A 57,671-nucleotide genomic window follows, 5' to 3' on the forward strand; every position below is an offset into this window, starting at 1 on the left:
GATAAAGAACGAACATGGGGTGCAGTAATAACAATATTAATTTTTTCATGGCCCATAGCGGTGTTATTTGCAATGAGCTCAACACAAGCAATAGCAAGCGCTGATGATTTTCCACGACCACGATCAGCGGTTAGCACTAATGGACGGTTTCGATGACCTCGGCTGACCTTAATAATATGTTCAACGGCTATTTGTTGTTCTTTGGTTTTACATTGATATAAAAAATCACTAGAGATTGTCGATATTGCTGGTGCGATATCATCTAACAACGGAAACGTTTGCTCGTCACTTTGTGTAATCGTAATTAAGGCTTTATTGTCGAGAAGCTGTCGATAAAAATATTTAAGTGAAGCTGGCTTTGTTTGCTCAATCGCTTGTATTAATGGTTTTTCAAGCCATAAACACATAACGCCACCAGCGACTAGGGTGCCAGAGAGCGCGGCAAAAGCATCCAAATTGATACTATTAAGCGCAGAACAGTCGCTATTTTCAACACCTGAAAATAATATTCGATTATGCTCACTCCCAAGTTGCTGAGCAAAGTGTTTGTTGTTGATCGTGGCAGAAATTTCGGGGTGGTGACTAAATACCAGCCAAGCATCTTTACTCTGGTTTTGTTCATTAAGTTGCAGTAACTGTTTTACCCAGCAAGCATCACCAACCAGTAACACCAGTTGTCGCTGAAATTTGCTCAAAGCCTGACATTGCATTTCTTCAAGCCATTCGACGAAATTACGGTTAGACATAAGCAGGCGCTAAATTCAGTAAAACTAAAGTGAAAGCAGTTTATCAATCTGCTACCGCAATTCAAATAGTTTATTTTTATCTGCGGTTATTTACTAAAAAATAATGGCATTAATAGTAGGCGATTGAGCTAATTTATTTAGTAGGCAATTGAGCTAATTTATTGAAATTTTCTCAGTTGTTGCCTATCTTGAAATTAATCCTTATTAATAAAAATACTTAACCGTGAGAAAAACACGATAATGGCAGATGAATATAAAGCAAATGACGAGTCTGATAACTACGACAAAGATCTTGCCACCGGTAAAAAAGCAGATAAAAATAGCAAGGTGCGTAAACGTATCGATGATTTGCTAGAAAAGAAGCGCCTTCGTGAAGCATTAGACTTCAGTGATGATTGGGAAATATAATCATCACGGCTGTAACTTTTGATTGCATTAAGCCGATAATCTCTTATTGTTAGATAAAACATTCATGCTACTATCTAACGAACCTATTCTCCCTACATAATTTAAATTTACCGTTATGACATTATTTGAAAAATTACGCTGCTTATTAACATTTGGTCAAGGTGTTGCCTTACCACTGCCCGATATTTCTGAACAAACAAAACCCATTGAATTGTTTAGTCAATGGTTTGATGACGCGAAAAAATCAGGCATTTTATTACCTGAAGCGATGTCTGTCAGCAGCTGCGATCAAGAGGGCCAACCTAGCTCACGTATGGTGTTGTTAAAAGAGTTTAATGACGATGGTTTCGTTTTTTATACTAATTACGCCAGCCGAAAAAGCCAAGATTTAAATGAGAACAATAAGATAGCCTTATTATTTCATTGGAATGTTCTGCAACGCCAAGTCAGGATAGAAGGTAGGGTAGAAAAAGTAACACCTGAACAATCAGAACAGTATTTTCATAGCAGAGACCGCGGTAGCCAAATTGGCGCATGGGCGTCAAAGCAAAGCTCACCACTGGCGAGTAAAGAAGCATTAAAGCAAAGCGAAGCTTATTACACTGAAAAGTTTGCCGGCCAAGAAGTCCCCTTACCCGAGTTTTGGGGTGGCTGGCGAATAAAGCCTCATTACCTTGAATTTTGGCAAGGTCGAGCTAATCGTTTACATGACCGTATTTGCTTTGAACAAGACCAAAATCAAGAGGACAAAAAGGTACTATGGCGTCAATTTAAATTAAACCCTTAATGGCTATCTTTTAATATTCAAACGGTATTTATAGCAAAAAATTATCGTTAATAGTTAACCCTTGAATTTATAAGATGTCTATTTTAAACAACATATCAGTGTTATATAAAGTTGTCAGTGTTGCTGTTTTATGTTCTTTATTTAGCGTTAAATCATTAGCCAACCCTACTAATATTTTAGTTGGGTTGGAGCCATTTCCTCCTTTAGTAAACGAAGACGGCAGTGGTTTTGTTATTGATATGCTTAATGGGCTGCAAGAAAGTTCCACACTAATGTTTAATTATCAAATAATGACCTATGCTTGGGCGAAGCTAGAATTAAACAGTTACCGTATCGACATGGTAGGTTTAACGCCTAAAGATAGTGAAACAGAAAGCTTTTACCAATACGCACAAGAGTTATCTTGGCACTTTGACACTACCGTTGATCTTTATTCAACGTCCCCCGCTAACTTTGACATCAAAAATTTGCCCGAAGGGAGTATAAGTACGCTAATTGGCAATGCGATTTTTTCGCTGAATTAGCGCAAGTCCCCAGAGAAAAGTTTGTTGAGGTAAGTAGTTTAGCGCAACTAATTATGATGATGGCACGCCGGAGACTTAAAGTGATACTTTTCGAACGGGTGGCTATGATGTCGACGATTAAAGAATTACAAGATGATCTTTTCACCAGAGTTCCTACAGAATTTAATTCCCCCGAAAGCCCACAAAAAATTTATTATCAAAAGTTTAAAGTTATTGCAGCCAGTCTTGCTGTTGCAAAGAATGCAGTAGGAGAAAAGCTAAAAAACAATTAGATGCGTTACTGTCTAACAATACTGGTAACTACTTTAAAAAATAGCCCCTTACGCCCAATTGCCTGATAACGGTATAATTGAGTAATAGACAGATAAGCTAGCAAAGATGACACTTGTTGTCGTACATAGGTATTAGCGCAGCTAAAATGAAAAAAAAACGAGAAGCAAAGCTTCCCGTTTTTATTAGTTAACGCGCTAAGCCTACCGCAATTCTTATCCTACTAATGCCAGTAAGATACCTGCCGCAACCGCTGAACCAAGCACACCGGCAACGTTAGGCCCCATCGCATGCATTAATAAGAAGTTGTGTGGATTAGCTTCTAAACCCACTTTATTAGCAACACGTGCCGCCATAGGTACGGCTGAAACACCGGCAGCACCAATGAGAGGATTAATAGGTGTTGATGAAAGTTTATTCATTAACTTAGCCATTAATACCCCGGAAGCAGTACCAATTGAGAATGCAACAGCACCTAAACCTAAAATACCTAAGGTTTCTATATTCAAAAAGGCTTCGGCACTTAATTTAGAACCGACCCCTAAACCTAAGAATATGGTGGTGATATTAATTAACTCGTTCTGCGCTGTTGAGCTTAATCGGTCAACAACACCACATTCTCGCATCAAGTTACCCAAACAGAACATGCCAACTAAAGGTGTTGCTGATGGTAAAAAGAAAATAGACATCATGAGAACAGCTAACGGGAACACTATTTTTTCAATTTTCGCTACTGGGCGTAATTGCGCCATTTCAATTTTACGTTCATCTTCAGTGGTTAATGCGCGCATAATAGGTGGCTGAATAATTGGCACTAAAGCCATATAAGAATAAGCAGCAACAGCAATAGCACCTAATAATTCTGGCGCTAGTTTTGATGCTAAAAATATCGCTGTCGGACCATCTGCACCACCAATAATAGCAATAGCTGATGCATCTTTAAGCGTAAATTCAATACCAGGTATTGTGTTTAAGGCAATAGCACCAAATAAGGTGGCAAAGATACCGAATTGGGCAGCAGCACCAAGTAATAAAGTTTTAGGGTTAGCGATTAACGCGCCAAAGTCAGTCATTGCACCCACTCCCATAAAGATAATCAACGGAAATATCCCCGTATCAATACCCGCATAGTAGATGAAATGTAATAAACCACCAACTTCTGAAAATCCAGCTAATGGTATATTGGTTAATATCGCACCAAAGCCCATAGGTAATAACAATAACGGTTCAAAGTTACGTGCTATTGCAAGATAAAGTAGCAAACAGCCAACTATCATCATGATCACCTGACCCGACTCAAAGTTAGCTAAGCCAGTAGACAACCAAAGTTTATTTAACGAATCCATTATTATCTATCCTAAACTCAATAAAGCTTGACCAACAGTTACAGAATCGCCTTCTTTAATATCCACTGAAGTAACGGTACCTGAGTTAACTGCACGAATTTCAGTTTCCATTTTCATTGCTTCCATAATGATAACAACTTCACCGGCTTCAACTTCATCACCTTCATTAACTAACACTTTAAATATATTGCCAGCAAGTGGTGCATTTAACGCTTCAGAAGTTGATGATGACGGTTTTGATGCCTGTGATGATGATTGACTGCTACTAGGCTGAGAAATTTCGCTAATATCGCCTCCAGGACCTACAACAACCTCAAACACCTGACCATCTACGCTGACGGCATAACTTTCTGGCGCGGTTGAACTTTTAGCGTGTGCAGAGGCTGCTACCGCATCTTCAATCGAAGGCACAGGTTCAAATGCATCCGGGTTATTTCTATTTTCTAGAAATTTCAGTCCTATTTGCGGAAACAATGCATACGTTAAAACGTCATCAATCACTTCATCGGCTAAATCAATCTTTTTCTCTTTAGCAAGTTTTTCTAATTCTGCAGTAAGATTATCAAGTTCAGGTTTAATTAAATCAGCGGGACGACAAGTGATCGCTTCAGCGCCATCTAAAACACGCGCTTGTAATTCGGCATTAACTTTATCGGCAGTTGCGCCATATTCACCTTTTAAGACACCAGCTGTTTCTTTTGTGATTGACTTATAACGCTCACCAGTTAGTACATTTAATACCGCTTGCGTACCAACAATTTGCGAGGTTGGTGTCACTAATGGGATATAACCTAAATCTTTTCTTACTTTTGGAATTTCAATTAATACTTCATCAAGCTTGTCTGCAGCACCTTGTTCTCTTAACTGCATTTCCATATTTGTTAACATGCCACCAGGAACTTGTGCAAGTAAAATACGCGCATCGATACCTTTTAAGCTACCTTCAAATTTGGCATACTTTTTACGAACTTCACGAAAGTAAGTGGCAACTTCAGCAAGCTTCACCATGTCTAAACCAGTATCTCGTTTGGTACCTTCAACAATCGAAACAATCGTTTCTGTCGGTGAATGACCATAAGTCATACTCATTGAAGAGATAGACGTATCGATAACATCTACATCGGCATCAATAGCCTTCATGTGAGTAGCAATACTTAAACCTGTGGTCGCATGACAATGTAAAGCAATAGGTAAAGAGACCGTTTCTTTCAGACGACCGATCAATTCTTCAGCGTCGTAAGGTTTTAATAAACCAGACATGTCTTTGATACATAAAGAATGCGCGCCCATATCTTCAATTTGCTTAGCCATCGTCAGCCAACCTTCAAGAGTATGCACTGGACTCTCGGTATAGCTTAATGTGCCTTGCGCATGAGCGCCGACTTTTACTGCTGATTTAATCGCTGTTTGTAAATTACGTACATCATTCATTGCATCGAAAATGCGAAACACGTCAATACCGTTAACATGAGCACGTTCAACAAACTTCTCGACCACATCATCAGCATAATGACGGTAGCCTAAAATATTCTGACCGCGAAATAACATTTGTTGTTTAGTTTTTGGCATCGCTTTTTTTAATGCGCGTAAACGTTCCCAAGGATCTTCACCTAAATAGCGAATACAAGAGTCAAACGTAGCACCACCCCAAGACTCAATTGACCAAAAACCAATTTCATCAAGTTTTGGCGCAATGGGTAACATATCCTCAAGGCGTAAACGAGTGGCGAGCAATGATTGATGACCATCTCTTAAAACAACTTCAGTGATACCTAATGGCTTTGTCATGAGTTTATTCCTATTTAGTTTTATGGGTGCTTGAGCTTTGATTATGTTGTTTGCGGTATTGCGATACAGCAGAAGTAATTGCTGCCACCACTTTAGGTGAAACACCATCAACATTTTGTTTTGTTTTTTGATTTGAGCGGGTAGATCTTGTTTGGACAACGGCATCTGGAAATTTGATGGCGAGGCGTTTTAAAACGACATTAATAAAAACAATCATTAATCCCAAAAAGATAAAAACGAAGACCATGCCAGCAAACATTAACGTGCCCGCTTCTACAAATAATTGGTTTAGGTGTTCCATGAAAAGTCTCATTCAAACAAAAAGTTTTATTAGAATAATCACTCCAATGCCTAAAAAGCAAACTAATTATTGCAGTTTCATAAAAATAATTTCGTGTCAATCTAGATTAGAGTAAATATTCAGTATTTTTAGCGTTTTATTAAGAAAAAACTGTATACTTACCATATTGTATACAATATGGTATTCTGATATTGCTGAGCTAGCGAGATAAAAGCCAGTATAATATACAATATACACATAGCTTTGGTTTATTCTAAATATGTGCATAAATATATAAAGGGGGTTTAATTAACAAATAATCAACTGCTTTAGCATGTGTATGAGATAGCTATTTTGAACAAAGTAAACACAAGATAGCACAGTCAAAAATCTTGATTGCTACTCAGTCATCCTGAACACAACACCGTCATCCTGAACTTGTTTCAGGATCTGTACTTACAACCAAAACCAGATACTGAAATTAATTTAGCATGACGACAAGAGTGTAAAGCGAGCACCGTAATCCTGAACACGACACCGCCCCCCTGAATACAACACCATCACCCTGAACACATCTCCGTCATCCTGAACTTGTTTCAGGATCTGTACTTAGAGCCAAAAACCAGATACTGAAATAAATTCAGCATGACGAGAAGAGGGTAAAGCGAGCACCGTAATCTTGAACACAACAACGTCATCCTAATCACAACACCGTCATCCTGAACTTGTTTCAGTATCTGTACTTAGAACCAAAAACACAGATACTGAAATAAATTCAGCATAACGACAAAAAAATAAATTCAGCATGATGAAAATTGTGCTAATAATTATAATTCGGTCTATTTTTCATCGTAAGTTTAGTTATTTTATTGCTTAACGCCAAAAATAAAACCTTTATGATTCATTCAATTTTTTAGCAAGTTTGTTCGCTTGTTTACAAACTAAGCCATAAATAGAAAGTTGTGGGTTAGTACCAATAGAGGTAGGAAAAACAGAACCATCAAATACCCATAAATTATCTAAATAATGGTACTTACAATCGCTATCAACTAAGCATAGCGCTTTGTTTTCACCCATCGCTAAGCCTCCCATAACGTGAGCGCTACCAATTAAGTTGTTACTGACTTTATGCTCAAGTTGATTAAAACCGGCTTTAAAAGACTCAAAGCTTTCAAACCATTGTCCGTGTTGATGTGCGGGGCGAACTCTTTTAGCACCAGCAGCAAACTGCACTTCAGCCATAGATAAATAAGCGCGTTTAACCCCATCAAATAAATAATCATTCATCGGATAATCAACAACTGGGCTACCGTCATCAGAAAGCGTTATTTCAGCGCCTTCACTATCAACGTCAAAGCCATCACGTAACAAGGCTAACATTGCATGGGTATTATTCAGCTTTGCCATATCCTCAACATGTTTAGTGCCGTGGCCCATTAACATAATTGATGACATAGCCGGGTGTAATGGCGGTACCTCTAACTTATAACTTAACGGCCCGGTAGCACCATTTTGCCATTGATAATGATCACTATAAATAGTTTGTGGCGCGCCATAAAAAGGTGATATTTCTTTATCAAATTGAGCAAATGAAAAAACAGTTGGATGTAAAAAGGTTCTTTTACCAATACGATTATTCGGATCTGGCGCTTTAGAGCGTAACATCAGTGCTGGGCCGTTAATCGCACCAGCTGCTAAAATAATATAAGGTGCTTTGGCGATAATTTTCTTCGCTGTCTTTTTCTTATTATTATCGAGCGCAAAACATTCTACGGCTGTTATTTTTTTATTCTCAATAATTAACCGTTCGACACGAGCTTGATAAAGTAATGTGCCGCCATGTTCAAGCGCATCTGGGATAGTGGTAACTAGCATCGATTGTTTTGCGTTGGTCGGACACCCCATACCGCAGTAACCTAGGTTCCAGCAGCCTTTGACATTGCGCGGAATAACTTTCCATGGAATATTGAGTTGCTCACAACCTTCTTTTAGCACCGCATTATTTTCATTCGCTCCACCTTGCCATGGCGTTACATTTAAGCGCTTTTCCATTTTTTCAAACCAAGGGACCATATCGCTGGTGCTACAGCCTTTTACCTGAAATGTTTTTTGCCAATAATCTAGCGTTGGTGACGGTGTTCTAAAGCTTGAGGTCCAGTTGATTACGGTAGTTCCGCCAACACAGCGCCCTTGCAAGATTCCAATGCCACCATCTTTTGTAGCTCGCCCAGCATTTTCTTGATACAAATCGGCATAGGCAGTTCGCTCATCCATTTTAAAGTCACGGGTCGACTTTAATGGCCCTTCTTCTATCATCAACACCTTCAGCCCTGCCTGCGCAAGTATTTCAGCACTTGTGCCACCACCCGCCCCAGTGCCAATAATAATGACATCAGCGCTAATAATATTGGTATCTAGCTGATTAGCATTGACCGTTTGCTTAGTGATCGCTTTATTTGCTGAGTACGGATCGCTAATACCACGAATTTCAGAGACTATTTTCACGTTTTATTCCTGCGATGGATATATTTTAGGAGGGCCTGGGTATCCCGCTTGTAAATAATTTTCTGATTGAGCATACCAACTCATAATAATCAGCTTACCTAGAGAAGCGTAGCCAGTACGTTTTAATGAAAACAGGCTATTTTTCCAACCTTGTAGAAAGCTTTCAATTTCTTTCGCTGGGGTTACGGTCCAATCACTGGTCGGTGCACCAACAAGATAACGAAATGTCGCCGATGACATTAAATCAAACAGCTGCCGTAATTGCTTTTGAGAGTGAGCCCCTAAAGTAATAATTTGTTGGTCAACAGCCATTAATAAGCGCAATCCAGCGTCTTCAGCTAATACACCAGGATAATTACTTTTTAACATAACAGGGGCTAGCGCTAATAAAAAATCAGCATCAGATGCTTGAAGAAAATCAAATTGTTGTAACTTTTTTGTGGCTGGGCTAGTCAGTGCTATAGTAGACAAACTACTGCCAACCAGCAAGATGGCACTGCCAAGCAGACTAACTTTAAAGAATTCTCTACGACTTGTATTCACACAGATACCAAAATGATAAAAGGTAATACTAACTGGTATTACCTGTTAATTAATCATCAAAAGATAAAGGATAATAGCGACAAAGTCTAGTGGCTTAAATTGAGTGCTGTTTTTGATGTGTTTATGTTAGCGTGACTTTCTGCCCGATCATCACGGTCTCATTCGCTTGGACAACTAGCCTGTCAGTATTAGCTGCCTCTAAACAAACAAATTCCTTTTCAGCGCCAACATGAAGATCCTTCATTCGCTGAGCAACCTCAACGCCGGGATTCCATAAAACCCACTGCTGACAATTTGTTGACGATACTGTAAGCGTTCTTTGCCATTGTTTATCTTCGATTAAGCATTGTTGATTAGTGTAATAAATACGATCGACTTCACCCAGACAATTTTCTAAAGCAGCAAGCTGCTGCTCTTTACCCGTAACTTTGTCATCAAAGGGAAACTCAGCTAACGGCGCTACCGTAATATTTTCTGGTGTACTAACGGCAAAGTAACTGTGTAATGCCGCTGAATATTCAAACGCCTTGGATGATAAATTACTGATAAATAATTTTTGTTCAAATTGATCAGAAAAAATCAACTGCTGCTTTAATTGGTATTGATGAGGCCATAATTGATGCTCATTTTCTCCAGACAAAGATAAAGTTACCGTAACCCTGTCTTTAGCAACGATCACGTCATCAAGTTGCCAATTTCGTTGACGAGCAAAACCATGATTACCCGCTTTTTCACCGCTAGGTGCTTGATATGGACCAAACCATGGCCAACATAAAGGGATCCCACCTCTAATAGGCGTTCCTTGTTCAAAAATAACGTCATCACTTAGCCAAAATACTGGCTTTTGGTTAGCCGGTTGCCAAGCGAGAACATGACCACCATATAAACTTATTTTTGCGGTACAAGTATTATGGATAATTTCTAGTGCATTTATCTGATCGGTAAGCGAAACTTGCTTAATTTGACCAAATTCATTTTCAGCAATAATTGATGACATACAACCCCAAGCGGTATTTAAAAAGTAATAAATAAATCATTATAACGATAAAATAAATAACCGTCATCCTGAATACAAATAACTGTTATCCTGAATACTACTCCGTCATCCTGATACAATCTCCGACTCCCTGATACCAACCCCGTCATCCTAATACCATTGTCCGACTCCCTGATGCCATCTCCGTCATCCTGAACTTGTTTCAGGATCTGTACTTATAACCACAAAGACCAGATACTGAAATAAATTCAGCATGACGACAAGGAGTGAGAAAATACGAATAATAAGCAACCCACCCTCCGTCATCCTGAACTTGTTTCAGGATCTGTACTTACAACAACAAAGACCAGATACTGAAATAAATTCAGCATGACGACAAAAAGGCTACACGATTACCGACTCCCAGATACCATCACCGTCGTCCTGATACCACTCTCCGACTCCCTGATACCAACCCCGTCATCCTGAACTTGTTTCAGGATCTGTACTTGCAATAACAAAGACCAGATACTGAAATAAATTCAGCATGACGGCAAAAATACAAAAGAATTATTGAGTCCCAGATACCAACACCGTCATCCTAATACCACTCTCCGACTCCCAGATACCAACACCGTCATCCTGAACTTGTTTCAGGATCTGTACTTACAACCACAAAGACCAGATACTGAAATAAATTCAGCATGACGACTAGAGAAATCAATTCAGCATCACGGTAATGGTGCTAAACAACAAAGCGCAAAAAAAAGGCATTAAACGAATTATCGTTTAATGCCTTTCGCTATCTAATAGCAAACTGCCAATAAAGGTTACTTCGTGTAACCTCTTGGCATATCACTGTCAGTGGTATAACGCTTACGTAACTCATCTTGACGACTCTGTGTTGAGACTTCTTTGCCGTTAATCCACATTTTATCTACTTTCGTACTAAGCTCGAAAGGGTCAGCACTCCATAAAACCAAGTCGGCTTTTTTACCAACGGCAATTCGACCCGCATTAATGTTAAAAGCATCGGCAACATTGGCAGTAACAGCCGCAAGTGCTTGGTCTTTAGTTAAACCATTAGCAATTGCATTACCTGCTTCGAAACGAAGCTGATATAAGTTATGTGCGTCGTTTATCGCTAAAGCAACATTGATACCGGCTTGAGTTAATTTCGCCGTATTGTCTAATGATGAATGCAGCGAATCAAAACTACTCGGTAAGTTATCTAAAGCGCCAAATATAACTGGGACTTTCGCTGCAGCTAATTGCTCGGTAATTAATATCGCATCAGCACCGCCAGCAATCACTAAATCAAGATTAAACTCAGCTTTTAATTTCAGTAATTCGAGTAAGTCTGTGGCGCGGTCGGCATAAGCTACAAGCGGTTTATCACCGGCTAATAAGGCATTGATAATTTTTTCATCACGCTTTAGTTCTTTCGGTTCTTTTTGCTTGTCGTCAGCCTTTTTGTCTTTTTTCGCTGTTTTAGCGTCTTCAGCAGCTTTGGTTAAGGCTTTTTGGGCGTCTTCAAGCGTATAGCGTAGTTTTTGTAAGTTTAGAGCGCGTGAACCACTGCTTTTAGCACCAAGATCTATAATGACGGCATTTTCTTTAAGGTAAACACTGTCAAATTCGCCGGAGAGGTCTGTTACAAAGGTTTGCCCTTTGAACATACTATCGCCACCGCTAGGCACTGAAACGTTACTGGTGATACCACCTTTGCGTGTATAAGGCACAACCGTTGAGCGGGGATTAAAGGCGATTGATGCATCAAAAGTAATGTCTGCTTTTTTATCACTAGCATCACGTGTTCTTGATACCGCATTTACCTCAACCAAACCTAATGTATTCATTGAACCAATTAAACCCGGTGTCAATATTTTCCCCATCGCATCGAAGGTTACATCAGCATCAATTTTTTCAGGGTTAATCGCAATAATTTTTCCGTCATCAATAACAACCGTGGCATTTTTTAAAACACCCTGTTCAGTAACCGTATGAATAGTGGCATTGGTTATTGCTAAACTTTCTGCGTTAGCATGGCTTATTGCTGCTAAAGCAAGTGCGACTAACGAGGCTTTAAATAGCTTAATTTTTTTCATGATTACTGCCCTCCCTTTTTAGGTAAAGCCGGAACTTCAGCTTGCCCTAACATAAAGTCACTTGTTGCTTGGTATTTATCATCAAAACGGTCATACACTTTTGCACCATCAACAAATACTTGTTCAGCTTGTGCATAAACGCTGAAAGGACTTTGATTCCAAAGCACTACATCCGCATTTTTACCCACTTCTAAACTACCGGTTTTATCATCAATACCTAAAGATTTAGCTGCATTTAAAGTGATCCAACGAATAGCTTCTGCTGGTTTTAAGGCAAAACCATTCTCGTTAGCACGGTACATGACTTTACCTGCTTCTTGGTTTAAACGCTGAATAGTACTGTTTGAGTCTGAGTGAACAATCGCACAAGAGTTTTTCACCGCGTTAACAACCGCAACGTTTTCGTGGATCATGTCGTAAGCTTCCATTTTGAAACCCCACCAATCAGGCCACATGGCTGCACAGTTTCCATTTTCAGCTAATAAGTCAGCAATTTTGTAACCTTCAATCGCATGATGAAAAGTCCCTGACGGGTAATTAAACTCTTTACCCAGATCAATCATCATCGCCATTTCTTCAGCTTTGTAACAATGGTTATGAATTAAAATTTCACCATCAAGTACGCCACGAAGGGTATCAAGCTCTAAATCTCGTGCTGGCGCTAAAGGATTTTTCCCCGCTTCGTAGTCACGGTCATATTTTTCCCAGGCATGTTTATACTCAGTCGCTTCGGCCCAAGCCATGCGGTAACCTGCCATGTTGCCCATACGAGTTGAGGGTAATATTTTACGGCTACCGTAAACACGTTTAGGGTTTTCACCACAAGCCATTTTTAAACCATAAGGCGCTTCTGGAAATTTCATGCCTTGCATCGTGTGGCTTGATACATTACGAAGCGTTACACCACGGCCACCAAATAAATTAGCAGAGCCAGGTAAAATTTGCATTGTAGTAACACCACCCGCGCGGGCAGCATTAAAACCAGGATCTTGTGGCCAAATACTATGTTCAGACCAAACTTCAGAGGTATTGGGCGAACTCATTTCATTACCGTCTGAATGTGACTCAGCCGACGGGCTTGGATAAACCCCTAAATGCGAATGCACATCGATAACACCAGGCGTAACCCACTTATCAGTTCCATCAATTTCGACAGCACCCACAGCGGACAAGTTTTTGCCCACTTGAGATATTTTTCCATCAGTCATCAATACATCAGCATTATCAAAACGCTCACCATTACCAATTAATACCGTGGTATTTTTGATTAATGTTGTTTGCTTAGGTAGAGGTTGATAAGTACTCGGATAAGGGTTTTTATTAATAGATACTTTTGGGTCTTGCTGCTCAGACTCTAAACAGCCAGATAGCGCGAGTGATACGCTAAGCGCCAACAACGTAGGCGCGATGCTTTGCTTGATATGCATTTAATGCTTCCTGTGCGGATTATTATTTTGGGTTATGACGGATAACAATAAAATGATTTGAACAATACAGCAAGTGAACCTTAACCAATTACGTTAAATGGTTACACATTTAAGGTGAATGGAGAATGAAGCAAGTGAATAAAAGTATTTCCGAGATTAAAAGCACATAGATAATTTGCCTTTTGGATTTTGCTCACTCTCTTGCCGTCATGCTGAATTTATTTCAGTATCTGGTTTTTGTAGAGCAAGTACAGATCCTGAAACAAGTTCAGGATGACGGAGTAGTATTCAGGATTACGGAGAGTGTTTTGTTTATTATTCGTATTTTCTCACTCTCATGTCGTCATGCTGAATTTATTTCAGTATCTGGTCTTCGCGCACTCTCATGTCGTCATGCTGAATTTATTTCAGTATCTGGTTTTTGTAGAGCAAGTACAGATCCTGAAACAAGTTCAGGATGACGGAGTAGTATTCAGGATTACAGAGAGTGTTTTGTTTATTATTCGTATTTTCTCACTCTCATGTCGTCATGCTGAATTTATTTCAGTATCTGGTCTTTGTAGAGCAAGTACAGATCCTGAAACAAGTTCAGGATGACGGAGAGTGTTTTGTTTATTATTCGTATTTTCTCACTCCCGTGTCGTCATGCTGAATTTATTTCAGTATCTGGTCTTTGTAGAGCAAGTACAGATCCTGAAACAAGTTCAGGATGACGGAGAGTGGTTTGTTTATTATTCGCATTTTCTCACTCCCATGCCGTCATGCTGAATTTATTTCAGTATCTGGTCTTTGTAGAGCAAGTACAGATCCTGAAACAAGTTCAGGATGACGGAGTAGTATTCCGGATGACGGGGAGTGGTTTGTTTATTATTCGCATTTTCTCACTCCCATGCCGTCATGCTGAATTTATTTCAGTATCTGGTCTTTGTAGAGCAAGTTCAGGATGACGGAGTAGTATTCAGGATGACGGACAGTGGTTTATTTATTATTCGTATTTACTCACTCTCATGCCGTCATGCTGAATTTATTTCAGTATCTGGTCTTTGTAGAGCAAGTACAGATCCTGAAACAAGTTCAGGATGACAGAGTATTTTCAGGACTCAAGAGTCTGTTGAGAATGGTAGTCTTAGAGTTCAAAGTCACCAAAATCAAGATCTGTTGAGGGATCTGGCTTTGCTTTTGGTTGGGGTTCAAGTAACAAAGGCTGCTGCGTTTCTATTAGAGTAGGAATAACTTTGACTTTCGGTTTGGCATTTTTACGTTTTTTGCGTTGTAAGCAGCGTTTAACTACTTTTTGTTTGTTATCAGACGTTAAGTTTATCCACGTTTGGCGTTCTTCACGCGTACGGTAGCAGCCAAGACAATTGCCTTTTTCATCAGACTGACACACACCCACACAGGGGCTGGGAACATCAAAAAACTCTAATTGCATAAAAACCTTCGGCCAAACTTAAAAAGCCTATACATAATGTATAGGCTTGTATCATATTAGTCTAATTTATCAGTAGCAATATGATAGTCAGGGTCTTCAATCACGTTGATTTCAACTAGACTACCCGCTTTGGTCAATAACTTTGTACATTCACTGCTTAAATGTCTTAAGTGCATGGTTTTGCCACGTGACAAGTAACGGTCAGCTAAGGTATCAATTGCTTCGATAGCAGAATGGTCAACAACGCGTGAATTTTTAAATTCAACGATAATGTCGCTACTTGCTTCATCCATATCAAACTGCTCTAAAAAGTTTGAAACCGACCCAAAAAACAACGGCCCTTTAACATCATAAACGGTTGAGCCATGCTCGTTAGTAGAGCGATGGACAGTAACGTGTTTGGCGTGTTCCCAAGCAAACACTAACGCTGAGACAATAACACCAACAACAACAGCAATAGCAAGATCTGAATAAACAGTCACACCTGAGACAAGAATTATCACAAAGGCATCAGCTTTAGGCACTTTGCCTAAAATACGGAAACTCGACCATTCAAAGGTACCAATAACAACAATAAACATAACGCCGACTAAGGCCGCTAGAGGGATTTGTTCAATTAACCCTGAGGCAAATAAAATAAAGCCAAGTAATGCTAGTGCTGCAGTAATGCCTGATGCTCGACCTCGACCACCCGAGTTCACGTTGATCATTGATTGACCAATCATTGCACAACCACCCATACCACCAAAGAAACCCGTAACAGTATTTGCTGCACCCTGTGCAATACATTCTTGGTTACCACGGCCACGAGTACCGGTTAACTCATCAATAAGGGTTAGCGTTAATAATGATTCAATTAAGCCAATCGCTGCTAATACGATAGCGAATGGAAAGATGATTTTTAACATTTCTAAATCAAACGGTACGCTAGGTATGCTAAATGTTGGTAATCCGCCGGCGATAGAGGCAACATCACCTACTAACTTAGTATCGAGGTTAAGGCCGAAAACTAAGAATGACACAGCAACTATCGCGACCAATGTTGACGGTACCGCTTTAGTTAACTTAGGGAAAAAATGTATAATTGCCATGGTTAAAAGAATTAACCCTGCCATAGTATAAAGAGGTGCTCCTTGCATCCATTCTAATTCACCCGCGTCATTAGTAAATTTGAATTGACCAAGCTGAGCTAAAAATATAACGATAGCTAAACCATTAACAAAGCCAAGCATAACGGGATGGGGTACTAAGCGGATAAACTTACCCAGTTTAAAGATACCAGCAAGAATTTGCAGTAAGCCTGTTAATACCACCGTAGCGAATAAATACTCAACACCATGAATAGCCACTAGACTCACCATCACAACAGCCATAGCGCCGGTTGCACCAGAAATCATGCCAGGGCGTCCACCGAAAACAGAGGTAATTAAACCCACCATAAAAGCAGCATATAAACCAACAAGAGGGTCAACACCAGCAACAAATGCAAAAGCAACAGCTTCGGGCACTAGCGCTAAGGCGACGGTAAGTCCTGAAAGAACATCGTTCTTCAGGTTAGAAACTTTACTGGCATGTAATTCGAACATTGCACTCTCATTTTATGGATAGTGGGGTGTAACCTGACAACGTCCTAATAATAGGAAAACTTAACAAGAAGTGTTAATTGACTTATTTGAGGGTATATCAAGGTAAAAGCGCGGGAATACTATAGATTTGCCATGAAAAAGTCAATAACTAGCCACTTTTATGACTAGTTATTGTTCATATTTCAATGCTACTTATTAGTAGAACTATTAAAACGTTTGATTAGATTTTGACTTGAAGCTGACAGCATTGACATTTCGCCACCATTGATTGCTGATAAAATACTGTTGCCTAATTGTTTGCCTAATTCAACACCCCATTGGTCAAAAGAATTTAACTGCCAAATAACACCTTGTACAAAAATTTTATGCTCGTAAAGTGCAAGTAATGCCCCTAAATTTTCGGGTGTCATTTCTTCAAGTAATAAGGTGTTACTGGGTGTATTACCTTTCATGGTTTTATGTGGCGCAAGTGTAGAAATTTCGTCAGGTGTTAAGCCTGCAGCGTCAAGTTCACCTTCAACTTCTGCTAAGGTTTTACCGCGCATTAACGCTTCACTTTGCGCAAAACAATTAGCTACTAATACTTGATGATGTTCAGGTAAATGGCTCGCGCCTTTTAAACATACAATAAAGTCGGTAGGAATAATGTCATCGCTTTGATGCATTAATTGCATAAAAGCATGCTGACCATTCGTCCCCTCTTGACCAAAAACAGTGGGGGCGGTTTGCCACGCTAACTTCTCGCCAGTATTAGACACCGACTTACCATTACTTTCCATATCTGTTTGTTGTAGATAACCGGGTAAAGCCCGCAAAGAATGGTCGTACGGTAAAATAGCAAGGCTTGAATACTGCAAAGCATTACGATTCCAAATACCAAGCAGTGCCATTAACACCGGCATATTCTGCTCAAAGGGAGCATTTTGAAAATGCTGGTCCATTTGATAAGCGCCCTGCTTCAACTTATTAAAATTTTCATTACCAATCACTAAAGCCAGCGGTAAACCAACAGCAGACCAAAGAGAAAAACGGCCACCCACCCAATCCCACATGGGTAGAATGTTTTTTTCTAAAACACCAAACTCAGTTGCTTTAACTATATTGGTGCTAACTGCAAACCACTGTTTTTCAATAATGTCAGTATCAGAAGAATATTTGAGCATCCAGTTTTTAACCGCTAATGCGTTAAGCAAAGTTTCTTGGGTGGTAAAGGTTTTAGAAATAACAACAACCAAGGTATTATTAACATTCAGCTTAGCGAATTTCTCTTCAACGGCAGCACCGTCAACATTGGCAATAACATGGGCATTCAAGCCAGTGGTATGAAAAGTATTTAATGCAGAAAGCGCTACTTTAATACCGTAATAAGAGCCACCAATACCAATAGCGATAATATCAGTAAACTTTTCACCAGAAGCTGAAAGTAACCTTCCCGAGCTAATATCATTAACGATGTCGGCCATGTGCTGCTCAGTGGCAATAACTTCGTCAGCTTGTGCACCTAATATTGCTTGTTTTTTTTCATCTGGGGCACGAAGAACGGTATGAAGCACGGCACGTTTTTCAGTGTTATTGATAACCTCACCACAGAACTGCGCGTTAATTTTTTCAGCTAAATCAGATTTTTCTGCTAAGTCAAAAAGCTGATTAAGTTCTGTTGCGTTAATGTTTTGTTTAGAGAAGTCGAGGTATAGACCGGCATTGCTAGTTGAGTATTGATCAACACGGCTTTGGTCAGTAGAGAATAATGAAATAATTGCCCGAGACTTAGCCGCTTTTGAAAGCGCTGATAAAGAAGATATATCCATATGTAGACTTTTCTTATAGTAAATTTAAAATAGGTGAAGGCTCGTCATGCTGATACCAACACCGTTATTCTGTAGGATAAACGTCATCCTCAACACATCACCGTCATCCTCAAAACAACACCGTCATCCTGAACTTGTTTCAGGATCTGTACTTGCAACAACAAAGACCAGATACTGAAATAAATTCAGCATGACGAAAGAAGTGCTAAACGATCACCGACTCTCTGATACCAACACCATCATCCTGCGGGATAACCGTCAACCTGATAACATCAACGCCATCCTGAACACTACTCCGTCATCCTGAACTTGTTTCAGGATCTGTACTTACAACAACAAAGACCAGATACTGAAATAAATTCAGCATGACGACGAAAATGCAAAAATGTTAAAGTACAAACTGCAAAAGTACAAAAGAGTACAAAAATAGTTGTTACTTCATCAAGTCGGTTAAATATGCTCTGAAATCATCAGCTAATTCTGGGTGGCGTAAACCGTATTCAACATTCGCTTTCATATAGCCTAGTTTAGAACCACAGTCATGTGATTTGCCTGTCATATGGAAAGCTTCAACCGTTTCTTTTTCCATTAACATCGCAATAGCGTCAGTTAATTGAATTTCATCACCAGCACCTGGAGGTGTTAACTTTAATAAATCCCAAATTTTCTCAGAAAGTACATAGCGACCAACAACAGCTAAGTTTGATGGCGCGTCTTCCATCGCTGGTTTTTCAACAATAGCCGTCATAGTTTTTGACTCACCAGGGGCAAGGTCAACACCACCACAATCAACCACACCATAACTACTGACTTGCTCCATTGGCACAGGTTCAACCATAATTTGGCTGTAGCCACCAACTTCGTTATAACGCGTTAACATCGCCGCTAAATTTTCGGTTTTCAAATCGGCCGTAGCATCATCTAAAATAACATCAGGAAGTACCACAACAAAAGGTTCGTTGCCAATAATAGGACGTGCCTTTAATACAGCATGACCTAAGCCTTTCGCTTCACCTTGACGAACATGCAGTATGGTAACGTCTTTCGGGCAAATCGCTTGAATCTCTTCAAGCAACTGACGCTTTACACGATTTTCTAAAGTAGTTTCAAGTTCAAAAGATTTATCAAAATGATTTTCAATGGCGTTTTTTGAAGAATGGGTAACTAGCACAATTTCTTTAATACCTGCCGCAACACATTCATTAACTATATATTGAATCATCGGCTTGTCTACAATTGGCAGCATTTCTTTGGGAATTGCTTTAGTTGCTGGCAACATACGAGTACCAAGACCCGCTACTGGAATTACCGCTTTTGTTATTTTATTTGTCATTTTCGTCCCTAAATTTTTATGATAGCTAATATTAAAGAGACTCTTATCAATTGTCACGGTCAAAAATAATTTTTTTTCTATTAAAATGCAAAAACGATATCAATTGATATCGTTTTATTGCTAATAAATTTGAATGTTTAGCACTTATTCGTATTGAGATGCAATCCAGTTTTGGTATGAACCATCCATAACACTTTGCCACCAAGACTCATTGTTTAAATACCACTGAACAGTTTTAGCAATGCCCGTATCAAAACTTTCTTTAGGTACATATCCTAATTCTTCATTCGTTTTAGTCGCATCAATAGCATAACGAAGATCATGTCCTGGACGGTCTTTTACGTAAGTAATCAAAGACTCAGTATTTTGCTCAATCGCAGCTCTAGCAGCAGGAAAGCGAGTAGCTAAATCAGAGTTTTTAACAAATTCTTGTTCAACTAATTTAGAAATAGTTTTAACAATATCAATATTGGCCCACTCATTATTACCGCCAATGTTGTAGTTTTCACCAATTCTGCCATTTTGAAGTACTAAATCGATCCCATAAGCATGATCTTCAACATATAACCAATCGCGTATTTGCTGTCCATCACCATAAATAGGTAAAGCTTTATCAAGAAGGATATTAGTAATAACCAATGGAATTAATTTCTCAGGGAAATGAAATGATCCATAGTTATTTGAACAATTACTGGTCGTAACATTTAAACCATATGTATGGTGATAAGCACGTACTAAATGGTCACTTGCGGCTTTACTCGCAGAATAAGGAGAATTAGGTGCATAAGCCGTATTTTCAGTAAAAGGTGCTTCAGTAGGCGTTAATGTGCCATAAACTTCATCGGTAGATACATGATGAAAACGATGACCTTCTAATATACTCTCACCGTCTAACCAAACTTTTTTAGCTGCTTTTAATAAGCTGTAAGTACCTAAAATATTAGTTTCTATAAACGCATCAGGACCTGTAATAGAACGATCAACATGTGACTCTGCGGCAAAGTGAACTAGAGTATCAATACTATGCTCAACTAATAACGTTTCAATTAACGCTTGGTCACAAATATTACCGTGCACAAAGGTAAAGTTACCTTCATCTTTCACACAGTCTAAATTGGCGATATTACCTGCGTAAGTTAATGCATCTAGTACGACGATTTTATCTGCTGAGTATTTATTCATCCAATAATGAACAAAATTAGCACCTATAAAACCTGCACCGCCTGTAACTAATAATTTTTTCATAATAATTCTCTAAAAATTTAATATATAAACTTAAGACTGATCAGCCTTTAAGGCTTTCATCATAGTTTGTAATTGAGTTTGCCAATGTACGAAAGAAAGTTCGGGTAAAGCGTTAACTAAACTAGATTTGTCTAAAACACTGTAATGTGGTCGTGCAGCAGGTGTTGGATACTGCGAAGTTGAAATGGGCTTAATCGGAATTTTTTTATCTAACAAACCTAAATCGAAACCAATCGATTGTATCGCCACAGCAAAATCAAACCAGCTAGCAACACCGGTGTCAGTATAATGATGAATACCTACTAATTTATTTTCCAGAGCATGAATACAAGCTTCAGCTAATCCCTTCGCATAGGTTGGCGATCCTATTTGGTCACTAATAATGCCAAGTTCAGGTTTAGTATTCATAAAGTTCAGCATAGTTTTCACAAAGTTATTACCATGCGTGGAATAGACCCAAGAGGTTCTAATAATAGCGCTATTACTAGGGTAGATATCAGTAATTAACTGCTCACCTTCTGCTTTACTAGCACCATAAACACCTAATGGATTAATTTCGTCATTCGGTAGATAAGGAGCGCCTTTATCACCATGGAAAACGAAATCTGTAGATATATGAACCAATGGCAGAGATAACAATTTACACGCTTGTGCTAAATGCCCTACCGCTTTCGCATTAAGTTCATATGCATTATCAATATCACTTTCTGCTTTATCTACAGCGGTATAAGCTGAAGCGTTAATAATAGCTTCAGCTTTATGAATTTTTAAAGTTTCACTAACCGATAAAAGCTCATTAAGGTTGATATCCTTTCGGCCTAAACAAACAATTTCATGCTTAACCGATGAAAGTTGGCTTAACTCCCAGGCTAATTGACCTGACTTACCTATAACAATTATTTTCATAACGTTTGATCTATCCGTTCTATAATACTGAAGTTATGAAAAAGAAGGTGCGTCTTTAAACAATAATCCGACTTCATCTTTTGCTGATAACGAAGGTAAAATTTCATCCACTAGTGTCCACTGAATATTTAATGCTGGGTCATTCCATAATAATGATACTTCATGCTCTGGAGCATAATAATCAGTACATTTATAAACAAACTCTGCTGATTCACTCCTCACGTAAAAACCATGAGCAAAACCTTCTGGCACCCAAAGCTGGCGTTTATTTTCACCTGAAAGAATAACACCTACGTGTTGTCCGTAAGTAGGAGATGACTTTCGCATATCAACCGCAACATCATAAACCTCACCAGAAGTAACGCGCACTAATTTACCCTGAGTATTTTTCAGTTGGTAGTGTAAACCACGAAGAATACCCTGTGATGATTTACTGTGGTTGTCTTGTACAAAAGTAACATCAGCTACATTGGCTTTGAACCAATCAACACGGAAAGTTTCTAAGAAAAAACCGCGTTCATCACCAAATACTTTTGGTTCAATAATTTTTACATCTGGGATGCTTGTTTCAATAATATTCACTAAAACTCCATAAAATAATAAAATCAACTCACAAGCAATAAAAAGCAACTGTTTAATTACTCTGAGGATATACGGTAAAACACTTAAAACACCAATGCTATATCTTCCTGAATTTATTTATCAGAAGAGCTATTTAACAAAAGATCGAAAAAATGACGATGTCTATAATAAATTGTAAAACGGCCTTGAATTCGAATACTGATTAAAAATATCAATTAAAATTGGTCGTTACAGAAAATCCACTGTAATTTTGAAGTACAAGTTAAAAATGGCGGTATCAATTCTGACTATATTCTAAATATTGTTTTATTTTTAAATAAGCGACCCAAACTTTTCTTACGTTTGGATGGATAAGGACACTTTAAGTCATCTGTATAAAGGTATATCTTGCTTTTTCCAGCATAATTATTAATAGTTGGTAGCAAGTTTTTCATACTGTAATCCAAATAAATATATATGCAAGGATTACTGAGAGAGGACCATTTAATCAAACTTAAATTCTTCAAGTCAAAACCCGTATTACTTCCAATATTTAGAAATCCATTAAAATAATATGAATCTGAAATATTTATAAATAAGTCATTACTTATTTTATTGTTAGGTAATTCAGCAAAGAATCCTGTCTTTTCTAGACATATTCTAGCAAAGCGTTTACCCGCGAACAAAGACAACTTAAGATTTGAAAGCGTCCTTTGTTTGACCCCTTGTTTTTTTCCTCTTTCAAACTCAGCAATGAAATCTGAATCTAAATATTTTTCTCCCAAGTAATGGTATAAATGGCAATCATCTGTTTTCAAACCAAGCAAAGATGCAACTTGCCTTAAACTAATATTTGCATTTTCGATCGGACCCAATTTTTTATACTCATATTTAGCCAATACGCCCAAAACCAATTCTCTAGTTAAAAAAACAAATGAACCTCTAAAAACTGGAAAGTTTTTCGCTGGTTCGAACCCCTTACTTAATAACTCTACATATTCATTGGTATACTTTTTGTCATAGTTATCCACGGTTCTTCTTGGCTGAGAATTACCAATAGCAACATACCCATCGCTAGCTAAAGACATTAATCTATCCACAAAACTAATATCTTTAATAAGAGTATCATCATGCATAAATAAGACATATTCAAAATCACTACTTAATGGATCTAATGTTCTTGCAAATTGACAGAACGCCCCCCAATCCCATCCTTCATTATTTTCTATTCGAAGCTCAAACCCTTGACATTCAATAAGCGCCATTATTTCTAGTGGTATGTCAGACGCAACTTTATGGGATATGATAGAAACACTTACTTCTTCATATGTCTTATTAATATCACTTATTTTACTATAAAACTCACGCCCGTAATAATAACCTGCAATAACTATTTTAATCCGCATCTTTCAACCCTTTAACTACCATCAATATGTTTACAAAAAAATATATATACATTACTAAAACGAACCCATTAACAAACTGTAAAATATCTATTTCCGCGATATAAGTAATTCCACATAGAAGCGCAAGTAGTGCAAACCTGAGTGTATTCAATAATTGAAAATAATTATGTTTTTCCAATACTGTCAATACATGTACTAAGTGGGAACCTGACAAATAACAAGGTAATAGCAACATCAGTACTTTTGCAATAGAAAAAGCCATAATCCATTCATCATCAAAAAATAGACTGAAAATGCCAGCGCCCCAGAATACAAAAACAAAGTAAAGAAATAAAGAAAGGAAAAACCCTATGCCTCCCACCTTAACGGTAAGGACAGATAATTTATTTAATTCATTCCTTAAGGAGCTAATTTCGATCCAAAAAACCTGCGACACTGATGATGTCACTACCGCCAAGGGTAACATTATCAAAGCGTAAGCAAGTCCCCAGTAACCAACGTATTCTTGGCCAAAATGGTAACTTATAAAAGCAATAGGGATCAGAGAGCTTAGACCCAACAATACCTGTGCAGGTACTCGCTGCACAATGAGTTTTCTATTTGAGGTAACAAAACGTTTAGCATCTACTAACAAGAATTTATTCAGCCTGACACGTTTTATGTGACCTGCTAAGAGAAATGGAAAAGATAAAGAATTTTGAACTATGTGAAACAATAATAGCAAAGTAACACCACCACCTAACTGGGCACATATTACTTTCCCCCCAGCCCCCAGCATAGTCTGAAGTACAGTTAATATATTCACCTTCTTATAAAGGCCTTGCTTCAGGGCCATTAAACAAGATGTTTGGTATAGTGCTAAAAATGCAGCGCCCAAAACAGGTAATGAACTTAAGTCTTCTGAAAATGCAGTAACTAAAACTAAAGGTATTGTTAAACAAATTATTACTGTTGCAATTAAACTAAAAAAATAGTCACGGTCAGCATCCATTTGTTGAGGTAACAACACACATAACCTTAATGTTAATAAAGGTGATAAAAAGGTCATATATGCAATGAGAGATGCCAACGCCCCAAAAGTACTAGGCCCAACTAAACCTGCAACAACAGGAGTGCTGGCAATAACAATCACTCTAGACGCTACACTACTAAAAAATACAGAGAACGCTTTCTTAAACATCGAATATGTTCAGCTTACTAATCATTAAATCACCATAAGCTGTTTTTATAATTTTCACGAAAAAGTCTTTTCATCTAATAATCGTAACAAATACTCACCGTAACCACTTTTACGTAATGGTTTTGCTATCTCGCGAAGTTTATCAGATGATAGCCAACCGTTGTGAAATGCCACTTCTTCAGGGCAATTAACTTTTAAGCCTTGGCGTTTTTCAATAGTAGCAATAAAGTTCGCTGCAGCAAGTAAATCATCATGAGTACCTGTGTCAAGCCATGCTGTACCACGTCCCATAATTTCAACTTTTAATTCACCAGCTTTTAAGTACTGTTCAATAACATCAGTTATTTCTAATTCTCCACGAGCAGAAGGCTGAACATTCTTCGCAAATTCAACCACACGATCATCAAAGAAATACAAACCAGGAACTGCGTAATTAGACTTAGGCACTTCTGGTTTTTCTTCTATAGATACTGCTTTACCTGAGGCGTCAAATTCAACTACACCGTAAGAGCGTGGGTTTGAGACATGATAACCGAACACAGTTCCGCCACGCAGTTGAGCATTAGCATTCTGTAAAGATTTAGTTAAATCATGTCCGTAAAACATATTGTCGCCAAGCACTAATGCTGCGGCTGCACCGTCAAGAAACTCTTCCGCTAAGGTAAAAGCCTGGGCTAGACCATCTGGGCTAGGTTGCGTTTGATAGGAGATTGAAACACCAAAGTTTTCACCATTACCTAATAACTCTTCAAAACGATGAATTTCTTCGGGTGTAGAAATAACAAGTATCTCTCTGATACCTGCCTGCATTAACGTAGATAGCGGATAATAAACCATAGGTTTATCATAAACAGGCATTAATTGCTTACTAACCACTTTTGTTAATGGGTAAAGGCGAGTTCCACTACCACCGGCTAATATAATTCCTTTTCTCATAATTTCCTCTTTTATTTAAATAAACTAAAATACTGATCTTTTACTATTTTCCAAGTATAACGACGTTCTGCAATTTCTTGCATAATACACCCATTATTTAAAGACCCTAAATTCCCAATCAGTTCAACTAATTCCTCAGTATTACTGAAATAATCTGCCTTCCCCTCAGTCGAAGCTTTATTATAAGTGCAATAAAATGCAACGATATTTTTAGTAAAGTGCATCATCTCAACTAAAGAAGGGTTAGTCCCCCCTGCTGAATGGCCATGTACATAAAAGCTACATTTTTGTCGAATATCAAAAAGAACATTAATATCGTAAATAGGATCGACTATAATAATATTCTTAAATTGTTGATACTTGGCTTTCATTGAACGACCGAAATCGCTATTGTCCCAATTACCAATAAACTTTAGTGGTTTACTTGTTAGACTAAACGCTTCTAGTATTAGCTCAACATTATTTTCAGGTTCAATTCTGCATAATGCTAATGCGTAACCTTCATCAGAGGTACTTAAATTATTTACAACCGCATGATCACCGCCATAAGCGATAACTTCTGATTGTACGTTGTACTCATTCTTGACGTAATCAGCAATAGCAGCGTTATCTGCAACAACAACATCTGAATATGTAACAGCTAATTTCTCAGAGAACTTTAAAAACTTTTTTATCAAGAAATTCCACTTTTCTCTTTGCCACTCTAGGCCATCGATATTTGTGATAATACGAACGTTAGAAAATATCCGAATAAATGGCAGGCAAATGGCACCGGAAACACCTAACAACAAGATATTATCTGAACCTTTCCATACAGAATGACATAAAGACCAAATATCATATGGAATACTTTGTACCCCATTAGCATGTAATAAGATGTAATGAAGATTGGCATTTTTATACTTCGAGACTTGTTCCGTATAACTTTTTGACGAACAATAAACAGTTATATCTTTATCCTGTTCATTAACATCTAACAAATTATCAACTAGGGTTTCAAAGCCACCATAGCAGGCTGGAACACCTACGGTACCAATAATTGAAATACTCACAGGCTAACACCCCGCTCGCTTGGTGATTGTTAACTCATAAAAATTCACTAATTTTTTGTAATAAGCTTCTTTAGAAAATCTTTCAACAGCATCCTTTCTTGCCTCACTTGAGAAACTAGCGAAGTGACTATCAATTTTATCTATGGCATCTTTTAATCCCTGCACACTTCCTGGTTCAAAAACATAGCCATCAACACCATCTCTTATCAACTCAGGAATCCCTCCAATATTAGCGCCAATGACAGGTCGGCTTAATGCTTTAGCTTCCAAGACATTCATGGGGCAATTTTCATACCATTCTGAAGGCACAATCACACATTTAGCATGTGCAATAATATCAATTAATTCTTCCCCGTTTTTAAAACCATCATAAGAAATATTATCTATTGAACTGATCAATTCCTCAACATGAGGCAAGTATACTCCAGCACCTACAATTACTAATTTATGATTACTATTTTTAAATGCATTAATTAGCGTATCCATACCTTTGAGTTTCTCAATTCGACCAAAATATAAATAATAATCATCATGTGACTCTGTAGTTCTGTACTTGTCTGTATCTACAAAGTTATGAAGTACATGCAACTTACTTTTAGGAATACCAACTTTTTCCATAATAGTACTATGAAACTCACTTACTGATAAGAACAAATCGATATGCCGAATATCCCCCATACTTCTAGAAAAAGATGACTCCAATGCCATAATAACTGACTGTACTACTGAATCATTTTTACATTTTTTAATTACACAAGGTAGTCTATTACCCCCAATACAAGCATCACAAACATCTCCTTTATGTTCCATGGTATATATAGGACATGCTAGTTTATATTCATGTAAAGATTGAATTATAGGGATGCCCTTAGCACTAAGGGCATGCAATATAGAGGTAGTTAATTTACCGTAATAGATGTGAAGATGCGCTACATTAAATTCTGATTTTTGATTTTCAATCAACTTTATTAATTGTTTTTTTGCTTCAAAATTATAAAAAAAAGAAAGTAATGAACTTGGAGTTATATTATTAAAATCTATTGAAGTAGGAAAAAAAGGCTGATACTTAGAAGCCATATTATTTTCATTTGCAGCACAGTAGGGAATAACCTCATGGCCATTAGCCTCGAGAAGTAAACCTGTTTCTATTAATACACGATCTGAGCCGCCTGCAACAAAAAGATTATGTCCGATATTTAGAATTTTCATTTTTAAAAAATAAACCACACGAAAAATAAAGAAAAGAAGTAATGAGAAAATTATTAATTAAATTCTCACTGAACATGTAAATACATAAAGTTAAAAAAAGAGCAGCTAAAAATTTATCATGCCCTCTTAACTTAATAAATATAACGGCATTTAATAAAGTAAAAGATAAAAAATTAAATATTCCTAATTCAAAGAAAACTCTTAGCCAGTCATTATGAGGCACTAAAGACATCGATGTTAATGCAACGGATGCCCCCATACCCCAACCAAAAATCAAGTTACTGTAATCATCCATTAAAATGGCTAATATTTCACCCCAATGCTTTAATCTAAAAAACATTGAAACATCATCACTACCATCTTGCATAGCAACGATTTCACCGAACTTGACATGTTTCAAATCCGACAATGAATAAAGCTCAAAAAAGCTAATGAGGCCATTTATTGCAATACTAACTCGCTTAAAAATTTCTAAATCCAAATAAAAAAACATTAAAAAAACGAAAAATAACAAAGCTAATACTTTGAAAGCAGCAGACAATGACCATTTAAACATTGTAAAAGAAAAGGCAACAATAAAAGCAAGTAATGCACCTAATGTTCCATAAAAAATTGTCACAATAAGTGTAGCTAAAACACCATTCTTAATAGTTTTTGTAAAGGTACTCAAAACAAAAATACAAACAAATGTGTATGCGATTGCATTATTCCTATTACTAAAGAATAGAACAGGGTTAGTAGCCTCGTGCTTGATTAGCGTATCGTACATATATACACAAAAGCACATTAGTGGAAAAAAAAGCATAGGTACAAAAAAAAGTTTATGATCAATTTTTTTATATCTATTCAATCCATATTTAGCAATAAAAAACACAAGAAATATAAATATAAACTTAATGAAATCTGACAATAAAAAATAAGGGCTTAACAATACATGTAAGGTTGAACCAATGAAGAGAAGACCTACTATTAATAAATCTGTTTTAGATTTATTAATGTACCGTAGTTTCTTACAATTAAAAAGAAGCAAGTAAGCCAATAAAAAAACAGGAAAAAAAGAAATGACTTTACTAACGCTATCATTCCCCAAGCCCCATGCCAATAGTAAAATCACTATATAAAAAGTGTTGAATATTAAAACTGATTTAAAAAGTGATATATTCATTTTGATAATGAACGCATTTTTTCATTTAAAAATTTAAGACAAGGGTAGATAGCTTTAGAAAAAAGTACATTTTTATCACGCAAAAGACTATATGTAAAATATACAAGAAAAGTAACATTATTCAATACAGTAACAACACTAGTTTTTCTACATTTTTCAATGTGTGTTTCATATTTGAAAGTACCAGATTCGATCGAATACATCTTGATGGTTTTTTCGACAACACTATCACTTGGTTTGTCCAAATCTAAGGGAGATAGAGTTTCATCGCTACTTGTTATTGAAGTACGACCAGAGAAGTTGTTACTTACTAATTCACTAAAGTTAGAATCATTTATGTTGACTAATCTAGAGCTATTATTAGCCGGCGTAAAAGTAACTTTATTTAAGAAAAGAGATTCGACCGCGCCTCTACCTGTACCAATGACTATATCAACTGCGTTAATATAGTTGGAAGCGCTATTAGTATATTTACTTTCAGTTAACCAAAGCACATTGGTTTCGATAGTATTATACAACTCAGAAAAAACGTAACTATCATCTATTGAGCCAATACAAATCAATGTACACTTATCACCCAAATTCAATATTGAATTTTTAAGTTCATTAGCTAATAAAAATTTATTTTTGTATTCATTGCCTATTCTTGCAATACATAATATTTTTAATCCAATTAACTCTTCAAAAACTTGAACTTTATCTTGAGAAGCTAGTAACTTCTCCCGGCTCACTCTATTTGGTATCAAAGATACTAATGACGTTGGGGATTTTTTTTTGAAAAAATCATAATTTTCTTTTGAAAAACAAATCAAGTTATCAGTCTTAGGATAATAAAGTGAAGGGTTTGGACCACCACATTTAACAAGAGTTATCGTGATATTATTAGATTTTTTTGAAAGTAACATTCTGATTAAACTGTATGAGTAAACATCAAAGCAAAAAACATTAATTGACTCACGATTCAGTAATGTACTTTTTAATTCGCGCAATGCCCATATACACTTAAAAAAAGAAAAGTTAATAAATTTATATGATTTCAAGTTAGATAGTATTGGACTTTTATTGTATCCAATTTCCAGTATATCAGCGCCGTTAAAGACTTCCATATCTAAAAGAGAAAGCATACTAAAATAATGCCCACCCACACCTTTATTAAAGGTAAAGGTACATAATAGATTTTCATTACGTTTATTTAACAAGTTTATTCCTTCGTATTACTAATATATAACCACTCTTATAGCATTAAATATTTTCCATTATTAAGCTAATAGGAGTTACAAATTGAACTTTCGTAAAAAATCATAAAATAAAAGCTTAACGAAGCGTAACTAATTAACATAATAATTAGTTTTACAAATATATTCTCAGAGACAAAACAATAGGTCTGACAAAAACACGTCTTAAATCGGGAAAAAATTCAGCGCCATTGCAATGCTCTGTATGAAATTTAAAATACCCATCTCATTATTTTAAATAATTTATGACCGAACAACTTTAAATATCAAATATTTACACCATTAGCATTGATATAATCTGATAAACAATGAAGTTTGCAGTTTCTATCCAAGTATTTAGCTTCAGTTTCCAAATCCACCCCAAAAACACGGTTCGATTGTTGTTGAATTTCGGCAATTAATTTGGCTACATCGCTAGAGGAAGCATCACCGGAATGGTTAACAATAAAGTTTCCGTGTTCTGGTGCTATTCGGGCACCTCCTATAAATTTTCCTTTCAACCCCAGTTTTTCAATAATAAGTCCCGGTGGACCCACTTTTTCGTAAGCAATAGCATTACTTTTAAACACAGAACCACAACTAGGCAGCCTTAAGGGAAATTTTTTACGGCGTGTTCTAAGAATATTTAGCATTTCTGTTTTAACTAGCTTGGAATCATTCATACCTAACTTTAAATTAACATAGACAATCCAGTCATCTCTTTCCTGAAATGTTGACTGCCGGTATGAAAATTTACAATCGATATTGTTTAAATTTTTTATATTGCCTAAAGAGTCTATAACGGTAACAGATTCGACATTAGTACCAATGGCTTTCCTTAAACTACCACCATTCATATAGACTAAGCCACCGATAGTACCTGGGACACCTACGATATGTTCTATACCTGAAAGCCCATTGCAACCGACTTTATATGCTAGCCAAGGAACAGATGCCCCCCCCCAGACATTGACAGCTTCATTATCGATGTAACAATCTGTGAGGAATCGACTTAAGCATACAAAGACCCCATTTATATCTGATGAGGTAAACAAAATATTAGATGTTTTACCAACTAATAAATGATTTATTTTTAGCCTTGAAAGGTTTTTTCTCAAAAAAACTAGAGATTCAATACTGTTAGGATAAAAAATGGCTGTTATATTCCCACCGATTTTCCAATACGAAAAATCTTTTAAACTAACATCACTTTCTACATCGCCATATGATGAATCAATAAAAGTGCTAACAATCCATTTAATATCTTTAGATAACACGAATGTTTCCACCTAGCATTTCAAACTTAGTTACAAAGTTATCGTAGCCTCTTTCTATCTGCCAAGCATTTGAGATAGTTGTTTCACCTGCTTCAGGGCAAAGAGCTAACAATGCTAGAGAAATTCCAGCTCTTAAATCGGTTGCAATAACATTAGCAGCATTTATTACTCCTTTCCCTTTACCTGTTATTTTGAGCATATTCCCAATAATTTCTGTTTGAACACCCATTTTTTCAAATTGCTCTGCGTATGCATAACGACCGATAAATCGAAGGTCTACAATATTACTGATCCCTTGTGCACAGGAGGCGTATGCGGCTAAAATTGGTTGCATATCAGAATTAATCCCAGGATATGGTCCTGTACTAATATCTAAAGGAAAAGGCGTTGAACCAGTTATAATTGCAGTTGTTCCATGTTTAAATATAACGCAGCCAGATTCTCGCAAATAGATTAAGGGAACTTCTAAATGTTCAAAAGGAAAGTTATTAATCTTAATTGTGCCACCCGTTATTGATGCCCCTACAGCCCAAGTTAAAGCTTCCATGTTATCAGGCATCACTTCATAATTTGTACCGCTCAGTTTTTTAACACCATGCACTTCAATTCGTTCCTGACCAAAAACTTTAATCTTCGCCCCCATCGAATTTAACATAGCTATTAGATCTAGAACTTCAGGACGAATATGAGGGTTCCAGATATTGGTGACACCTTCAGCTAGACTTGAGGCTAAAATTGCATTTTCTGTAGCGCCAGTGGAACGCATAGACAAGTGAATTTCAGCACCTTTTAAACGCCCTTCACAACTTGCATATAAACGTTCATCATCACCCCAAACTTTAGCGCCTAACGACTCCAAAACATAGACATGAATATCATATTTTCTTTCCCCTAATTTACAGCCACCAGGTAACGGGACACTTGCATGACCATTTCGAGTTAATATACTGCCGAGCATTAGAAGGGTACTTCTGATTGAACGATCGTTCCATGTTAAATCAGATTGCAAGCCTTTGTTTTTTTTAATATGAAGAGTACTACCGTTTACAGTACAAACTTTACCTAATTTAATAAGCATTTGTCGATGAATTTCTGCATCTGATAGACTCGCAGGATAATTCCGAAGAATAACATCATCATCAGTTAACAAAGATGCAGATAAAAGCTTTAAAACAGAATTTTTTGCGCCTGAAACTGAAACCTCACCATTTAAAACACTTGGTTTTATTACAAATTTTTTATTAGTCATAAAGTTCACATATAATTAATAAATACTAATTTAAAAGTAAGTTTTAATTAGTATTTATTTGAAAGTTTAAAGGTATATAAGGGGCATCGCTTTATTAATACCTTCTTGGATTGTATATTTTTGTATATTTTTGTATATAATTTAATACATTTTGTGCATTAGGAATATTGGCCTGTGAATACCGAGCATCGCCAACTCTGAAGCTTCTATAAGTTTGCACTGTGTTGTGCACATTTTTTTTAGTAAGTGCTGATTTACAGAACTATAAAAAGTGTTTAATGTCGCTCTATCGCCTATAGCAATATTATAAACTTAATCTTTTACTTCTTATGATGGTCTAGTTACCAGAATATTGATTTGAACAGTATTTTCAATAAATCCTGCTTTCTGCCAATAGGTTTACCTATTTTACTTTTTTAACTTTGTTATTTTACGAATTACTAGTACATAACAAGCAAAGATAAATATAAAGCCTGTTAGCATAATCAAATCTTGTACGGCAAAATATTCACCCACCAAACCAATTATTGACATTACTACTGCAGATATAGAGATAATAACCAAAGTTTGACGTGAGCTATATCCAACACGTTGAAGTATATGATGAAGGTGATCTCTATCTGGCTTGAAAGGTGATTTACCATTTTTATAACGTCGTACAACTATTGCTAACATATCCATTAATGGAATAGCACAAATCCATAGCGCAGTTACAGGTCTAAATGAAGCGTTTTCATTTTGAGTCCCCATCGTAAGCAACCAAATAACGCTTAAACCAATAAACATGCTGCCCGCGTCACCCATGAATATTTTTTTTGCCTTGGACGCTAAACCCAAATTAAAAATTAAATAGGGAATAGTCGCTGTAGCGAGTATTAACGGGTAACTCACGTAATCGTTTTGTCCACTCATAATAAATAATATAGCGATAGCAGTGAAAGTATTAATGCTTAAGCTGCCGATCAACCCATCAATACCGTCAACCATATTAAAAGCATTGATAACAACAATAATACCGACATAGGTAAATATAATACCTACAGGGCCTAGTGTTACGTCACCTAAACCAAACAAGTTACCTAAGTTTGAAATATAACCGCCTACACCATAAATCATTAGACTAGCGACAATAAGCTGTCCAATAATTCTAATACGTACTTTCAAGTCAAATTTATCGTCTACCGCACCGATGAAAACCATCATTGCTGAGGCAATGAGGTACATACGAAGTTCTAAAGTATTAGGAAGCCACAAAAGACTAGCCATAAGTACCGCTATAAAGATTGAAATTCCGCCAATAAGCGGAATATGTCCGGCATGCAGCTTTCGTTCGCTAGGTTTGTCAACTAGGCCAACTTCTATTGCTACAGGTTTAAAGAACTTAATTGCGATAAAGGCACAACAAAAAGCGGTAAATGCAGAGATAAATACTTCCATCATAATTTCATATTAGCTTATGCTAAATTTTTGTCCTTTGGTTTGGTCGATTTATTGTTCTTAGTAAAGTATCTGATCAATACAACAATTATCGACAATATAATACCTAGTATTGTACCTAGCACTACAATTAATGCGCGCTTAGGGCCCGACTTTTTTTCTGGTACTTGAGCTGGGTCAATCGTTTTCAAGACATATTCTGCTGAAACCTTAGTTAACATCATATTTTTTGTTTGCTCTTCAATCAATTGATAAAAAACAGTTTCCATCGCACTAACTTCTGTTTTCTCAAGTTGTTTCGTTAGATAATCAATAGAAGATTGAGCTTCTTTTTCATCTTTTTCACGCATAAAGTTATTAACGTCGCTAACTAACCAAATTAACCATTGTTTTGCTACTTCAGGTGAGTAGAACCCAACATCTATGGTTACTAGCGATGTCGATTTATCTTGTGTAATTGAAAGTAACTTTAAAAGTTCTTGGTAGGCTTCCCAAGAAGACGGTTCAGACTTTTTAGGGTATGAAACTTCTCTTAACCATTTTTTATTAATTACATCATATACTTTATCGTTCAAAATAAGCGTATTTTCTACCCTATTCCAACTCTCACTTGCCATTAATGGCACTAACAAATTATGTTTAATAATAAAGTTTTCAAGAAAAGCACGTGATTTTATAATTTCTAGGGCTAAAGCCGTTTTATCAGCTCCACCGCCACCTAAGCTAATGCCCGCAAGACTAGCTAACCCACCAAATTGTCCGGCAAGGGCACCCATTCCACCGGCAGAATCTGAAGAGGCTGGCGATAATAAAATTGAAGCTTTATATACATCAGGTTTTGATAAAGCAAAAGTTATAGATAAAACAGCAAATATAAATGAAATAACGATAATAAAGAGTTTATCAGACCATATAGCTCGCCATAATTCTACTAAGTCAATTTCGTCGTCTGAATTTTTCTTTTCGGCAACTTGTTGAGATATTTGCTGAGAAAGCAAAAGCGCTTCTTGAGAAAATGGTGTAGTGGATTGCTGAGTACTATTATGATCCGATTGATTCGGTTGATTCTGATTAGGCACTTGCGGATTTTCCATACTTAACTATTTGAATAACAATATGACACTTTCTATTAAAGCATGTGGATTATACTGTATTAAATTTAGTTATGTAAAGGTCAGCAAACAGATTCTTGTAATAAAACTTTTACTTTACTTTTATTACTATTAATAATAATTGATAATTAATTACATGCAATTTTGTCGTTTAACTTAAATATTATAAAATAACAGGTTATTTGCTTTTTATTTATTAATGCTTTTGAGTTTCTAAACTCAGCTCATATGCACAATTAAACCTAATTACCTGAATTAATGTAGGTAATATAGGATAACGTATTCAAAGTAATAGTTAACTGTGCTGTTTATCTTTAGCTCTTGTAATTAAATAACTTTTCCACTAGTTTCTAAATTTCAGGGCAGTCATTATTAATAAGAAACTGTTTATCTTTTTTACCCCATTGTCTAATCTTATTTGGTATTTTCTGCCTTCTTCTTCCGTTTTAGATTTCTGTTGGTGTACGGGTTGATGCAGGTAAACTGAGGTTTTCCTCGCCTACGGTTAAGATTATGGAAGTTTGCTGCAAGCATTTTGAGATATAATCATGTACCACTAAGCCATTGACCTTATCGGTTTCAACAAGACTATAGAGAACAGCACTCGCATGAGCACCATTGCAGGTATTTGAAAACAGCCATGCCTTGTGCCCAATAACAAATGACTTTACTGCGCGTTCGGCTCGATTATTATCAATAGATAACCTGCCAACTTCAAGGTAACACTGGAATTTATCAAACAGATTTAGGCTGTAATTTATTGCATCCCCAAGTTTACTTTTGGGTAGGATATTATATTTGTGTTTTATTAGCCAGTGATAGAGTTCTTTTACGACTGGCTTAGCGTTTGATTGCAGGGTGTTGAACTTTTCTATTGGCTTTTTTTTGATACGTTGTTCAATACCATAAAGCTTAGCGATTAAGTTCAAGACCACATCGACTTTTCCTGTACTTTTTTGGCTTGTATCTTTTTTGCATCAGCAAACTCACAACGAATATGCAAAAGACAGGCAACTAGTTTAGCCTCTGTTAGTCCATAAGCTTTATACCCATCAACATGCAAGCAACCTTGGTAGCCATCAAGAAAGTCAATCGCACATTGTGCACGCGACTTTAGTGATAATTGTATAAACAATATTTTTTTTCGCTTGGACTATCACTGCCGCAGCAATATACCTACATATAACTGGTCGCTTTTTCTGCTTTGATAACTTTTAAGGCCGTTTCATCGCGGTAGATGGCAGCCTCTTCCAGTAAACACTCTTTCAAGCACATATAAAACGGTTCAAGTAATTGAGCACTGCGCAGCATCCAGCTCGACATCGTTTGATAAATTAATAAAATGCCAATATCACTAAACATCGTTTCTTGGCGGTATAACGGTAAGCCAAAATGGTATTTATACGAAATAATTTGGCTGAGTTAGCTGGGCGTCGCAATACTTTTTGGTATAGGAGTTGCTGGCATTAAGGCGGTCTTTACTACACTTTCAATGCCATTATGCTCACATCAATGTCATTAACTTAAGCTTAATTTATTCATTTACAATAAGTTACCTAGTTGATAACTTATCTATGAATTAAAAATAGAGGGAAATCACCAATGCGCTGTTCAGTATTTAATTCAAATAGTACAAAAACCAACCAATAAAATTCATTCACCTGAATTTTTAGAAAATCACCGTAAAAAACCTACAGATTTCACTCGAAATCGTACGCCAACTTTTACTCGTTTAATGAGTTTTATGTTGAATGCGCTTAATGGTTCAATTCAAGCCGAACTCGTTCGGTTTTTCAATGTTATCGATGATAACTACTTTTCAACAAAATCAGTCAGCACCGCTGCTTTTTGTAAAGCCAGAATGAAACTCTCCCATCAAGCATTTATTGAGTTAAACGATGATCTAGTTCAAACGTTCTATGACATTGCAACCATTGATAAATGGCAAGGCCATAGACTGTTAGCGGTTAATGGCTCGTTCACATGCTGCTATGCCTCATGTTCGTCTTTCTCAACTTTATGATGTTAAGAATAATATGACCCTAGATTTACAGATAGAAAGCCATTCAACAGGAGAGCGTGAAATGGCGCTAAAGCATTTAAATAAGACCCAAACCGCTGACTTAGTCGTTTATGACAGAGGTTATCCTGCCGTTTGGTTTTATAAATATCATAAGTTAAAAAATGTTGATTTCTGCATGTGTATTGTTAAAAGCTCTAATGTTGTTAACGCCTTTTTAGCAAGTGGGAAATATAGTAATATCATTGATTTTCCTTGTATCGAGAAGTCTCCTCAATGATGTAGAAAAGATAAAATATCGACTGGATCACTACGTTTAAGATTAGTGCGAGTTGACCTACCAGGTGAGCCAGAATTTTTGGTATCATCATTAACAGATCTACAAACTTATCCTACAGCTCTTTTTGCTGATTTATATTTCCAGCGCTGGGGTGTTGAAGAAGATTACAAAGTATTGAAAAGTAGCCTCAATATTGAAAATTACTCTAGTGTTTCTGTTGAAGGTGTTTTACAAGACCTACACGCGAAGCTATTAACTAAAAACCTTGCAGCTTCTGCGATCCATGATGCAAAAAGAAAAATAAAGAAGCTTAAAAACAATAGAGTTTATGAATATAAAATCAATTTCACCTTTGCGATAAATCAGCTAAAGGATTTTGTTGATCATCAATGAGGGTTTGCCATTGTTCTTGGCTACTGGTAATTCCTATGTTTATCTCCTAATTAAGTGTGTAAATAACATACCAGAGATCAAGCGCTAACAGCAGATACCGTTAACTATACGCTTACTAACAATTAAATGAAATATGAGGTCAACTATTCCTAACAATACCATTTACTTTATCATTTGGTGCCAAGTAATATTAATTTATGTTATGCTAAATTTTACAAAGTGTTGATTTTTCTTATTTATGCCGCTCATCTTATTATTTTAATGCCTAGTTTATTCAAATATAAATAACTAGGCATATTTATGAACCCCTAATAAATCCTGCGCATTCAACAGCCTATACCATACTAAAACCTATCACGGTTAAAGTATGCTTGATTAAGGTTATGGTAAAGCGCTGGCTCTGTGGCAAACCCTGTTTTAATAGTATTCCCCGTATTTTTATCCGTCAAAGAGGTTTTTACACTGTAATTCCATTGTTCAATGCCTTTTATTTGGAAGCCATATCTTGGGTTCATCGACTTTCCAAAATTTAGTGGAATAGAAAAACCAATAGCGAAAAAGTCTTCTTCTTCACCACCATCTATTTCATCAAACTTAGTTCGATTGTATTGTACGTTAATTTGTGCGTTACCAAACCAATGTGATGACTTTAACGTAAACCCTTTATCACCTTTCCAATATTCCCCTGCAGTTACTTCTAGGTCCCAATTAAGAGGTCTGTAACGAAAACGATACTTAACTAACTTAGGTTGGTGAATTACTTGTGCACGGTTTCCAATCTGCTTATCCTCAAAGTCACCTATTAGAAGGCCAAAACGATGATTACCATTATCAGTTACATAACGTGTTTCATTAAGTAAACCATCCGCATTGCCATATATTCGACCAAACGAAAACTGTGTAAATATATTTAATGGTAAAGAAAATGTTTGATGTATTAAACGTCGGTCAATACCTTTAATTATACTAAACTGCCTATTAATATATTGCTCACCTTCAAAATCATCTGAGTGCAATAATGTTTTACTCATGTAACGTATATCAACTACTGCACCAGGCCAAATAGATATTTGAGGGTTTATGCTCGCAACAACTTGATAATCAAAAGCGCCATATTCGGTACCTACTAATGATGATATAGCAGGTGCTAGGGTTATTCTCGGTGTAAAATAAGCGCTAGAGGCATTGTTAACTAACCATTTATTATTTCTGGATAATAAATCCAATAAATAATTTTCTGAACCATCCTTTTCCTTTGGTTGTATATCGAGTACTGCGTTTTTTGTGGGTTCTATATTTACGGTTTTTACCACTAAACCATAATTTAGCAAGTTAAGTTCGGTATTAACCGGTAATTTCTGACTTATTAAACGCGCCATAACATTAATGGCGTCATCTTCATTACGGTTGTATAAATTATTTTCAAACTCAACAATCAAACCATTATCATATTGATTTAAGCCAATACTTACCGATTCAAACCCATAATCAGTTACATATTTCGCAAAATTTTCGATGCTCTGAAGGTTAACTTTATTATAGTTAATTTCAGTAGCTTCGGCATAACTTTTACGGCTCAATTCTTGTTCAGAAGATTCTGTTAACAAGTTTTCGCTAATAACCAATTCAGGGGCTATGGCTGAGGAAGGGTTTCTCTTTTGTCTTTGATTCGTATGCATACTTACGAGTTTCGTTGCATTATTAGCAACGGTTTGTGAACTTGGGCTAGGCGTGGTTGTACCTAAGGGAATACTTAGATCAAAACTAAACCAATTACTCTTTTCGTTGTGCTCACTCTCGCTAGAATAAAGCTGGGCGCCGGCCGAAACTCTCCAACCTGTTGGTAACCATTCTTTAGGTACAAAGAGTTTAACGCCAACGTTCACTGCGTTAGCATCATATTCAGCGGCAACTTGCATTAACTCAAAGGGTTGATATTCAATAGAGCCAAAACCTCCATTCATAAAGTTAAGCGCATTGTCAGAACTCGAATAACCAAGACTAATTCTAATGTTGCCTAAATCATTTAAACTTATGTTTTTTGAAGCAACACCATAATAAGCTTCTGATAAAACTATAGAACCACCAACATCTTGTCCACCTATAGCTAAATCAAACCAGCTTTTAGGAACAAAAGGTATTTGATATTTGAACGAGCCTGATAGATCACGAAAGGTAAAACGACAATACTGTTCAGTATATGAATTACAAGTCCACTTTTGTGTAGCTAAACGACCAACAACCTCAAGCCCAGGTAATAAACCTAAACCGAACTTTAAATCAGTTGCAATCTCAAAACCATTTTTTGCATTTTCAACATTACCTTGATTGTAGTAATTATCGCTATAACTAAAGTCAAAATTACCATAATTAATAACACTGGAGTTAGGAGTATTAAATACTCCAGTAAAAGCCTGCATAGAAAATGTATTTGTTACTTTGTTGTTTTCAACAAGGTCATCAGCATAAGTATCTAAGCATGCAATTGTTATCACAAAACAGAGTAAAACTTTTTTCATTATTATAAAGTCCTTAATTACCTTGTGCATAACACTCATAGGTAAACATAAGCCATCGTCACAATCTTTAATGACATTTTATCTAATACGCATTCTTATCAATGAAACCTTTAAATATAGTTGCTACAATTATTTTAATATCAAAAATAAGCGACCAATTTTGGATGTAATCAAGATCAAACTCGACACGTTTCTCCATTTTTTCTAAAGTATCTGTTTCACCACGCCAGCCATTAACTTGTGCCCAACCAGTAATTCCAGGTTTAACCTTATGCCTAAGCATATAACCGTTTATAATTGTTCTATATTCCTCATTATGCGTTACTGCATGAGGACGAGGGCCCACTATCGACATTCGCCCTTGTAGCACATTAAAAAATTGCGGTAACTCATCTAATGAGGTTGAACGAATAAACCTCCCAATTGAGGTTAAACGAATATCATTCTTTTTAGCCTGAGTAACTTTTTTACCATCTTCCATTACAGTCATAGAACGAAATTTCCATACTTTTATTGCTGTTCCGTCTACTCCATAGCGATTTTGTTTAAAAAGAATAGGACCAGGCGAGGACAATTTCACAGCAATACTAATACAAATAAGTACAGGTGTGATTAAAAGTAAAATTATACTTGATAATACAACATCTTCGACTCGCTTAATTATCTTATTACTACCATCTAGGGGGGAATCGTAAATACTAATAGTAGGAATACCGGCAACAACATCACTTCTGGCATGTAAAAGTTCAAACATAAAAACATCTGGGACTAAATAAACCGAAGCAGTAGAATCTGCGAGTTCTTTCATTAGCCATTTTATTCGTTTTTCAGCGCGCATAGGTAATGTAATATAAACTCGGTCAGTTAACCCATTTTTACAATCCTTAACCAATTGCTCCAAGTCACCATCTATTGATACGGCGTCACTTTTTCCAACTCGGTTGCTATCATCATAATAACCTTTAAAAACCAAACCTAAAGCCTGATTTGATGTGACTTTACTAACCAACTTTTGACCAAGCTGTCCTGCACCAGCAATAACAAAAGAACGAGTATTAAATCCGTTACTACGCAAAGTCGATAAGAGTAGCCTTAATACGATACGATAAGTAATTAGTAATAGTAAAGTCGTAACAAACCACATTAGCATTAGTGGTGTATCTATTGGATACTGTGGTGTTAGAAAAGTCGCACATATAAAAATAATACCTGCTGAAATGAACAAATGCACTGTAACTTTTTTCATTTCTTTAAAAGGTGAGAGACCTCGCCATGAGATGTATAAATCACCAAAGCCACTCGAAAAGTTGAATAATGTTACGGCTATGGCAGCCATTGCGCTTTGTTGTAAGCTCCAGTCTAATTTAAAATAATTCATCACAAAATATAAACTAATTATGATGAAGAACATATCAAACACTCGCTGTATTAATGAAACAACAGTTTGATTACTTTGTAAAATCCCTTGTACATTATGTTTCATTATTTTCTCTAGGTTGACAATTTTGGTTGGTGTAAATAAAATCTTATCAGTTAAATTTATTTGTAAGCGGTAAAACTTTGTCGTTCACTACTTACTTGAAGTTAAGTTTCTCTTTGAACAGTAAATAGGCGAATTTAGAATTAGTAATTAAGTACCTCTTCCACATACGTCCTGGTTCTTGAATAACACGGTACAGCCATTCTAGACCATAATTTTGCATCCAGACCGGCGCTCGCTTAACTTTGCCTGCAACAACATCAAATGTTCCTCCAACTCCCATTACAAAATCAACACCTAACTTATCTTGCCATTTATTGATAAAATTCTCCTTTTTAGGAGATGTAATTGCAACAAATAATAATTTTGCACCAGATTCGCGTATTTTATTCACCACGGCTTCCTCATCATCCCAAAAGTAACCATGATGAATCCCAGCAATTTTTAAATTAGGATAAAGAGCCTCTACATTTTTAGCTGTTTTCTCAACAATCTCTTGATCAGCACCTAATAAAAACACAGGGAAATCACGCTTTGCACTCATTTCTAGTAAATTATGAAATAGATCTACTCCTGCGACACGTTCAGGAATATAGTGACCACAGAATCGTGCACCTAAAACAACCCCCATCCCATCAATATTTATCAAATCACAAGCTTTAACCGACTCACGCAATACTGTATCGTTCTGCATATGAACTAATTTAGCAACATTCACCACTACATGTTGCAAAAACACCTTACTAATTAGTTTAGTCTCGATGTACTTTACGGTATCAACCATGGTGCCCGAGTCCATTGGTGCACCTAAAAATTTAATGCGTTTCACTTAATTAGCCTTACTTCGTTCAAATTCAGCTAGTTTAACCTGTTTAGCTGTAAAATTATTGTAATATGCAAAAGAATAATAAACCCATGACTGAGTCCAGCGTATGTAGTTTATTTTATTGGTGAAGTGCTTCTGTTTCTGGTAAACAAAATTTCCGCTTGCAGGAAGATACATGCTTGTAATAGATTTATTAATTATTTTATCAACCAGCAGTAAACACTCTGATGTTCCTCCAACACGCAGCAACGTAAAAATTGCCTGTGATACACAATGCATATCAAGAGGGTATTTATTATTACTGTAATATTTTGCAGTGCCATCGTCGTCAAATAAATGCAACTTGTAAAAAGCTAGTCCTTTATCAATTGCAGAATCAAACTCTTTTGTCTGCAATGCTTTACGAAGAACATCAAGCGCTTCAAGATTATAACCTGTGTGAAAACCATCAATAAATTGATGGTGATGCCGAGAACCATAAACCCATGAACCATCACTACCTTGTTCTTTAATAGATTGATGAGCAACGGTTAAAGCTATTTCTTTGTATTTTTCATTATCAGTTATGTTAGCCACGAAGCCGACCCATGCCGCCCCCCATAAACTGGCGTTGTGTACAAAAGCTGTTTCTCCTGGAATATAAGCAAAAAATTCACGCCCGTCATGCTGGCAATGCAAAGTATTCACAATAAAGTGCGCAGCATCTAAAGCAGGTTCACGATATTTTTCATTTCTCGTAACTTGACTTAAAGCATATAGGGCTTGAGCTACATATATTGTAGTAATAATATTTGGCTTACCTTTTGGCACAAAGAAAGCACGAGCATTCCAGTCGAAGTGATAGCCCCAGCAAGCATGCTTCCATTGACTTTTATCGCTTTGCTCAGCAAGCAACCAATCAGCTAATGAAACTGCTTCATTTAAATATCCAGTGTCTTTTGTACGTTGATAATCTTCTAACAACCCCAAAATAAACAGACCAATACCTTTAGGATTCCGACCCATTGGTATACCCAAACTTGACCTTAAATTGATAATAGAACGTTTATTTACTTGAGTCCAAACAAGCCCAACGAGTCCCTTTTTTAGTTTTGGAAACCAAGAAAAAAATCGACTATTTAAACCGTCAAATGGATCTTGTCCTGCAAAATCATTCTTTTGTGCACTGCTCAAAATTTTTTCAGTAATTTTTTTTAAAGAACGACTCATTTCGGCTTACTCAATAATTCTTGATAAATAGCTTCCAATTGTGGAACGATCACCTCAGGGCAAAAATTTAGCTGGTACTTTTCTTTTGCTGAAGCTGAAAGTTTACATCTCTTATCTGAGTCTTCTAACATTGTTATTAAGGCCTCTGCTAGGGAGTCAACATCACCGGCATCAATTAACAGCCCGTCAATTTGATCGGTTATTGCATCCGGAATTCCACCCGCCTTTGACGCTACCACAGCGACACCAGCAGACATTGCTTCCAATATCCCCATAGGAAAACCTTCGTTATAACTTGGTAAACAATAAATGGTAGCATCAGCTAAACATTGATTTTTTGTTTCTCCTGAAACCCAACCAAGAAAAGTTACTTGGTTCACTAAGCCTAAGGAAGATACTTGTGTTTGGTATTTCGTTAAATCACCATCACCGCCAAGTTGCAATTGAGAATTGGGAAATTTACTGGCGACTTTTGCAAAGGCATTAATGAGATCTTCTACTCCTTTACGTTGCCCTAATCTCCCTAAAAAGAGAATATTTTCTTGCTGTAATTTTTTGCAAGGTAATACGACTTCAGGTACAGCGTTATAAACAACACAAACTTTATATTTTTCTTCAACTATTGTTCTGACCCAATCACGCCATTGAGTAGAAAGCACAATAATCTTATCTGAAAGATTGAATGAATTCCGTATGTTTTTCTGCTTCGAATAGGAGCATTCATCAGAGTAAAATTCTTTAAATTCAGCACCATGTAAATGAATAATGATCTTATTTCGAAATAAACTAGCAAGTCGAATTATCACCGATTTTCTAGCATAGCTCCCACGCGAAGCCATGTGAATATGTACAACCTGTACATTACAAATAACATTCAGATATAAAAAATTAATACAAACACCAGAAAACTTTATAAACGCTCCTAGTTTTGATTTATAACTAACATGCGTTGATAGATATGTAACTCTATTGTCCCTAAAGAAACCGTCCTTGATAAGGCCATTAACTACGGTTGCAATACCGCCATTTCCATCAGGTGCTGTACCTAACATTATATTTAACTTTTTCCGCATTATAATCCATTTGCTCTTATAACAGATTTAAACTTTCCCGCCTTAGTACGCGGTATGGATAAAACAGAGTGACACTCTATGTGAATTGTTGATCCCAGTCTTAATTGTAAATTCAGTAAAATACTTTCAGATACAATGTGTGAGTTAATTCCTTCTTCACAAACATATTTAACCAGTATTTTTTGGTAACTAGTTTGTTCAATTTGGCACGCAAACAATCCTTCTATATCTTTAAATGCAACATCTAAGCGGCCAACTTTTCGGCCATCTGTCAACAGTATGTAATCATCATCACGGCCAATTATTTGCGTCACATACGGTGAGTTATTTCCACATTCACATACTTTCGACGACTCATAGCCTTTTACATAATCACCAGTATCATAGCGCTCAATTGGCATTGCACTATTATAATAATTTGTTCCAACTATCTTTAAACCATCCTCATCTTTTTCAAATTCAACTTTAGAATAATCAACCCTGACATGATAATTACCTAGTGAACAAGACTGCAGTACTGCCACTCTTTCGGCTTGTCCATAATGATCAAACACATGACCAAAAACTTGTTCTACTAATTTTTTATCCTCAGGAGAGAAAGTTTCGCTACTAGTAAAAACCCCCTTAAAATCCCAATCTAACGACCATCCAATCTTAATTGCTTCGCGTGCTATTAGTGTAATAGAGCTTGGATAAGCCATGATCATATCAGGCTTAAATTCTTGTAATTTATCTAAGTAGAAAGGAATAGACTCCGGAGATAAATGAAATGATGACATGACCAAACGTCGTGTGAATGGTTTAACAATCCAATAAGGAGAAGTAAGATCATTCACATCCTTAATCATATCCCCCCGAATCACCGCAATATTTGAAGAAAGTGGTACGCCATTTTTATGTGTGTACGTTTTAAAAATATACTCTTCCAGTAATATCGAAACAAACGACCTGTACACTGTTAAAGGGCTGTTAGTAGTTCCACTGGTAAAGCCTTTCAAATATAACCCCTTCGGTTGACTTCTTTGTTTAAGTTCTTCTTTAGTTGTAAAAACCGTTTTTATGGAACTGTTAGTTATATTTTTCTTTGTAAAAAAAAACGGAAAAATTTTAATATAAACAAAATTTATAACGATATTATCTTTTATTACAAACCACAAAAAATCTTTTATCACAAATCACCCTATTTAATTTTAACGGCAGGTATACCAGCCCAAACTTCGTTATCACCTGTACTCTGGGTTAATACAGAGTTAGCTCCTACAATAGTACCATTACCTACAACTAATGACGTAGCCGTTACTATTTTGGCTCCAGCACATAAAATAGCGCCATCTTTAATAACAACGCCTTTGAAATTCTCACTGGGTAAGCAATTCCAAATATCAGATCTACCAATTGTAACTTGTTGGTATATTGATACATTATCGCCAATAATTGTTGATGGATGTAAAACAACACCAAGTCCACCATGAGGTAACCTGACCCCACTTCCCCGCTGCACACTTTTAGGAATATCACAACCTAAACAACGTAATAATCGGGAGGATAGGCCTTTGAGAAAACAAAGGTTAACTAAAAAACACGCTATTCTATGAATCATGTCGCTATTCCTGCAATCTAACAGTCCAAAAAGATAATAAAGTACACTGTAGGGATTTTTTTTTGAAAAATCATCTAACGCACAATTTGTAATATTTATATATAAATTAGTAAATTAGGGCTTAAATTCTAATCAGTAAAGCTGTAGTTGATATAATCAGACTAAAAACAAACATTATCTTAATAAGATCGCTAAACATAATTGTATTTTTTATATATTGTCTTTGCTTTGCAAAAATAATACATAGCCCTAAATATAAACATATTGGAGTTATAATTATTGTCCCTCCCCTTAAAGCCCACAATGCATTTAGATATATGATTATGTAGAATAAAATACTTGACAGTTTTTTATCAAACCGGGACTTGTTATAGAAATATTGAAGTACAAATCCTTTTGCAAAGGCTAATACAACCAAAGAGCTATACCCAAAATCAACAAAGTAAGCAAATGGTATGCCTAATGATTGGGCAGTAGTACTATTGGTAAACTCTTTTCTAATTAACTCCGCTCCATGGTCTGTATAACCAGGTATAAAGATAGAAATATATGAACCAAACGCATAACCACCATTCAACATTTTATCGCCTAATGTCTCCGCAACACTTTGTCCAAATATAATAGCAGTTGTCAAATCGGCATGAAGTACATATAAAGGTAACAAGAATAAATTAACATTTGAAAGTAAGTTATCAGCGCCGAACCTCAATATAGCGCCGACACCTATCAATACATACAGAGAAATAAAAGTAAAAACACCTAGTAAAAAAACTTTTGGTAAACTTACTTTTTTTGCAAAAAAAGATATAATTAAACAACTTAAAACTAAATTTAAAATCTCTTGTCGCTGCAACAACATTAGATTTGCAGTAAAACCTACGAGAACAAACGCTAAATAGATATTTTTCTTGTTTTTTAAATACAACAAAAAAATAACAGCAGATAAAGGGGCTAACAATCTAGAAGGATAATCTTCAAAGCCACCTAATGTTAAGTTATATCTGCTCGATGGATCACCCAACAAAGGTATGTCACCGATGTTTACAAACTTTGCAAACTGAAACACACAGGCAACAAAGAACATAAATAAAACTGTATTTTCTTTTAAATCGAAAGATATTTCACTATTACTATTATACAGGTTTCTGTTAAAGATATTCCCACAAAAAACACCTAAAATTATGAAAAATATATAACAGATAAAGATGGTATAATTAAAATTTCCACTCCAGTCATATTTTGATGTCCAATTCATCGGATTATCCAGCGTAGACAATAACATTATCAAAAAGGTAATGATTAAAATCGAAATTGGTGAAATAAGGCTATAACCATTTATTTTCATTTACTAATCGATCTCGCAGGGACACCAGCACATACTTCACCAATTTCAACATCCTTAATTACCACAGCCCCTGCTCCAATAACAGCATTGTTGCCAATAGTTATTTTCCCTATCACAATAGCACCTGCACCAATGTAAACATCATCACCTATGACAGGGACGCCGTTTTGATTTGAACGCCCCCCTATAGTTACAGATTGCGATATAGTGACATTCTCACCGATTATTGCATTTTTATGCACAACCACAGCGATTCCCCCATAAGCAAAAAATGTACCCTTACCTATTTGTGTACTAGGATCAACAGCACAGTTAAAAAAAAGTCTGATTAAAGCCTTAAAAAAGGTTGCCGCAAATGGTACATGATGACGATGTAACCAATTCCCAATTCGGTATAAATTAGTTACTGACATAGTAATTCTCCCACCATTTTCTTAGCCAAAGTAAAGCGATATATATTACAAAATAAAAATATTATTGTTAGAGCTAAAAATGAAAATTGACTGCCAACAAGTACAATCGAAACTAAACCACAGAAGTATATCACTGCAATCTTAATTGTAATTACTAACAATTTATGGCTACTCTCGTTAACCATTAGTAAATTGAAATATACTAATGTTTTATTTCCAAAAAAAGTTGCTGTAAGGATCAAGCACATTGAAACGATTTCGATTGGATAAATTTTTCCAGTTAAATAAAGCGACAAAATAAAAGCTATTAATATATTTAGCCCTAAGGTGATCCAATTAAACAAAGAAATTTGACAATGCATTCCTTGGGACATTTTTAATAACGCCAATCTGTCATGACCAAGTTTAGCTAATTGAGGTAGTTGACTTAAAGAAATAGCTCTAGGTATTAATAATGACACTGCAGTTACCGCAATAAAAAGCGATATTAACCCTGCAAACTCAGCATCAACTAAGTACTGGGCTGTTGGAATTATGCTTAACACTAAACCACCACTTAAAAAGTTATTAAAACCAAATTCAATACCTTTCCTCTCAGGTAGTTTTAGGCGAATACAAGCACCACTAAATCGATTAATTAAGTATATAGCAACTAATGAGCTTATAATAAATGGTATTGAAATTGATAAAATAGGATTTTGGGTGCCCAAAATTAACGCCAATGTAAATACGAGAATAAGTAAATCTAATACAATTAATTTAAAGTAATCCTTCAAGGACAACAGATAATGACGAGGGAATTGGTAGAGCGACCAAGCTATACTAAGTGCTATAAATTCAACAGTCATCTCTAAGGAAAAAAAATAGTAACCCACTAATAATATAACCGGTAGTAGTCCACAATAAACAATCATCCCCATTGAAAATAAAGAATTGAACTCTTCTACCAACGCCTTTCTAACGTTCAATTTGGGTAACCGAACTAAAATAAGCGAAGACCAACCTATTGCAGTAAAGAAAGCTAGTATTTGGGCCATTGAGAAAAGTGAAGCTGTTTGCCCTAGCACAATTGCCCCCAAGAGTATTTCAATTAATAAAAATACAATAACTTTATAGGCCCCAGGCATGCCTGTAGCAATAACAACATTCAATTTTTCAAAATTTATTAAAGCTTTCACCATATCCCTTTAGTGTCAACTATATAATCGGCAGTTACAGATAGTGATTTAAACTCTGTATGGTCTACGAGCAAAACATGTACATCAGCAGAATTAATAGCACCATCTAAAGAAAGGAGTTCAATATTTTCTAATTGATAAGGTAATTGATTAATATTTGGTTCAACTGCGATTACAGTTCCGGCATGAAAATTAGCAATATGTTTCGTTATTTCAAGTGCGGGGCTTTCACGCAAATCATCAATATTTGGCTTAAATGCTAAGCCATAACAAGCAACAGTAACTTCTTTTACGGTTTTATTTGGATTCGCTTGTAAAAAATCTGCAATAGCCAATTTGACTTTATTGATTACCCATTCAGGTTTTGCATCATTTACTTTACGAGCAGTATGGATAAGCTGGGCTTGCTCGGGTGTTTTTGAAACAATAAACCAAGGATCTACAGCGATACAATGTCCGCCAACACCCGGTCCAGGTTGTAAAATATTAATACGTGGGTGGCGATTTGCTAAAGAGATAAGCTCCCAAACATCAATATCTAGTTTGTCACAAATAATTGATAATTCATTTGCAAAGGCAATTTGTACATCACGGCAAGAGTTTTCGGTAAGTTTTGCCATTTCAGCGGTACGTGCGTTGGTGGTAACACACTCACCCTTAACAAACGCTTTGTATAGCTCAATTGCGCGTTCTGAACACTTCGCAGTCATTCCACCAATTACACGATCGTTATCCACTAACTCACGAACAACATGACCAGGAAGAACTCGTTCAGGGCAATGAGCAACATTAACATCTGCCGTTTCCCCTGCTTGTTGTGGAAAGCTCAAGTCACTCCTTGCTTCAGCAAGCCACTCAGCCATCTGCTCTGTAGCGCCTACAGGAGAAGTAGATTCAAGGATGACTAAGTCACCTTTCTTTAACACAACGGCTATCGCCTTAGCGGCAGATTTTATGTATGTTAAATCAGGTTCAGGTATTTCAGTGCCGCTTTCTTTAGATTTAGAAGCTTTAAATGGTGTTGGTACAGCAATTAAAAAAGCATCCGCTGGCTCAGGGGTTGTTACCGCTTTTAAAAAGCCCTCTGTTACCGCTGCGTGAACTAACATATCTAAATCAGGCTCTACTATGTGTATTTGTCCACGGTTAATGGTATCAACTGCATGCTGATTTACATCAACACCGATAACTTTAATTTTACGTGATGCGAACATAGCTGCTGTAGGTAAGCCTATGTAACCTAAACCTATGACTGATATTGTATTGAACGACACTTGATTTCCCTTCAGGTAATTATATTTTACCATTTATGTGTAATGAGTTATTTATTACGGTGTTCTATTTAAAATATTATAATTAATAATATTACTCGTATTCTTCTTAGATGGATTATTTGCCTTGAGCTAAAATATCGCAAACCCTTTGACATGCATTACCATCGCCATAAGGGTTATGGGCAAAGCTCATTTTATCGTATGCTGCACTATCAGTGAGTAATATGTTCAATTCTGCGGTGATCTTCTCGACATCGGTACCCACTAATTTAACTGTTCCTGAAGCAACTGCCTCTGGACGTTCGGTGGTATTACGCATAACTAATACCGGCTTACCCAAACTTGGCGCTTCTTCTTGAATTCCACCCGAGTCTGTTAAGATAATATGCGATTGATTCATAAGGTAGACAAAAGGTAAATATTGCTGTGGTTCAATTAAATACACATTGTCTACATCTTTTAAAATACGCTTTACTGGCTCTTGAACGTTAGGGTTCAAATGAACTGGGTATAGAATTTGACAATCAGGGTGAGCTTTAGCTGTTATGGCGAGCGCTTCACAAATACGCTCAAAACCACCACCAAAACTTTCACGGCGATGACCCGTTACTAATATTAGTTTTTTACTTTTATCAAGCATTGGAAATTGTGAAGCTAAGGTATCACTTAAGTCATGGTCATTTTCAATTTGTTGTTTTACGTGGAGTAAAGCGTCTATAACCGTATTTCCTGTCACATGAATACTACTTGCGTCGTAATTTTCATTTAACAAATTTTGTTGCGATGTTGCTGTTGGGGCAAAATGATACTTAGTTAAAGCGCCTGTTAATTTACGATTGCCCTCTTCAGGCCAAGGAGAATATATATCGCCCGTTCTCAGGCCCGCTTCAACATGTCCAACAGCAATTTGTTCGTAATATGCTGCGAGCGTCGCGGCAAAAGTAGTAGCAGTGTCGCCATGTACTAAAACCACATCGGGTTTGAATTCTTTTAACACTGGCGTTAATTCAAGTATTATACGACTTGTAACTTCGGGTAAGGTTTGCCCTGCTTTCATGAGGTTCAAATCGTAATCAGGTGTAATTTTAAACAAGTCTAATACTTGGTCTAACATTTCTCGATGCTGCGCAGTAACACATACTTTGGCATCGAAACGATTGTCACTTGCAAGTGCATGTACGAGGGGTGCCATTTTAATCGCTTCAGGGCGTGTACCAAATACAGATAAAACTTTTACTTTATTTTTCATTATTAAACTTATTTATTGAAGCTTCAGTACTAGACCAAAGTATTTTATGTTCTTTATTTAGATTCTTATTGAGTCACACTTTGAATAAGAATCTAAATAAAATAAGTACAGATCTAAATAAAATAAGTACAGATCTAAATTTAGGATAACTCTCAGAATAGTTAATGTTGCATTAACTGAAAGTCTCATATATTCCAAGCTATACTATTTACCGTTAATTATTTGGTTATTTATTTGATTTATATTCGTAGTTGTAGTGACCGTAATACCCGTAGGCATTACTTGCTTTTTTAACTACGCCATTAAATACGACACCTTTAACATCAATTCCGTTCTGTTCAAACCGTTGACGTGCGTAATCTATTTCTTTAATACCGTTTTGACCATAACGTGTGATCAGTAACATGGTACCTGCGTGTCCGCCGACAATGGCAGGGTCAGTTACCGCTAGAATAGGAGGGGTATCAATAATAATGATGTCGTATATGGCTTTTATTTCTGTAATTAAGTTACTGAAATTTTCATGCATAAGTAATTCTGAAGGATTTGGCGGTACTTGACCACGAGTAATTATGCTTAAACCTTCAACATTCGTAGACTTTGTAACTTGTTCAAGTGTTTGTTGCCCTGATAAATAATCAGATAAACCATTTTCCCACGGTAAGCCAAATTGTTTTTGTAAATAGCCCTTGCGCATATCTGCATCTACTACTAAAACCTTTTGACCACTTTGAGCAAGTATAGCGCCTAAATTTGCTGAAATAAAAGACTTACCTACACCTGGTGAAGGTCCAGAAATAGCGATAACATTATTCTTAGCTTCCATCATGGCAAAATGTAAACTGGTTCGTAAACTGCGTAATGCTTCTATTGATAGATCTGCAGGGTTTTCTATTGCGAGTACATTTTTGTTTTTAAGAACTTTGTTCTTTTTACTTCTACTTGAGCCTTTAGTTAAGCCTGTAAGCTGATCTTGATTCGTTGAAAACGGCACACTCGCATAAACAGGAAGACCTATAGCTTCAATCTCAGTAGGGTCTTCAACACCTTTATTTAGTGCTTTTTGAATTAATACAATAACTATGGCAAGAAACCCACCCAATAAGGTTGCAACAATCGCCATTAATGCTTTTTTAGGCTTGACTGGTTCAGTGCGATCTACTTCCGCACGGTCTACTAGACGCACGTTACCAACAGTGCCTGCACGCACAATGTCTAACTCTTGGGTTTTAGCCAATAGCAACATGTAAATTTCGTTACCCACTTCAACGTCACGCATCAAGCTCAACAAAGCTTGTTGAGTCTCAGGCAAAGCCTTAACCTTTGAACTGAGCTTACTTTTTTGATCGTTAATTGATTTAATTTGACTGAGTATCGCTTGATAATTAGGATGTTGTCGTTTGAATTTAAGTGAGACTTGTAATCTTTTCAACTCTAACTCTTGTAATGTTGATTCAAGCTCAACAATTTGTTCAAGTACCCCTTGAGTTTCTAGGGTAATATTGACTGATTCTTGGGCCTTTTGAAAATCATTAAAACGTGTTTCAGCTTGTTCGAGGTCTTTTTTTATCTGAGGTAGTTGAATTCTTAAAAAATCGAGTGACTTTTTTGCTTCAACAGAGTTTCTCTCAACATTTTGGCGCACGTAAAAGTCGGCGATATAATTTAACACCACTTCAGCATGACCCGGATCTTGATGTTGGTAACTTAGATTAATAATACCTGATTTTTTGCCTTTTTCTGATGCGCCGATTGCTCTTTGTAACTTTAATATTGTACTTAAACGGTGGTTTTTGGTTAAAGTAAATCGTGTTCCTGGGCGCGCATTCAGTGTACGTACAGTTATTTTGTAAAGACTATTACTTATTTCCGCGCCGACTTTTCCTGAAATAACCTGTTCGCCATCCTCAGTAAATAACATAAAGCTTTGTTGTTTACCTGCTACTAGCTCAAACTCTTGACCAATCAGAGATGAAGGCACTTCAAAGCTAAATAGATCAAGTTTTTCACCACCCCAGGCATAACTACTGGCACCAAACATTGGTTCAGCTAATTCATTCACGCTTTTGGGCGTAAACTTACGATAAAAATAACCACCAATTAATGGGAGGAATTTAGGTTCTATAATCGTGTCTAGTTTTAAAGTGTCGGTTGCCTGACCCAATACTGTACGTGATTTTAGTAATTCAATTTCAGTTATGGCTTCAGAAGTTCCTTCAAACATACTAGCCATATCATCAAGCCCAGGCACAGACGGACTGCTCTCTTCAACTTGGATCATTGCCGTTGCTTGATAGACTGAGGGTGAAAGCACAGCAATGGCTACACCAACCACCGAAAACATTGCCGTTACGGTTGCGATAAACCATTTTCGATCTAATAAATTACCAAATAAAGCCAGTAAGTCGATTTCATTACCTTTGGTTTCTTGGTTTGCGTTGGTTTGAATTTTTGGTTGCATACTCATACTACAGAGTGTCCTTTATAAATATTTAGTCCAGGCGACACAGGCCTGTTCAATTAACTGATACACATGTTCGAAGGCTTCTTGACTCTTGCGATATGGATCGGGAATTTCTTTATCACCAATCCACTTTCCGAGAAGAAAAGCTTTACCTCGTGCTTCTGGGTATTGAGAATGTAAATCCATAAGATGTCGTTCTTCCATCACCAAAATCAAACTGTGTTGAGCAATTAATTTTGACGATAGTTGCTGCCCAAGATGTGGGGTTAAATCAACACCATTTTGACGGGCAATTTCCAGTGCCGTTGCCTCTGCTGGTTTGTCGACTAAAGCGGTGAGTCCTGCCGAAGCAACTTTAATTAACTTGCCATTGAGTTTATCTTTCAAGATATACTCGGCGGTTGGGCTGCGGCAAATATTACCCGCACAAACCACTAAAATAGAGTTAAACATAGCCATTAAAAGATAGTACCTTGATTCTTAATGGTTGAAATACTCTCAAGGGCCTCTACTGTAGGAACAAGCTGACTTATTAAACGATTCCAACGTGCAATAGGTGCAGTAGTTACATATACAATATCACGAGGTTCCAACTTGAACTGGTCTGCTAACACGAATGCCACTACATTTTGAGCATATAATTGATAAACATCAGCGATAACACCATCTTCGTTGTCTTGGCGTTTACGTAAAACGAAAACACCATTAGCATTTGCTGTTTTTTCATTTAAGCCACCGACATCGCTTAAGGCCTCTGCAAGGCTTAAACCGTAGCGGTTTATTTCGATACTTCCCGCTTTAGCGACGTCTCCTAATACAAATACTTTTTGATTATCTGTTCGGTTAACATGAATGATGTCTCCATGTTTTAGTAAACGATTTTGAGAGATATCGCCTCTTGTATAAAAATCATCTATCCTAATAATTTCAGTTTTATTATCTCGAGTAAAATTAACAGTACGCCAGTCAGCTCTTTGACTTAAACCGCCCGCTTGATTTAATGCGTCAATTAAGGTTAGAGGTATTTCACTTATGGGTAAGATACTGGGATTTTTTACTTCTCCGGTTACGTAGGCTCTCTGGCTTTTAAAACCAACTACTTTTAAATCTAATTGTGGTTTTTCGATGACCTGACTAAGCTTTTTAACTAGTACCGCATGTAACTCTCTGATGGTTTTACCGGCAGCAGGTACATTGGCAGCATAGGCGTAGGTAATAGTGCCATCAGCTTGAATTCTAAAACCGTCAAATTCAGCAGTACGTTGCACTGCTGCAGGAATAGTTAATTCAGGATGGTCCCAAACACCAATAGATAGCACATCACCAATACCGAGTACATAATCATAATCATCGGTAAGAATAGGAGTGTATTTTTTAGCTTGAGTGTACGCTTGCTGACTATCTTTTAATTGCGAGATAAGTGCAGAGTCAATAATTGATATGTTTACATTGGATAAGTCTTGCTCAAGTGTTGACCTTTCAAGCTCTATATCAACGCCTTCAATATGACTACCAGGGATCATACTACAACCACTCAAGACCAATAATGATAATGAGACAACTAGTTTTTTAGAGTATTTTAACATTGTGTAAGTCTATTCAATCCTTCGCTAAGTGAGTCAACTGCCGTGTTGTTTTGAAATTTTTGATGTTTATTGTAAAAACATCTTAACAATGCGTACAGTTCTCTCTTTATTATTATGGCCATCTTAATGCCGGAATAGTCAGCAGACAAATATAATTGCATGCTTTCTTCTTGACGATATATACATCTCAATATGTGAATTTATAAGGCCAAGATAGTTAAAGCTGTATTGCGCAGAATAATACGCAAGTTATTAACTATTGTCTAGTCAGAAAAGAGGAAAGTGTGGGAGTAACAGAGTTCTGTCCTTATGGTACTGGATTTATGTCAATTTCTGGTTTGGGCACGTTGTCTGTTTGTCGTTATGTTGATGGCTTCATGCTGAGTTTATTACAGTATCTTGTTTAGGTGTATTGCCCTTTTTTCGTCATGCTGAATTTATTTCAGTATCTGGGCTTTGTTGAGTAAATACAGGTCCTGAAACGAGTTCAGGATGACGGTATTGGTGGCTGGCTGATAGTGTTGATGTCTGTTGACGGTGGTTCTGTCTGGCTGACTGTGTAGATACGTATAGCTACCTTGCCCTTTTGTCGTCATGCTGAATTTATTTCAGTATCTGGGATTGTTGAGTAAGTACAGATCCTGAAACGAGTTCAGGATGACGGTGGTGTGGGTTTGGCTGACGGTATTAGTGGCTGGCTGATCGTGCTGGTGTCAGGTGACGGTGGTTCTGTCTGTTTGACGGGGTACATACTTAGAGTTACGTTGCCCTTCTGTCGTCATGCTGAATTCATTTCAGTATCTGGGGTTTGTTGAGTAAGTACAGATCCTGAAACGAGTTCAGGATGACGGTGGTGGGGTCTAATTGACGGGCTTCATACGTAGAGTTACGTTGCCCTTTTTGTCGTCATGCTGAATTTATTTCAGTATCTGGGGTTTGTTGAGTA

53 protein-coding genes (1 of these 53 only partly in view) are annotated in these 57,671 nt (G+C 36.6%); 8 read left to right on the plus strand and 45 right to left on the minus strand.

What is annotated here, in order from left to right; genetic code table 11:
* Window positions 1–746 carry the beginning of a GNAT family N-acetyltransferase gene (locus H4J66_RS16460; RefSeq protein WP_182176053.1) on the minus strand. Its footprint begins 1,477 nt before the window's first position, so 746 of the gene's 2,223 nt are visible here — the first part of the coding sequence; its start codon is at window positions 744–746; the stop codon falls past the left edge of the window.
* Window positions 747–986: 240 nt separating this feature from the next.
* On the opposite strand from H4J66_RS16460, the gene H4J66_RS16465 reads away from it, so the two are divergent.
* The 4 genes from H4J66_RS16465 (at window position 987) to H4J66_RS16480 (ending at window position 2,737) form a co-directional block, all read left to right on the plus strand.
* On the plus strand, window positions 987–1,154 hold the full coding sequence (locus H4J66_RS16465) for a PA3496 family putative envelope integrity protein (protein ID WP_157470838.1): 168 nt from the start codon (window positions 987–989) through the stop codon (window positions 1,152–1,154).
* 115 nt (window positions 1,155–1,269) lie between these two features.
* Window positions 1,270–1,941 (plus strand): pyridoxamine 5'-phosphate oxidase, encoded by a 672-nt coding sequence (pdxH, locus tag H4J66_RS16470; protein WP_182176054.1) that lies wholly within the window; start codon window positions 1,270–1,272, stop codon window positions 1,939–1,941.
* A 74-nt stretch (window positions 1,942–2,015) separates the two neighbouring features.
* On the plus strand, window positions 2,016–2,465 hold the full coding sequence (locus tag H4J66_RS16475; RefSeq protein ID WP_182176055.1) for a hypothetical protein: 450 nt from the start codon (window positions 2,016–2,018) through the stop codon (window positions 2,463–2,465).
* Between the two features lie 80 nt (window positions 2,466–2,545).
* Window positions 2,546–2,737 carry a hypothetical protein gene (locus tag H4J66_RS16480; RefSeq protein ID WP_182176056.1) on the plus strand — a complete coding sequence of 64 codons (192 nt, stop codon included), beginning with the start codon at window positions 2,546–2,548 and terminating at the stop codon, window positions 2,735–2,737.
* 213 nt (window positions 2,738–2,950) lie between these two features.
* Here the strand turns inward: H4J66_RS16480 and H4J66_RS16485 are convergent, their stop codons facing one another.
* The 8 genes from H4J66_RS16485 to H4J66_RS16520 form a co-directional block, all read right to left on the minus strand.
* A complete protein-coding gene (locus tag H4J66_RS16485) occupies window positions 2,951–4,081 on the minus strand; it encodes a sodium ion-translocating decarboxylase subunit beta (protein ID WP_182176057.1) in 1,131 nt (376 codons plus the stop codon).
* Window positions 4,082–4,087: 6 nt separating this feature from the next.
* A complete protein-coding gene (gene oadA / locus H4J66_RS16490) occupies window positions 4,088–5,869 on the minus strand; it encodes a sodium-extruding oxaloacetate decarboxylase subunit alpha (protein ID WP_182176058.1) in 1,782 nt (593 codons plus the stop codon).
* Window positions 5,870–5,879: 10 nt separating this feature from the next.
* Window positions 5,880–6,170, minus strand: a complete 291-nt coding sequence (locus H4J66_RS16495) for an OadG family protein (protein ID WP_182176059.1) — start codon at window positions 6,168–6,170, stop codon at window positions 5,880–5,882.
* An 873-nt stretch (window positions 6,171–7,043) separates the two neighbouring features.
* Window positions 7,044–8,654, minus strand: a complete 1,611-nt coding sequence (locus tag H4J66_RS16500; RefSeq protein WP_310650674.1) for a GMC family oxidoreductase — start codon at window positions 8,652–8,654, stop codon at window positions 7,044–7,046.
* Between the two features lie 3 nt (window positions 8,655–8,657).
* Window positions 8,658–9,197, minus strand: coding sequence for a hypothetical protein (locus tag H4J66_RS16505; RefSeq protein ID WP_182176060.1), 540 nt, complete (start codon window positions 9,195–9,197; stop codon window positions 8,658–8,660).
* Between the two features lie 121 nt (window positions 9,198–9,318).
* Entirely contained in the window at window positions 9,319–10,194 is an 876-nt protein-coding gene (locus H4J66_RS16510) for a D-hexose-6-phosphate mutarotase (RefSeq protein WP_182176061.1), read from the minus strand.
* Window positions 10,195–11,003: 809 nt separating this feature from the next.
* Entirely contained in the window at window positions 11,004–12,272 is a 1,269-nt protein-coding gene (locus H4J66_RS16515) for an amidohydrolase family protein (RefSeq protein ID WP_182176513.1), read from the minus strand.
* A gap of 11 nt (window positions 12,273–12,283) precedes the next feature.
* The gene (locus H4J66_RS16520; RefSeq protein WP_182176062.1) at window positions 12,284–13,708 is read right to left on the minus strand and encodes an amidohydrolase; all 1,425 of its coding nucleotides are present in this window, start codon (window positions 13,706–13,708) and stop codon (window positions 12,284–12,286) included.
* Between the two features lie 308 nt (window positions 13,709–14,016).
* On the opposite strand from H4J66_RS16520, the gene H4J66_RS16525 reads away from it, so the two are divergent.
* The gene (locus tag H4J66_RS16525) at window positions 14,017–14,169 is read left to right on the plus strand and encodes a hypothetical protein (protein ID WP_182176063.1); all 153 of its coding nucleotides are present in this window, start codon (window positions 14,017–14,019) and stop codon (window positions 14,167–14,169) included.
* 665 nt (window positions 14,170–14,834) lie between these two features.
* On the opposite strand, the gene H4J66_RS16530 is transcribed toward H4J66_RS16525, so the two are convergent.
* The 21 genes from H4J66_RS16530 to H4J66_RS20020 form a co-directional block, all read right to left on the minus strand.
* Entirely contained in the window at window positions 14,835–15,140 is a 306-nt protein-coding gene (locus tag H4J66_RS16530; protein ID WP_182176064.1) for a DUF1289 domain-containing protein, read from the minus strand.
* A 56-nt stretch (window positions 15,141–15,196) separates the two neighbouring features.
* Complete coding sequence (locus H4J66_RS16535) at window positions 15,197–16,726, minus strand: SulP family inorganic anion transporter (RefSeq protein ID WP_182176065.1); 1,530 nt, start codon at window positions 16,724–16,726, stop codon at window positions 15,197–15,199.
* Between the two features lie 188 nt (window positions 16,727–16,914).
* Window positions 16,915–18,534 (minus strand): glucose-6-phosphate isomerase, encoded by a 1,620-nt coding sequence (pgi, locus tag H4J66_RS16540; RefSeq protein WP_182176066.1) that lies wholly within the window; start codon window positions 18,532–18,534, stop codon window positions 16,915–16,917.
* A gap of 433 nt (window positions 18,535–18,967) precedes the next feature.
* Complete coding sequence (gene galU, locus H4J66_RS16545) at window positions 18,968–19,867, minus strand: UTP--glucose-1-phosphate uridylyltransferase GalU (RefSeq protein WP_182176067.1); 900 nt, start codon at window positions 19,865–19,867, stop codon at window positions 18,968–18,970.
* A gap of 144 nt (window positions 19,868–20,011) precedes the next feature.
* Window positions 20,012–21,112 carry a dTDP-glucose 4,6-dehydratase gene (gene rfbB / locus H4J66_RS16550; protein ID WP_182176068.1) on the minus strand — a complete coding sequence of 367 codons (1,101 nt, stop codon included), beginning with the start codon at window positions 21,110–21,112 and terminating at the stop codon, window positions 20,012–20,014.
* 30 nt (window positions 21,113–21,142) lie between these two features.
* Window positions 21,143–22,018, minus strand: a complete 876-nt coding sequence (gene rfbD, locus H4J66_RS16555; RefSeq protein WP_182176069.1) for a dTDP-4-dehydrorhamnose reductase — start codon at window positions 22,016–22,018, stop codon at window positions 21,143–21,145.
* Window positions 22,019–22,051: 33 nt separating this feature from the next.
* Window positions 22,052–22,600, minus strand: coding sequence for a dTDP-4-dehydrorhamnose 3,5-epimerase (gene rfbC / locus H4J66_RS16560; protein WP_182176070.1), 549 nt, complete (start codon window positions 22,598–22,600; stop codon window positions 22,052–22,054).
* A gap of 287 nt (window positions 22,601–22,887) precedes the next feature.
* The gene (locus tag H4J66_RS16565; RefSeq protein ID WP_182176071.1) at window positions 22,888–23,985 is read right to left on the minus strand and encodes a hypothetical protein; all 1,098 of its coding nucleotides are present in this window, start codon (window positions 23,983–23,985) and stop codon (window positions 22,888–22,890) included.
* On the minus strand, window positions 23,975–25,165 hold the full coding sequence (locus H4J66_RS16570) for a lipopolysaccharide biosynthesis protein (RefSeq protein ID WP_182176072.1): 1,191 nt from the start codon (window positions 25,163–25,165) through the stop codon (window positions 23,975–23,977). Before H4J66_RS16570 ends, H4J66_RS16565 begins: the two co-directional genes overlap by 11 nt.
* Before the next feature lie 54 nt (window positions 25,166–25,219).
* The gene (rfbA, locus tag H4J66_RS16575; protein WP_182176073.1) at window positions 25,220–26,101 is read right to left on the minus strand and encodes a glucose-1-phosphate thymidylyltransferase RfbA; all 882 of its coding nucleotides are present in this window, start codon (window positions 26,099–26,101) and stop codon (window positions 25,220–25,222) included.
* 11 nt (window positions 26,102–26,112) lie between these two features.
* Entirely contained in the window at window positions 26,113–27,153 is a 1,041-nt protein-coding gene (locus H4J66_RS16580; RefSeq protein ID WP_182176074.1) for a DUF1972 domain-containing protein, read from the minus strand.
* Between the two features lie 3 nt (window positions 27,154–27,156).
* Window positions 27,157–28,362 (minus strand): glycosyltransferase family 4 protein, encoded by a 1,206-nt coding sequence (locus H4J66_RS16585; protein ID WP_182176075.1) that lies wholly within the window; start codon window positions 28,360–28,362, stop codon window positions 27,157–27,159.
* On the minus strand, window positions 28,337–29,527 hold the full coding sequence (locus H4J66_RS16590) for a hypothetical protein (protein ID WP_182176076.1): 1,191 nt from the start codon (window positions 29,525–29,527) through the stop codon (window positions 28,337–28,339). Before H4J66_RS16590 ends, H4J66_RS16585 begins: the two co-directional genes overlap by 26 nt.
* Window positions 29,524–30,726, minus strand: coding sequence for a hypothetical protein (locus H4J66_RS16595; protein WP_182176077.1), 1,203 nt, complete (start codon window positions 30,724–30,726; stop codon window positions 29,524–29,526). Before H4J66_RS16595 ends, H4J66_RS16590 begins: the two co-directional genes overlap by 4 nt.
* Before the next feature lie 302 nt (window positions 30,727–31,028).
* Window positions 31,029–32,018 carry a UDP-N-acetylmuramate dehydrogenase gene (murB, locus tag H4J66_RS16600; RefSeq protein ID WP_182176078.1) on the minus strand — a complete coding sequence of 330 codons (990 nt, stop codon included), beginning with the start codon at window positions 32,016–32,018 and terminating at the stop codon, window positions 31,029–31,031.
* Window positions 32,008–33,267 carry a UDP-N-acetylglucosamine 1-carboxyvinyltransferase gene (locus H4J66_RS16605; RefSeq protein ID WP_182176079.1) on the minus strand — a complete coding sequence of 420 codons (1,260 nt, stop codon included), beginning with the start codon at window positions 33,265–33,267 and terminating at the stop codon, window positions 32,008–32,010. Before H4J66_RS16605 ends, murB begins: the two co-directional genes overlap by 11 nt.
* Window positions 33,268–33,675: 408 nt before the next feature.
* Window positions 33,676–34,707, minus strand: a complete 1,032-nt coding sequence (wecA, locus tag H4J66_RS16610) for a UDP-N-acetylglucosamine--undecaprenyl-phosphate N-acetylglucosaminephosphotransferase (RefSeq protein WP_259369159.1) — start codon at window positions 34,705–34,707, stop codon at window positions 33,676–33,678.
* 14 nt (window positions 34,708–34,721) lie between these two features.
* Complete coding sequence (locus H4J66_RS16615) at window positions 34,722–35,798, minus strand: Wzz/FepE/Etk N-terminal domain-containing protein (protein WP_182176080.1); 1,077 nt, start codon at window positions 35,796–35,798, stop codon at window positions 34,722–34,724.
* A gap of 464 nt (window positions 35,799–36,262) precedes the next feature.
* The gene (locus H4J66_RS20010; RefSeq protein WP_220463334.1) at window positions 36,263–36,751 is read right to left on the minus strand and encodes a transposase; all 489 of its coding nucleotides are present in this window, start codon (window positions 36,749–36,751) and stop codon (window positions 36,263–36,265) included.
* Window positions 36,742–36,951, minus strand: a complete 210-nt coding sequence (locus tag H4J66_RS20015; RefSeq protein WP_220463335.1) for a transposase — start codon at window positions 36,949–36,951, stop codon at window positions 36,742–36,744. The genes H4J66_RS20010 and H4J66_RS20015 overlap by 10 nt, the downstream gene beginning before the upstream one ends.
* A gap of 41 nt (window positions 36,952–36,992) precedes the next feature.
* Window positions 36,993–37,178 carry an IS66 family transposase gene (locus H4J66_RS20020; RefSeq protein ID WP_259369160.1) on the minus strand — a complete coding sequence of 62 codons (186 nt, stop codon included), beginning with the start codon at window positions 37,176–37,178 and terminating at the stop codon, window positions 36,993–36,995.
* A 382-nt stretch (window positions 37,179–37,560) separates the two neighbouring features.
* On the opposite strand from H4J66_RS20020, the gene H4J66_RS20500 reads away from it, so the two are divergent.
* From H4J66_RS20500 to H4J66_RS20510, 3 genes are all read left to right on the plus strand, one after another.
* Window positions 37,561–37,839 (plus strand): hypothetical protein, encoded by a 279-nt coding sequence (locus H4J66_RS20500; protein ID WP_259369161.1) that lies wholly within the window; start codon window positions 37,561–37,563, stop codon window positions 37,837–37,839.
* The gene (locus tag H4J66_RS20505; RefSeq protein ID WP_259369162.1) at window positions 37,787–38,116 is read left to right on the plus strand and encodes a hypothetical protein; all 330 of its coding nucleotides are present in this window, start codon (window positions 37,787–37,789) and stop codon (window positions 38,114–38,116) included. The genes H4J66_RS20500 and H4J66_RS20505 overlap by 53 nt, the downstream gene beginning before the upstream one ends.
* Window positions 38,117–38,194: 78 nt before the next feature.
* Window positions 38,195–38,509 (plus strand): transposase, encoded by a 315-nt coding sequence (locus H4J66_RS20510; RefSeq protein WP_259369163.1) that lies wholly within the window; start codon window positions 38,195–38,197, stop codon window positions 38,507–38,509.
* A gap of 344 nt (window positions 38,510–38,853) precedes the next feature.
* On the opposite strand, the gene H4J66_RS16630 is transcribed toward H4J66_RS20510, so the two are convergent.
* The 15 genes from H4J66_RS16630 to H4J66_RS16700 form a co-directional block, all read right to left on the minus strand.
* The gene (locus H4J66_RS16630; RefSeq protein ID WP_182176081.1) at window positions 38,854–41,028 is read right to left on the minus strand and encodes a YjbH domain-containing protein; all 2,175 of its coding nucleotides are present in this window, start codon (window positions 41,026–41,028) and stop codon (window positions 38,854–38,856) included.
* An 82-nt stretch (window positions 41,029–41,110) separates the two neighbouring features.
* The gene (locus H4J66_RS16635; RefSeq protein ID WP_182176082.1) at window positions 41,111–42,511 is read right to left on the minus strand and encodes an undecaprenyl-phosphate glucose phosphotransferase; all 1,401 of its coding nucleotides are present in this window, start codon (window positions 42,509–42,511) and stop codon (window positions 41,111–41,113) included.
* A gap of 91 nt (window positions 42,512–42,602) precedes the next feature.
* Window positions 42,603–43,337: a WecB/TagA/CpsF family glycosyltransferase gene (locus tag H4J66_RS16640; RefSeq protein ID WP_182176083.1), complete on the minus strand. Its 735-nt coding sequence runs from the start codon at window positions 43,335–43,337 to the stop codon at window positions 42,603–42,605.
* Window positions 43,338–44,543 carry an aspartate-semialdehyde dehydrogenase gene (locus H4J66_RS16645; RefSeq protein WP_182176084.1) on the minus strand — a complete coding sequence of 402 codons (1,206 nt, stop codon included), beginning with the start codon at window positions 44,541–44,543 and terminating at the stop codon, window positions 43,338–43,340.
* Window positions 44,540–45,595: a glycosyltransferase family 4 protein gene (locus H4J66_RS16650; RefSeq protein ID WP_220463336.1), complete on the minus strand. Its 1,056-nt coding sequence runs from the start codon at window positions 45,593–45,595 to the stop codon at window positions 44,540–44,542. The genes H4J66_RS16645 and H4J66_RS16650 overlap by 4 nt, the downstream gene beginning before the upstream one ends.
* Before the next feature lie 20 nt (window positions 45,596–45,615).
* Window positions 45,616–46,788, minus strand: coding sequence for a phenylacetate--CoA ligase family protein (locus H4J66_RS16655; RefSeq protein WP_182176086.1), 1,173 nt, complete (start codon window positions 46,786–46,788; stop codon window positions 45,616–45,618).
* A gap of 8 nt (window positions 46,789–46,796) precedes the next feature.
* The gene (locus H4J66_RS16660) at window positions 46,797–47,216 is read right to left on the minus strand and encodes a serine O-acetyltransferase (RefSeq protein ID WP_182176087.1); all 420 of its coding nucleotides are present in this window, start codon (window positions 47,214–47,216) and stop codon (window positions 46,797–46,799) included.
* 121 nt (window positions 47,217–47,337) lie between these two features.
* Window positions 47,338–48,561: an oligosaccharide repeat unit polymerase gene (locus H4J66_RS16665; protein WP_182176088.1), complete on the minus strand. Its 1,224-nt coding sequence runs from the start codon at window positions 48,559–48,561 to the stop codon at window positions 47,338–47,340.
* The gene (locus H4J66_RS16670) at window positions 48,558–48,974 is read right to left on the minus strand and encodes a serine O-acetyltransferase (protein WP_182176089.1); all 417 of its coding nucleotides are present in this window, start codon (window positions 48,972–48,974) and stop codon (window positions 48,558–48,560) included. Before H4J66_RS16670 ends, H4J66_RS16665 begins: the two co-directional genes overlap by 4 nt.
* Window positions 48,965–50,152 (minus strand): hypothetical protein, encoded by a 1,188-nt coding sequence (locus tag H4J66_RS16675; RefSeq protein WP_182176090.1) that lies wholly within the window; start codon window positions 50,150–50,152, stop codon window positions 48,965–48,967. The genes H4J66_RS16670 and H4J66_RS16675 overlap by 10 nt, the downstream gene beginning before the upstream one ends.
* A complete protein-coding gene (gene wecC / locus H4J66_RS16680) occupies window positions 50,149–51,426 on the minus strand; it encodes a UDP-N-acetyl-D-mannosamine dehydrogenase (RefSeq protein WP_182176091.1) in 1,278 nt (425 codons plus the stop codon). The genes H4J66_RS16675 and wecC overlap by 4 nt, the downstream gene beginning before the upstream one ends.
* Window positions 51,427–51,541: 115 nt before the next feature.
* On the minus strand, window positions 51,542–52,675 hold the full coding sequence (wecB, locus tag H4J66_RS16685) for a non-hydrolyzing UDP-N-acetylglucosamine 2-epimerase (protein ID WP_182176092.1): 1,134 nt from the start codon (window positions 52,673–52,675) through the stop codon (window positions 51,542–51,544).
* Window positions 52,676–52,901: 226 nt separating this feature from the next.
* Window positions 52,902–55,142 (minus strand): polysaccharide biosynthesis tyrosine autokinase, encoded by a 2,241-nt coding sequence (locus tag H4J66_RS16690; protein ID WP_182176093.1) that lies wholly within the window; start codon window positions 55,140–55,142, stop codon window positions 52,902–52,904.
* A 15-nt stretch (window positions 55,143–55,157) separates the two neighbouring features.
* Window positions 55,158–55,592, minus strand: coding sequence for a low molecular weight protein-tyrosine-phosphatase (locus tag H4J66_RS16695; RefSeq protein ID WP_182176515.1), 435 nt, complete (start codon window positions 55,590–55,592; stop codon window positions 55,158–55,160).
* 5 nt (window positions 55,593–55,597) lie between these two features.
* The gene (locus H4J66_RS16700) at window positions 55,598–56,725 is read right to left on the minus strand and encodes a polysaccharide export protein (RefSeq protein WP_182176094.1); all 1,128 of its coding nucleotides are present in this window, start codon (window positions 56,723–56,725) and stop codon (window positions 55,598–55,600) included.
* Between the last annotated feature and the right edge of the window lie 946 nt (window positions 56,726–57,671).

The sequence above is a fragment of the Colwellia sp. MB3u-55 genome, from assembly GCF_014076785.1.
Taxonomy (GTDB): Bacteria; Pseudomonadota; Gammaproteobacteria; order Enterobacterales; family Alteromonadaceae; genus Colwellia_A.

Coding starts and splice junctions, on each gene's coding strand:
- H4J66_RS16475 (WP_182176055.1), top strand. CDS start 2,016: ATGTCTATTTTAAACAACATATCAGTGTTATATAAAGTTGTCAGTGTT.
- galU (WP_182176067.1), bottom strand. CDS start 19,867: ATGACAAATAAAATAACAAAAGCGGTAATTCCAGTAGCGGGTCTTGGT.
- rfbB (WP_182176068.1), bottom strand. CDS start 21,112: ATGAAAAAATTATTAGTTACAGGCGGTGCAGGTTTTATAGGTGCTAAT.
- wecB (WP_182176092.1), bottom strand. CDS start 52,675: ATGAAAAATAAAGTAAAAGTTTTATCTGTATTTGGTACACGCCCTGAA.
- H4J66_RS16605 (WP_182176079.1), bottom strand. CDS start 33,267: ATGACTAATAAAAAATTTGTAATAAAACCAAGTGTTTTAAATGGTGAG.
- H4J66_RS16700 (WP_182176094.1), bottom strand. CDS start 56,725: ATGTTAAAATACTCTAAAAAACTAGTTGTCTCATTATCATTATTGGTC.
- H4J66_RS16650 (WP_220463336.1), bottom strand. CDS start 45,595: ATGTTAGGTACAGCACCTGATGGAAATGGCGGTATTGCAACCGTAGTT.
- wecA (WP_259369159.1), bottom strand. CDS start 34,707: ATGATGGAAGTATTTATCTCTGCATTTACCGCTTTTTGTTGTGCCTTT.
- H4J66_RS20020 (WP_259369160.1), bottom strand. CDS start 37,178: ATGTTTAGTGATATTGGCATTTTATTAATTTATCAAACGATGTCGAGC.
- H4J66_RS16660 (WP_182176087.1), bottom strand. CDS start 47,216: ATGATTCATAGAATAGCGTGTTTTTTAGTTAACCTTTGTTTTCTCAAA.
- H4J66_RS16645 (WP_182176084.1), bottom strand. CDS start 44,543: ATGAGTCGTTCTTTAAAAAAAATTACTGAAAAAATTTTGAGCAGTGCA.
- rfbA (WP_182176073.1), bottom strand. CDS start 26,101: ATGAGAAAAGGAATTATATTAGCCGGTGGTAGTGGAACTCGCCTTTAC.
- H4J66_RS16465 (WP_157470838.1), top strand. CDS start 987: ATGGCAGATGAATATAAAGCAAATGACGAGTCTGATAACTACGACAAA.
- H4J66_RS16635 (WP_182176082.1), bottom strand. CDS start 42,511: ATGAAACATAATGTACAAGGGATTTTACAAAGTAATCAAACTGTTGTT.
- rfbD (WP_182176069.1), bottom strand. CDS start 22,018: ATGAAAATAATTGTTATAGGTAAGTCAGGTCAATTAGCCTGGGAGTTA.
- H4J66_RS16695 (WP_182176515.1), bottom strand. CDS start 55,592: ATGTTTAACTCTATTTTAGTGGTTTGTGCGGGTAATATTTGCCGCAGC.
- H4J66_RS16520 (WP_182176062.1), bottom strand. CDS start 13,708: ATGCATATCAAGCAAAGCATCGCGCCTACGTTGTTGGCGCTTAGCGTA.
- H4J66_RS16530 (WP_182176064.1), bottom strand. CDS start 15,140: ATGCAATTAGAGTTTTTTGATGTTCCCAGCCCCTGTGTGGGTGTGTGT.
- pdxH (WP_182176054.1), top strand. CDS start 1,270: ATGACATTATTTGAAAAATTACGCTGCTTATTAACATTTGGTCAAGGT.
- oadA (WP_182176058.1), bottom strand. CDS start 5,869: ATGACAAAGCCATTAGGTATCACTGAAGTTGTTTTAAGAGATGGTCAT.
- H4J66_RS16615 (WP_182176080.1), bottom strand. CDS start 35,798: ATGGAAAATCCGCAAGTGCCTAATCAGAATCAACCGAATCAATCGGAT.
- H4J66_RS16665 (WP_182176088.1), bottom strand. CDS start 48,561: ATGAAAATAAATGGTTATAGCCTTATTTCACCAATTTCGATTTTAATC.
- H4J66_RS20505 (WP_259369162.1), top strand. CDS start 37,787: ATGGCTCGTTCACATGCTGCTATGCCTCATGTTCGTCTTTCTCAACTT.
- H4J66_RS16535 (WP_182176065.1), bottom strand. CDS start 16,726: ATGTTCGAATTACATGCCAGTAAAGTTTCTAACCTGAAGAACGATGTT.
- H4J66_RS16670 (WP_182176089.1), bottom strand. CDS start 48,974: ATGTCAGTAACTAATTTATACCGAATTGGGAATTGGTTACATCGTCAT.
- H4J66_RS20500 (WP_259369161.1), top strand. CDS start 37,561: ATGTTGAATGCGCTTAATGGTTCAATTCAAGCCGAACTCGTTCGGTTT.
- H4J66_RS16690 (WP_182176093.1), bottom strand. CDS start 55,142: ATGAGTATGCAACCAAAAATTCAAACCAACGCAAACCAAGAAACCAAA.
- H4J66_RS16630 (WP_182176081.1), bottom strand. CDS start 41,028: ATGAAAAAAGTTTTACTCTGTTTTGTGATAACAATTGCATGCTTAGAT.
- H4J66_RS16570 (WP_182176072.1), bottom strand. CDS start 25,165: ATGTTTAAGAAAGCGTTCTCTGTATTTTTTAGTAGTGTAGCGTCTAGA.
- H4J66_RS16510 (WP_182176061.1), bottom strand. CDS start 10,194: ATGTCATCAATTATTGCTGAAAATGAATTTGGTCAAATTAAGCAAGTT.
- H4J66_RS16565 (WP_182176071.1), bottom strand. CDS start 23,985: ATGCGGATTAAAATAGTTATTGCAGGTTATTATTACGGGCGTGAGTTT.
- H4J66_RS16485 (WP_182176057.1), bottom strand. CDS start 4,081: ATGGATTCGTTAAATAAACTTTGGTTGTCTACTGGCTTAGCTAACTTT.
- H4J66_RS16585 (WP_182176075.1), bottom strand. CDS start 28,362: ATGAAAATTCTAAATATCGGACATAATCTTTTTGTTGCAGGCGGCTCA.
- H4J66_RS16590 (WP_182176076.1), bottom strand. CDS start 29,527: ATGAATATATCACTTTTTAAATCAGTTTTAATATTCAACACTTTTTAT.
- H4J66_RS16495 (WP_182176059.1), bottom strand. CDS start 6,170: ATGGAACACCTAAACCAATTATTTGTAGAAGCGGGCACGTTAATGTTT.
- pgi (WP_182176066.1), bottom strand. CDS start 18,534: ATGGATATATCTTCTTTATCAGCGCTTTCAAAAGCGGCTAAGTCTCGG.